Genomic DNA, 42,133 nt, shown 5'->3' on the forward strand with positions numbered 1-42,133 from the left:
CGGCCTGACAGCGCATCCCGGCCGCGCCCCGGGCGCGGCCGCACCGAAGGCCGGAGCGCGAGCGAAGGACGGCGCAGCCGTTGCGGCCGTGACCGGGGGGTGGCAGGGGTCGCCTCTCAGGCAGGCCGCGGGCGCGGCCTCTCCGGTGGAGCGCCGCCATGTCTGCGGGCTATCCGGCGACGCCGTCCCGGCCCGCGTGTCGGCCCGAACCCGTTCACCCGGGCGGCAGCAAGAGACGGACATCCTCCGGGACGAGCTGGTCGCTGAGCCAAGCCGCGAGGGGGGCCGGGCCGAGATGACGCAGATCGTCGTTGAAATCGCCGAGCTGCGGCCGCAACACCAGGGCGAGGATTCCGGCTTCGCCGGCTCGCTGGCTGAGACGCTCGATGCCGTGGCGGCCGGCCGCATCGGCATCGGCCGCGATGTAGAGGCGACGGCATCCAGGTGGGAAGGTCAGGCCGGCGAGGTGATTGGCCGAAGTGGCGGCGGCAACCGGCAGCGCCGGCATCACCACCTTAAGCGACGCCATCGTCTCGAACCCCTCGCCGGCGGCCATGACCGGGGCCAGCGCGCCGGGCTCAAGGCCAAGCCAGATGGCGTTGCCCAAGAGATGACCCAGTGAGCGGCGTGGATCCGCGAGTTGCGCCTTGCCCTGACCCGAGGGATCAAGCCAGGTGCGTTGCAGGCCGGTGATCTTCCCGTCGAAGCTGGTGACAGCGGCAATCAGCGCCGGAAGCGTCCGCGTCTCGCCCGTCACGAAATCCCGGTAGTAGCAGCCGGGATGGAAGCGCAGCGCGCGCTCACGCGGGGAGAGCAGAATGCCGCGGCCGGCGAGGTATCGTTCGGCCAGCGTGCCGGCGATCGGCTGCGACATGGCGAACAGGCGCCGCGCGGCGTCGGGGGAGCCGCGTTTCGCGGCTGGCTGGCACTGCGCGCCAAGGGGCTGAGGTTGGGGCTGGGGCGGTGGCAGCGGCATGGAGAGGAAGCGACGTGCTTCATCCGCGATGTCACGGAAGTCGACGAGGCCGCAACTTTCACGGATGACATCGAGCAGATCGCCAAATTCAGACGTCGCCTCGTCGACCCACCTACCCGCCGGGCCCTTGGCGTTTGCCCTCAGCCGCACATGCATGGAACGGCCGCGCGTGTTGTGGACATCGCCGACCATCCAGTAATTGCCGGAGCGATGGCCGTTGGAGAGATATTCCCGGCACACCGCCTCGGCGTGTTCGCCAAGGCGGCGTGCCAGCTCGGAGGCCGAGACGGTCATGATCGTTTCCCCTCACGCCACTGACGCGCGGTCGGTGACGCCGACCAGCCTGTGGCGGTCGAGGAGCGCGGCGAGGATGGACGGCCCTTGCTCGCTCGTCGGGATGAACAGCCGGAGCTTCCAGGAGATGATCTCGGAGATCAGTCCCAGCGCCTTCAGCCGAGGGACCATCGCGTCGGTGAAGCCGATCAATTCGACACGGTAGTCGTTCATGATCCGACTGCGGCGCAGGATCAGGCCATCGGCGAGTTGCAGTCCAATCCGTCCATCGGCGAGCCCGGTCCAGGCATCTTCCGGCGCCAGCCTCGGCACATCGTCGAGACCCAGATTGCGGAACATGGTCGCGACCAGCGTCGGCGCGATGTGGCGGCCGATGATGCGCTCCCCGGCATCGGTCTGGATTCGATAGACTCGACAGTCGCCGTCCGGCAGCCGACGCCAGATCGGCAACAGCAGACCCGTCACGATGTGAAAGGTGCTGGTGGTGAACTCCGGGACGGCGGCGACTTCCGAGTCCCACAGCTCGCAGAACAATTTCCGGTCGGCGGGCTGCCAGAGTGTTTCGGCAAGCGCGCCGAGGCCGAAGCGCAGCTCGTCGGTTGGCCGCAGGAGCCTCACACGGTGCTCGACGGTCCCGTCGTCGAGCATCAGGCTTGCGGTCGGCAGCCGGATCGCCGCGCGGCTCGATCGCGTGTTGACCAGCAAAGCCGATTGCGGCTCCGCCCGGACGATGGCCAGCGCATCGACCAGGCCGAGCGGCCGGATGCGGTCCTTGCGCGCGACGGTGAGCACATGCGACTGCGCGTCGGAGACTGGATGGGTATAGACGGTCCTACGATCGGTGACGACGATGCTCTCCGCCGTGATCGTCTCCAGGCCCTTGTCGTAATTGCCGGCGGCGATGGCGCCTTCTATTCTTACCGCCATCAGCTGCTCGAACACCTCGAATAACAGGTTCTGGGTTTCGATGCGCAACGCCAGCAGCCGATTGAGCCAGGTCGTGATCGGCGGCAACTCGTCGCGCAGCCCGCCCTCGTCAGTCGTCAGCGACAGCCCGGTCACGGTCTCGAAAGTCGAAAGCGAGCAGCCCTCAATCTTGCCTTGGTGCAGCAGATGATAGAACTGGCGCAGGGCCGCGCGGGCATAGGGGCTTTCAAGATTGTCCTCGGACCGGAACAGCCCTGCCCCGCCGGTCTGGCGCTGGCCGCGCGTGATGGCGCCGAGCGTGTCGAGCCGTCGCGCGATCGTCGACAGGAAGCGCTTGCCGGCTTTCACGTTGGCGGCCATGGGCCGGAACAGCGGCGGTTGCTTCTGATTTGTGCGGTGGGTCCTTCCGAGACCCTGGATGGCGTTGTCGGCGCGCCAGCCGGCCTCGAGCAGATAGTGCTTGCGCAGCCTCTGGTTCCTGGCCCCGAGATCGGCGTGATAGGAGCGGCCTGTACCGCCGGCGTCGGAGAAGATCAGAACGCTCTTGTCGTCATCCATAAAACTCTGGGTCTCGGCCAGATTGGCCGAGCCAGGGCGGTTTTCCACGGCCAGCCGGTCGATGCCGTCGCGGCCGGTCTTCTCGACGATGCGGCGCGAGCGGCCGGTCACCTCGGCGACGGTGTCTGTGCCAAAATGATGGATGATCTGGTCGAGGGCGCTGCCGACCGGCGGCAGCGATGCGAGTTTTTCGATCATCTCGCCGCGCCGGCGAACCGCCTCGCGGCACTGGACCGGGTTGCCATCTTCGTCGTGGACAGGCCGCGAGTAGACGTTGCCCTCCGCGTCGGAATACTCCTCGAACAGTTGGGTCGGGAAGGAATGCATCAAGTACCCGCCGACATACTCGCGCGGCGTGATGTCGACATTCAGGTCCGACCATTCCTCGGTTGGGATCTCGGCCAGCCGGCGTTCCATCAGCGCCTCGCCGGTCGAGACGATCTGCACGACTGCCGAATGCCCATCGGCGAGGTCCTGCTCGATCGCGCCGATCAGGGTCGGCGTCATCATCGAGGTGATCAAATGCGAGAAAAAGCGTTGCTTGGTACTTTCAAAGGCTGAGCGCGCCGCCGATTTTGCGTTGCGGTTCAGCGTGCCGGCCTCGCTGGTGATGTTGGTGGCCTCGAGTGCGGCGGTCAGGTTGTTGTGGATGACCTGGAAGGCGTCTGCATAGGCGTTGTAGATGCGGATCTGCTCCTCAGTCAGCGCATGCTCGAGGAGGTGGTATTCGACGCCGTCATAGGAGAGCGAACGCGCCGTATAGAGGCCGAGCGACTTGAGATCGCGGGCGAGCACTTCCATCGCCGCGACACCGCCGTCCTCGATCGCGGCGACGAATTCGGCACGGTTGGCGAATGGAAAATCCTCGCTGCCCCAGATGCCGAGACGTTGGGCATAGGCCAGATTCTCGACGGCGGTCGCACCGGTCGCGGAGACGTAGACAATGCGGGCATCGGGCAGCGCGTGCTGCAGCCGCAGTCCCGCCTTGCCCTGCTGCGAGGGCGCGGCGTCGCCACGCTCGCTTTTGCCGCCAGCGGCATTGGCCATGGCGTGGGCCTCGTCGAAGACGATGACGCCATCGAAAGATTTTTTTGCCCCCGACGGGTTCTCTCCAGCCCCTTCGGCCCCTCTCGCCTCTTGTCCGACCCAGTCGAGGATCTGGGCGATCCGGGATTTCTTGCCCTCCCGTTCCTGCGAGCGCAGGGTTGCGTAGGTCGTGAACAGGATGCCTTCGGCAAGGCGGATCGGCGTGCCCTGCCGATAGCGTGAGAGTGGCTGCACGAGGAGTTTTTCCTGGCCAAGTGCTGCCCAGTCTCGCTGAGCGTCTTCCAGCAATTTGTCGGACTTGGAAATCCACATCGCGCGGCGCCGCCCCTGCAGCCAGTTGTCGAGGATGATGCCGGCGACTTGCCGTCCCTTGCCGCAGCCGGTTCCGTCACCCAAAAACCATCCACGCCGAAACCGGACAGCGTTCGTAGCTCCTTCTGGCGCGGCCGAGACGACATCGCAGGTCTCGTCAACCGTCCAGGCGCCGGTGAGATGACCGCAATGGGCCTCGCCCGCATAGATGACGCTTTCGAGCTGGGCGTCCGACAGCAGGCCCTCATCGATGATCGCATCAGGAAGAAGGGGCCGATAGGAAGGTTTTGGTGGCGCGACGGCGGCCATTGCGGCCGACTGTACGAGGGGCGTCGGATGGGGTTTGGCGCGGGGAATGTCGATCGACTGGAGCGCGTAGGGTTCGTAGATTGACTCGGTGAGCCGGCCGCCCTCCTCCGGCATCCAGTCGCGCAATTCGTAGGCAAGGGGAACAGCCGGCGTGCTGTTTGCCATGACCTGGCGAGCGGGCTTCGCTCGCGCAATCGGACGGACCGATTGCATTGCCTTTGGAGCAGCCGTTGAGACAGCGAGGGGTGCGGCTCTCCGGGATCGGGCAGCCATCTGCATGGCGGCATTGCGCAGGATGCCGCTGGACAATGCACCGATCGAATTCGGGAATCCACCCAAAGTCCGGGGCGGCAGATCGGAGATCCAGGAGAGCAGCGTTTCGACATCCTTGGCCTTGCCCGGCAAGGCGACGAAACGCGACGGATCGACGGCCGGCACCTTGTCGATGATCGTCAGGCGGGTCTCGGTGGTGGTTCCGTGGCGGGCATAGACGCGGCCGTCGATCGCTGCGGTGAAGATGACCGTGCCCTGCTGCTGCAGGCGTTCGAAGGCGAGCCGCCATTTCGGGTTTTCGGGAGACAGCCCGGCGCCGGCGATGGCGACAAGACGACCGCCCGAACGCAGGCGTGCGAACGCGGAAGAGAGGTGCCGCCATGCCGCATCGGCGACATGGCCGTCGACATAGGCGCCGACGCTGAAGGGCGGATTCATCAAGACGAGGGACGGCTCAATGGCCGCGTCGAGATGGTCGTCGATATGGGCGGCGTCGTGCCGCGAGACGGGGAACTGCGGAAACAGCAGGCCGAGCAGATCGGCCCGCGTTGCGGCAAGCTCGTTAAGCGCGATCGAGGCGCGCGCCATCTCGGCATGGACGGCGAGCAGACCGGTGCCGGCCGACGGTTCGAGAACGAGGTCGCAAGATGCGATCGCCGCGGCGTGCGCCGTTACGAAGGCCAGCGGCAAGGGCGTGGAGAGCTGCTGCATGGCCTGGCTCTCGTCGGAGCGTCGCGTATGGGTTGGAAGAAGGTCGGCGATGCGCTTTATCATCGCTAGCCTTGCCCGCGGCGTGGCGGACCGGGACAGGATCGCGGGGCCGAACCGGCGCAGAAACAGAACCTGGGCGACTTCGAGGGCCTCATAGGCGTCCTTCCAGACCCAGCACCCTTGCGCATCGCTGCCGCCAAAACCTGTTGTCATGGTGGTGCGCAGTTCCGCAGTGGTGACAGACTTGCCCTGCTCGAGGAACGGCAGAAGCCGCATTGCCGCTCGGTAGATCGCCTGGGCGGTGTCGAGGGCGTCTTGTGCCGGCGCGCCGAGGGGAGCGGCCGTCCGGGCAACGGCAGATGTGGTCGAAACAATGTTCATGGAGATGTCCTTTGCGAGAGGGAGTGGCGCCCGCGCCGGCACTCTCTCCGCGCCAGCCGGGCCGCACTCCTCCCGGCTCCCCTCTCCCTCTGAGGCCGATGCACCAAACGGGTTGCGCTCTGCGCAAAGCCATGACTTGAATGCGCGCACAGGGGCGCGGCGGCGACCTGGAGCTGCGGAGGTGATGCGACGGTTCAGAATTGGCAGTGCGGTCTACGAGGAGGGAGCGCCTGACCTGCAGGCGACGCTGGCGAACGCCTATGGCCGCACCGAGCGTCCGCTATGCCTGTGCCGCGAGCCGGGCTGCCCGATGTACATCGCCCGCATCGGCGACCTTCACCTGATCAAGCGCATGCCGCTGAGCGGCAGCGGGCATGATCCATCCTGTGATTCATATGAATCGCCTTACGAGCTGTCCGGCCTGGGCGCCTTGATGGGCAGCGCGATACAGCTCGATCCGCAAAGCGGCTTGGCGGCTTTGAAACTCGATTTCAGCCTGTCGAAGACGGGGAGCCGGGCAGCATCCGCGCCTGCTGGCGAGAGCTCCGCCAGCGTAACTGGAGACCCCAGGAGGATGTCGCTGCGTGGCCTGCTCCATTATCTATGGCAGGAGGCCGAATTGACGGTCTGGACATCCCGATGGGCTGGCAAGCGACATTGGTGGAATGTCCGCTGGCATCTGCTTGAGGCTGCCGGGCAAATGACGGTGAGGGGCGGACCGCTCGCGGATATCCTGTTCGTGCCCGAGCCGTTTCGCGCCGAGAACAGGCAAGCGATCGAACATCGCCGCAATGCGGCTCTCGGCATGGCGCTCCCGCCGAAATCCGGCCCACGAAAGCTACTGGTTCTGGTCGGCGAGGTGAAGGAAATCATGCCCGCCCGATCCGGTCGGAAACTCGTCGTCAGACATTTGCCGGGCTTTCCCTTTGTCATCGACGATGCATTGCATCGGCGTTTGCAGGCACGTTTCGAGAGAGAATTGTCGCTGTGGGGAGCGGATTCCAGCTCACATCTGATAGTGATCGCGACCTTCGGACTGAACCCGGCCGGCCTCGCCGTTGTTGAGGAGGTCGCGTTAATGGTGGTATCCGAGAACTGGATCCCTTTCGAGACGGTCTCGGAAAAGCGGCTCGTTGACGCGCTCGCCCGCCTTCGCGAGAAGAGCGTGAAGGGATTGCGCTATGACCTGCAAACCGACCACCCGATCGCCAACGCTTTGCTCCAGGACAGGCAGCAGCCGACCGCACTCTTTGTCGTCCCGGCCGGCGCGGACGAAGCGTTCGAGGCTTCGCTCGACGAAATGATCGCCGCGCGTCCGGAGATCGGCTTCTGGGTGTGGCGGGTCGGCGAAGGCGATATGCCGCCGTTGCCGCTCTGAGCGTCGGCGGAATTTCCGACGAGGCTCAGTATGTCTTACCCCAGGCCCAGCTTCTTCTTGAGCTCGGCATTTTCCTTGCGCAGACGGTCAGCAAGCAGGTTCTTAAGGCGCTTGTTTTCTTCCTCGAGCGCGAGCAGGTCCTTCAGATCGCCGCTATCTGCGGCTGGCGCTGCAACCTTCTTCCACTGATAATAGGTCTGCTCCGAAATGCCGGCTTGGCTGACCGCACTCTTGCTGGTCGCACCCCCAGCGATCGACTTCTCGATCTGGGCAAGCTTCTGGGCGCGTTCCTTCTCAGAATAGGTCTTCCGGGCGGTCCGCACCGCCACCGCAGGTTCAGCCGCCTGAGGCCCTGGTCTCGCCCCGTTCTTGCGGGTCGGCTTGGCGAGCTCTGCCTTCGCTTTCCTTGCTCGCGGAACTTTCTTCTTCGCTTCAGGGGCTTCCACTTTGGCTGGTGCCACTGTTGTCTGAACAGTTTGAGCTTCCTGAGAATCGGCCATGATATGCTCCGCTTGTGGATTGTCACCGTCATCAGCATCGATGGGTCTTATACTGGAGTCAATGAGCTCAGAACCTGGCAACTGAGCACCATCAGACAGCTGCGTCATCTCGGTGACAATTTTGGACAGGTCGAGAGCACCCCAGATCGAATGGCTTGGCTTTTGCTTGCGGCGCTTCTGTTTGACTTCCACGATAAATGGCCGGATCTGGCGCTTCATAGTCCCTTCCTTGATGTGAGGACGACTTGCAGCCAAGTCGCTGTTTCGCGTCAGCGAGTATTCTGCGCCTAGGCATCTTATCGCTCTTGCCGAGCTTTATCGGAGAAGGCCAGCGACGAGCAAGCGAGGTTTCCCTGACCTCGGGGACTGGCTCGATCACCGGGACGCAAACGGTCTATTGCGAGCCGAGGTCTCATTTGACGCGACCTTCAGAGCCTATCCATGCCCGCCATCCACAGGCGCCACTTCGCTCGATCCACCGGCAGCTGACAAATTTCGACATGCTAACGGGGCTCGCATGCTCCAGGTTCGGTAAAGAACCCCCCTGCATCGAGCGCCGCCTACCCCGTCATTCGTTGCCGCCGGGCAAACGGACAAGGACTAACAGCCGTCCGCATCCGATGACTGTGCACAACCGACTGCATCGATTGCAATCCTGATTTTCTTGGGAGCAAATCTTCTCATGGCGGCGGATGAGCTGGACGCGATTGTTTTCGGGATGGCGGTCGACAGCGTCCGTGCGCTTCCTCTTGGATTCACGGAAAAAGTCGCAGAAATTGCCAACCGAAGCCACGGCGTCCTGCTATTTGATTTGCGCATCGATGGCGACTTGGAAATGCAGCGGATCGCCGCCGTCCGATATCCAAGCAACCAGACAGGCATTCTGGCGCTGGACAAGCAGGGCTCGGCGATCAGCCATTGCATGGTCAACGGCACTTTCTCCAGCTTTATCGCTCCCTTGGAGGACTGGAACACTCTGCCGCTACCGATGCAGGCCAGGACGAGTATCGCCGGCCCGGCCAGTCTCTTCATCGGCGCCTTACGCAATGCCGGGTACATCCTGCGCGGCAGGTCCTGATCCGAAGTTTTGCGCGGTGACTGGCCGATCATATCGTCGAACCAGTCGGCCACACGGCTTCGCTAAGGGCGATTACCCACGGTGATCAGGTGACAAGGATCATCCGAGTTGAAGTCTGACCCTGATAGGTGGCTCGCTGGACTACGAGCACCTGGTCGGTGCTGGCCTTAAATACCGTGAAAATGCGCCGGCCGGCGGCGACGCACTGATCGAGCAATGTCGGTTGCCGTCACGGTATCTTGGAAAGCGATAGGGGTGTGTGCAAGCGATCGTAATGTGCGAGAGCGTCTCGCCCGTCGGCGTCCGATAGTACGCCTCCTCGATAGACATCGCGCCGCATAGCCTATCCGATGCGCCTCATTTCAGCGGAGTAGGCGGACCGTGTTAATAGGGACGTTTCGCTTCCGAGCGGCAGCTCTCAGGGATAACCTTTATCGTCGCCTCCCTTCTTTGAGTTCCGGCTTGATCGGGCGGAGGACAGGAGTTCGTCAATCTCGAGATCCGACAGATCATCGAGCAGCTTGAAGACAGCATCATGCTTTCCGGCGTTAATGAGAATCGTGCGTTTGCCGCGATGTTCGGCCCACCCGGTTCCGGGATTTGCATTGCGGGCGATGCCCCTGAGTTCGACAGGGGTCATGTTCAGATCGCCTCGAGCTTCTCCGCGCGGGTCATGCTGTCGCTCGCGCCGGTCTCGTGGGCGATGATGGCGGCGCGCATCTTATCTGGGGACTGCCTATTCGCGAGGTCACAAAAGCCGTGAAACCAGCGTTCGCGGCCCCGGATCCGGATCGCGAAGAATACGCTGGTCACGTTGCCGGCCTTGAACTCCGACATGCCGAACATGCCGGTGCGCATGAAGAGCGGCGGCAGCAAACCGAGCATGAAGTGATATTCTGACGCGGTGATCTGGAACCACTCGCCTGAATAGGGAGTGCCGGAAAGCGGATCGATGCCGGGAGTATTCTTGTGTCGGCTGAACAGTTGGAACATCTGCTCGCGGGTGGCGACGCCGTCGAGCACCTTCCTGAAGGGTGGATGTGCGGTCATGGGATTCTCCTGAACGCGGGTCGGCCACGCGTGGCATGAACCGCGTCGTCGCAACTGTTTGGTGGTGTTGTGGCTGTCGACTGGCCGAGCCCGCGGCCGGCGCGTGCACCGGCGATGATGGGGTTTGCAGGGTTCAGGCGGCACGTCGCTCGGAGGAACGCGAAGCGTCTCGACCAACCCCAGTGATGGCACGCACGGCGGCGGCGAGCGCCGGGATGTCGTCGAGCATGCCGAGCGCGACGAAGTGGTTGGCCCCGCCGACATAATCCTTGCGGCCCTTGCAGGTGCGGATCAGGATGCCGTGACCTGAGGACAAACCGAACTGGCCGACCTGAATGTAGGTACGGTGATGGTACAGGGTGACTTCGCCGGAAACGGCAATACCCGCCTTGTTTGAGCGCAGGTCAAAGCAGCCCGATGGCAGGTTTAGTTCGGCGGCGAGTTTTTCAGCCGTGAACGCGCTGTCGTGTGAAAACGCCTCTTCTGCTTGCTCGTCATAGGAGCAGCTTCTGTTCCAGTCGAACATGTCGATCTCCATGAAATGAACAGGCCCGTGATCGCTCACGCGATCCCGGGCCTGTCATCGGGTGGGGTTAAATGGTGGAACGGTCAGGCGGCCGCGCGGCCCTCAATGACGTCGGCGCCGACCCCGTCCGCGGAGACTTCCTCGAGATAGGCCCGACCATACTGGTTGTTGGCGAGCCAGCGTTCGGCCGCCTCGCGATCCTTGGCGAGATAGAGCAGCTCCGGGCTGTCGCCGCGTTCCTGCAGGACGCGGACCATGCCGATCGTGGGACGCTCGACGATCTCGAAACCCAGGTCACTATCGACGGACCAAGTGCGCCTGACCGAGACGACGATGATGCCGCCCTGCTCGAAATCGCCCTCATGCAGGGTGAAGTAGGCCGGCGAGCTATAGGTCGCGCGCTCGCGCGGCGGTTCCTTCCTGACCAGGCGACCGACGCCGTTGCGGCTTTCCCAGGCCGCAAGTTTTTTGGTGAAGCGAGCCGGCGGTTTCGCGGTGCCGTCGCTGTACCGGATAACGCTCCCCAGAGGAGCGGATTCGTACACGATATGTGCGGACATGCGGGTTTCTCCATGCGGAAAACGAAAAAGGGCCCGGCGGGAGTGCCGGGCCCGGTGCGAGCGTGAGGCCGACTATTCAGCGGCCTGGAGGTGGTCCGCCTCGTCGCCGTCGCTGGTCACCGGCTCATCGGAGGACGGATCCGCATCGTCGGCGAGAAAGGCCGGCAGCTCGGCGGCATCGCCGTCGCGAGCCGCCTCGTCCGACATGTCGCCGGCGACCGCGTCGCCAGCATCGGTAGCCACTTCATCGACCTCAAGACGCAGCGGCTCGGGCAGCCAGTTCGACCCTTCGAGAAGACGCGCGGCCTCACGCGCCATGATGTCCTTCTTCATGTGGTCGATCAGCTGCGCGGAGTCTGCGCCACGAGCTTCATGGACTGCCTGTAGAACCCGCGCCTTGGTGAGCCGCCCGAGGAACTCGACCGTAGGCGTCCAGCCGGCGTCGACCATGTCGAACTGGAGCGAGCGGCCAAGCACGTCTGCATGCTTGAGCGCCTTCGGTCGCCTGTTCCAGGGTTCGACCACCGCATTGAGGGTCAGCGAGACGCAGTGCGCGAACAGCGCGTTGCGGCTTGCTTCGTCGAGGCCGAGAAGGAAGTTCCACAGGCCATCCGCCTCATCGGGCAGATCGCGATCCCAGGCTTCATGGCGCTCGGCGATCTCCTTGGCCCAGGATGTCTCGGCAAGACCGTCGACCTGGCTGAAGCCGCCGCTCTTCAGGCTGATCTCAAGGCAGGTGTCCGGCGCGAAGCGATAGAAGACCTGCAGGACGAAGGCATGGAGTGCGGCGACGAAGGCGATGTCGACGTCACCGGCGAGCGCGTTGCGCAGTGCAAGCGTCCGTTGCACGGTCAGGTCGAAGACGAGCCGATCGGGCAGCGGCTTGATGCCATCGTCCTCGCCGTCGTCACTAGCGCTGTCATTCACCGGCTTGCCGTTGACGACAACACCGTCGCCATCATCGTCGCCATTGGATCTGGCTTCGTCTTCAGCATCCTGCTCCTCGCCCTCACCGACATCGCCGGTTTCGGTCCGCGGTTCGTCCTCGGACCGCACGAAACCGGCGTCGACCTGGAGCTTGCCGTTCGCGGCAAGGGTAACGAACACACCGGCGATGGCCTTCTGGGCGGGATCGTAGCTTTGAGGACGATCATCGATCGCGTCGAGCTCTGCGCCCAGCTGGTCGAGCTTCGCCTCGATCGCTTTGTCGGCATCCTCGGCCTTGGCATAGTCCGCGTCGAGCTTGTCGTATTCGGCCTTGAGCGCGTCGTAGCGTTCGATCTCCTCGGCGCTGAGCTCCTGCGGCTCGGCATAGATGCGCCGCATGCCGGAGGTATGGCCGTAGGGAAAGCTGATCGCCGCCTCGACCCATTTCCAACCTTCGGCGCGGATTGCCTCGGCATCCACCTTGAGTCTCTCGAAGACAAGCTGCTCGAGGAGTGCCGCATCCTGGAACCAGCCGCCGGAGTCCTGCTCGAAGAGATCGCGCAGGATGACGCCGCCGGCAGCTTCATAGGTTTCGGCGCCGACATAGACGGCCCGGCGATCATCGGCTCGGACCGTGGTCTCCGTCAGCAGGCGCCTGATGTAATAGGGTTCCTGCATGTGCGAGCTGGCAATCCGTTCCCAGACCTGCTCCTGACGTGCATGATCGTCCGAGATCGAAAACGCCATGATCTGCTCAAGCCGGATTTCGTCCTTCTCGTAGAGACCGAGAAGCCTCGGCGACACCGATGCCAGCCGCAGGCGCTGCCTCACCGTCGCAGGCGATACGAAGAAGCGGGCGCCAATCTCCTCCGGATCGAGGCCCTGATCGCTGAGCGTCTTGAAGGCCCGGAACTGGTCGAGCGGGTGCAGGTCGGCGCGCCGCAGGTTTTCGGTAAGCGAATCCTCTTCGGCCGAGGTCTCCTGCTTACGGTTGACGATGCAAGGGATCGGCTCGTTCTTCGCCAGGCGCTTCTGCTTGATGAGGATGCCGAGCGCGAGATAGCGACGGCCGCCGGCGGGCACCTCAAACATGCCGGTCTCCTCGCCCTCGCCGTCGAGCACGGGACGGACGTTCAGGCTCTGGATGAGCTTTCGCCGTCCGATGTCTTCGACCAGCTGCTCGATCGACACGCCGTCCTTGATGCGCCGAACATTCTTTTGCGACAGCATTAGCTTGTCATAGGGAATATTCTCCGCGGCGTTCATCGCGATCTTCTGAATGGCGTTCTTTGCCATGGTCAGGTTCTCCATGACGGGCGGCCCGGGGCCTCTCCCCGAACCTCCAAGCCCGTCAGGAATCTCCCCTCCCCCCTCTGCCTCCAGGCCTCGCGCCGGCGCCGGCCGCCTGCCGCAAAGCTTCGCTGGACTGCGGACGGCAGAGTGACTATATATCTTCCATGAACGTGGAAGGATTATTGTCATGCCAGGGTTTAGTACCGAAGTGCTCACCGCCAATGAGGCGGCGGCGGTAACGCAGGTGCCGCTTAAGCAGGTGCATCGCATCATCGATGCCGGATTGCTACGCGGCCGTGTCGAGACACGCCGCGGCAGCCGCGTCATCATCGGAGCGGGTCTCGTCGGCCTACGCCTCGCCTGGCTGACGGCGGAGACGCTGACGCCTGCCGCGCGGCGGCGGATCGTTGAGCACGCCATTGCCGATGATGCTGCGCCCGTAGTCGCGGACGATCCGCTTAAGGTCGACCTGAAGCCGATCACTGCCGGGGTAAGGACCGGCCTCAGCCGGCTGAGGAAAGCCAAGGCCATGGTGGCGCGCGATCCAGCGGTACTTAGCGGTCAGCCGGCCTTTGTGGGAACACGCGTGCTTGTTCATGACGTTACCGACATGCTCGCCAATGGCGATACTCCCGAGACGATCCGTGCCGCCTATCCGCAACTGACTCTCGACCGGATCAGGCTCGCGGCCGACTATGCACTCGCCTATCCGCGGCGTGGCCGTCCGCCGGTCAAGCCGGCGTGGCGCAGCACGGCGGCGAAGTCGACACGCACAATCCGTCTCGACGATCTGCCGGCCGTTTCGTGAAATTCCTGATCGACGAATGCCTGAGCCCAGAGCTTGCGAAACTGGCGCGCGAACGGGGTTTTCCAGAGTCGAGCCATGTGCGCTGGCTGGGCCTCGCCGGCGCCAAGGACCATATGGTGACCCGGCGCGCGGTCGATGACGGCTATGTGCTCGTCACGCACAACACGACCGACTTTCGCGGCCTCTATCGCCGCGAGGAGCTGCATGTCGGGCTGGTCGCCTTCAACACCGCCCTGGCCTGATGAGCCTCGATCTCCAGCACAGGCTCTTTCATCTCGCCCTTTCGGACCTCGGTGGGGAGGAGGCATGAAACGAAGTGCTGGAGATTGGTGGATGTCGCGCGTACCATCACCATCGAACGGTTCAACCTCCCCGACTGACGGACCTCCGCGTTCGTTTCCTGCAATCGGGCTGCCAGAAGCCGCCGCTCGCACAACGAAAAAGCCCGCCGCGGGAGGAGGTGCGGCGGGCTTGATTTGGACGACAGCATTCGGGAGGAATAAATGCCGTCCCTGATCGCCAAGGTCGGGAGGAGGTGACCCGGACGAAACTCGATACCGACAGATTACTCCCTTCCGCGCAGCCGAGAAGCATTAATTGTGCATAGCAGCATTGCGGTTTTGTGCGGCGCACATCCGGGCCGGAGAGATGGGTTTTCCCGGGTACCAGCGCAGGCCGTATGCTGCGCGCCGCAGCGATGCACATGTTGGAACACTGGCAGCATCAGCAGCCCAGTGACGTTCATACGCCTCGGCGCGCAGCATTGCGGTATCATGCTGCCAGATCGGGCAGCTTCTTGGCCTTGCCCTCCAGCTCCAGGCGAACGTCCTGATGCGGCTTGTCGCGCGCCACCCGCGTAATCCCCTGCACGAAGTCGAAAATCGAGGCGGGCGGGTGCCCTTCCTCGCGGCATCGATGATCCTCGTGGTCTCCGCCTTGGAGAAGCCGCGCTTGCGCAGGAAGCTCTGGCGATCTTCATCGTCGCGAGCGACGATCCGCTCCCGCGAAGCCTTGATGCCATTGACGAACGGCATGGGCGAAGACTCCGCGAACTGGATCAGCGCTGGTTCGGCTTCCAGGGCAAAACGCGAGGCGGCATATTTGGAATGCCGGATGTTGATTTCCTCGAAATTTTCCACGCCCCACAGACAACGATTCTGGCAAACTGCACGTAGATAGAAGCTGGCGATTCCGAGCGTTCGGGCGCCGACTTCGGAGTTCCAGCAATAAACCCCCCTGAAAAAGACGTCGGGCGAGCCATCGGGCAGCTTGCCGGCTTCGATCGGATTCAGGTCGTCGACGAGGAAGACAAAGACATCACGGTCGGACGCATAGAGCGTTGTCGTGTCGTTGGAGATGTCGACGTTCGGATTGTAGATTCCCGTTGACCAGTCGAGCACGCCAGGCACTTTCCAGCGCGTGTCGCCGCTACCGTTGCCGGCGATCTTCTGCACGGCATCGACCAGTTCTGAGTCAAATATTCTGCCGTTATCCAGACTCTGTGTACCTGTCTCACAGACGTCAGGGTTGGCGGTTAGTATCGCTGACAGTCAGAGACATAGAACCGTCGAGTGATGCCGGTGCGAAGTTTTTGCCGGGGGCGGGCTCGAGCCCGTCCCCGGCAAAAACTTCGGCGCCGTTGGGAGGTCGATTGCCGCAGTTGTTCTTCACCGATCTTTCCGCCCTGCGCCGTTCCATTACGGTCAACGGCGCGACATACGAGTTGTCCTCGGACGAGATAGCGGCCGCGGACAGCCTCGGCCTCATCGAGGGCATGCCGTTCATTCTGGGACGCGACGGCGCCTACGATCACCATCTAAACCGTTTCCTCCGATCGTGCCCGACCATGGGCGTGCGCTCGATGAACAGCCTTCGCGCCTATGCGCGGGACATCGTCGTCTGGATGCGCTTCCTCGAAGAGCGACGGGAAGGCAAATCCCTCTGGTCGGCACATCGCGATGACATTGCCTCATTCCACGAAGCCCGGCGTATGTCCGAACCTCCGTTCCGGATATCGGCCTCTTCCTGGAACCGGATGATCGCGGCGCTCGACAAGCTTTATCGGTGGGCAGTTGACGAGAAGATCATTGCCGCCGCTCCGTTCACCTATCGGCAGCTCTGGTCACGCGCATCAACGTCAGGTGCGGTTATCGCCATGGCGGTGAACTGCGCCAAGGAAAGCGGTGCCCGCAAGGGCGACATGCGCTTCCTCGACATGCCGCGCTATCTGGTGTTCCGCGAAGTCGGGCTGCGCGGCAGACTTCCTGATGGCCGGGAAGACCCGACATGGCGGGGCCGCAACGGAGAGCGCAATGCGCTGTTTGCGGAACTGCTGGTCACGACCGGCCTGCGGCTGCAGGAAGCGTCGAGCTTGCTGCTGAACGAGTTGCCCGCACTGGACACATGCCTGGACTCCACAAACCGATCTCTGCCCTTCCGATTGGCCGCCGCGACCGCGAAGGGTTCGCGCGGCCGGGATATCCGCATGCCGATCCGTCTGATCGGGCAGTTGCATGACTACGTCCGGATCGAACGGGACAACGCCCTTGGACGAGCTCGGCGGAGCGGTCGCATCCGCCGGACGCGTAGCCCGATCCCGGTCGTCGAATGCGAGCATCGTGCTCTTCGCCTGAACGATGGCGACCGCGCCGTGAAGGTAAGCGTCGATCAGTTGACGCCGTCGGAGCGGACGCGCCTCGTCGACGCCGCAACGGGCGCGCCGCTGGCGCTCTGGTTGACCGAGGACGGAGAGCCGATGCCGATGTCATCATGGGAAGCCGTGTTCGGGCGCGGCAGCGAGAGATGCCAGCACTTCGGCTTCGACGACATGTATGTGACCCCTCACATGCTTCGGCACAGCTTTGCCGTCCACATGCTGACGCTGCTTCTGCGCGAGCAGGTCGGTTGGGTAGTCAGCGAGCGATCGCAGTATCTCGGCTCTGCCTACCGTCGGATGATCGGCGATCCTCTGCTGAAGCTCCAGAGATTGATGGGGCACAGCAGGATCGAGAGCACCTATATCTATCTCGATCACCTCGCGGACAGCCAGGAGATCGTCGATGCGGCGGTGGGCAATCTCGGCCTCGACGCGACCTCCGGGGAACTGGCGCCATGAGCCGGGGGCGACGGGCAACATTCCCGCGTCAGTCGGCGGCGCTGGATAAGAACGCTGCTGCAACCGTCATCGTCGCCGATCCCTGCCGCTTCACTGTACGCGTCGACACGTGCGGCGAGATCATTGTCGACCTGAGTTCCTGGTCGAATCCATCTTTGGTTGCCGAGATCGCCCTGCTGCTGCGGGAGCGCATCCGCCAGATGGGACCCACGCCGATCGTCCGGTCGGTGCAGCGTCAGGTGCTCAAGCTCCGCCGGTTCTGGTCGTTCCTGGATGATCGGAAGATCGCCCTCCAGGGGCTGGATGACATCACCGTCGAGTTGATCAACGACTATGAGGCGTGGCTTGAACAGAATGCAGGCAGCAGGCTGTTCCAAAGGCACCTTCTGGCGGCGCTGATCAGCGTGCTCCGCATCGCGGTCGAGGACCAGCCCGGCGTTCTGACGCAGGACGTCGTGTCCCGTCTGCGTTATCTTGGTCATGGCGATAGTGGCGCCAGCCGGCCCCGCGACGCTTACAGTAGCGGGATCGCCGAAGCACTGCGTGCCGCAGCCCGGGCTCAGATCGCTGAAGCTCGCCAGCGCATCGCGCTCGGTGACGACGTTCCGCCGCCGCCGCCGGGAATGGATGCATGCCCACGGCTGCGCGCTCATCATGATGCTGTCGTGGCCGAGATCATGCGATCCGGACAGATCGAGACGCGGCACCCCGCCTTCGCACGCTTCAAGGCCCTCGGTGCTTATCGCCACGTTGACTGCAGGATCGAGGTGCCGCACCGGGGATTCCACCTCACGCCGATCGACCTTGCGGCATTCCTGGCGTTGCTATCGCTGGAGACCGGCATGGAGATGGAATGCGTGATCCGCCTGAAGGCGGACTGCCTGCGCAATCCCACCAAAGGCTATGTCGAGATCGAGTATTACAAGCGCCGGGCACGCGGTTCGGAGTGGAAGCGTCTGCGGGTTCGGGACGGGTCGAGCGCCACGCCCGGCGGGCTGGTTAGAATGGCGATCGCGCTCACCGAACGTGCTCGGCGTCACACTGGGTCGGACCGCCTGTGGGTGCTCTGGACTATCGACGGCTTGCGCCCAGCCAACGAAGAAGGCGGCCAGGGCATCGTCGCCTTTGTCGAGCGCTATCATCTGGTCGATGACGACGGCGCGCCGCTGCGGCTGAGACTGTCGCGGTTGCGGAAGACTCACAAAGCCGAATGGTATCGACGCACGAACGGCCAACTCGAGCAGTTCGCCGTGGGTCACTCGATCAGCGTCGCGGCCCGCCATTATGCGGACATACCGGCCCTACGCCATGTTCACGAGCAAACCCTGGCCGCCGCGTTCCACGATGCCCTCGACGCTGCGCTGAAGCCGCGCATCGCCATGAGCGAGCAGGAAGACCTTATCGTGGAACGGCAAGACCCACCTCCAGCGACGGACGAACAGGACGTCTGGCTCGCGCGATGCGGCGGCTTTTATGAGAGCCCGTTCGCGAAAGCGGGCAATCCCTGCCCGACCCCGTTCTGGGGGTGCCTCGAATGCGAGAACGCCGTGATCACAGAACGCAAGCTCCCGGCGCTCATCGCATTCCAGTCCTTCATGGCCGATCAGCGCGCCGTCCTCGACGCCGGCGAGTGGTCGATCAAGTTCAGCCGCCCTTGGCACCGCATCACGAAGCAGATCCTGCCCGCCTTTGCGCCCCAGATCGTGGAAGCGGCTCGGACACGGATCGCTGCAGAAGGGCCGACGCTCCTCTATCTGCCGGTAGAGGCGACGGCACAATGACGGCGACGAATGTCGCCCAGGCCACAGCCCCGTCGGCCATACGCAGCCCGAGCGACATCGTGCTCTGCTCGATGAAGCTCACGGAAGGAACCGACCCGAAGGCGCTCTCGCGCTTCGGTGACGACGTGTGGAATCTCGATCCGGCAATCTTCCATGTAACTGCGCGCAATGCACTCCGGACGATCGACTTCACCGATATTGCCTGCCCGGTGGAGAGGCTGACGGCCAAGGAATACATCTTCGCCTGGCTCAACGAACGCCTTCCGGATCGCTCGGGACGGCTGCGGCCGTTGAGCGCACGGGCAGCACTTGCCACCCTGCGCCAGTTCATGGCGTTCGTGCGGGAACGGGAGGGCCGGTTCGATGCCGCGCTCATCGATCAGGATCTGCTCGACACCTACCTCGCTCTCCAGAAGATCCGTTCCGTGTTGCCGAGCCGGGTTGGAGCCTGCCTCAGGCCGGCCGTGCAGCTTCACCGGCTCGCCCGCTTCCTGACCCATGGCGGCTTGCGCTTCGTGCCCTGGAACGGGACCGCTGTCTTCAAGGTGGCTGGCTGTCGCGGTCGGTCATACGAGAACATGACGCCCCGTATTCCCGAGCAGGTGATCGGTGCGTTGCTGCGGTGGTCGTTGCGCTACATCGAGCTGTTCTCGGGTGATATCCTCGAGGCGCGAGCAGAGCTTGACCGGCTCGAAGCGGATCGAGCCTATCCTCGTGAGACCGTGGCCACGCGCATGGCGTCCTATATCGAAGCCCGCCGCAAGGCAGGCCGTGGTATCCCCGTCTGGAACGCGCCCGGCAGCATCGGCGGCTTTTGCGCTTCCCTCGTGCGCGCCGATCGGCACAAATTGAACGGTGACGTGCTGAATCTAAAACTGATCTCGCTGCAAAGCAGGATTCACGTCACAAACATCATCCAGAATAAAGAAGCTTATGGCCTCCTTCTTGGCGCCGTGGCGGAGCTCGGTGTCGAGCAAGGCGGTATGGACACGCCGATCAGTATCGACCCGGACAGCGGTAAGCCATGGCGCACCCGCTTCGACTTTTTTGCGCTCGCGCACGAGGAACGCCAACTCCAGACCGCCGCCTACATCTTGTGCGCCTATCTGACCGGCATGCGCGACGGTGAGGTTCAGGCAATGCGACCCGGCTGCCTTCAGCGCAATCGCAGCCCCGACGGCATGATCGAACGACTGACGATACGCAGCATCGTTTATAAGGGCCGAGCGGAACTCGGCAAGCCGGAGGAATGGGTGACGATCGAGCCGGTCGGCCGCGCCGTCGAGATCGCCGAACGTCTTGCCGCAAGGCATCGGCCACGGCGCAAGGATGATGGCATCTGGATCGTTCTTCATCGTGCTGTTGCGCGCGATCGCGGCGTGCCGCATGTGGTCAAGCAGATCAATCGGTATCGCCAGCATCTGGACGAGTGCTTCGGCACGCCCGAAGAACCGGCAATCCCACTCGTGGAAGGGCGAAGCTGGGTCTTCAATACGCGGCAGTTCCGGCGGACCGTGGCCTGGTACATAGCCAACCGCCCGTTCGGCGTGGTCGCCGGCAAGATCCAGTACAAGCATGCCTCCGTCGCGATGTTCGACGGTTATGCCGGATCATCGGCGTCCGGCTTCCGCCAGGAAGTGGAGCAGGAGCACCATCTGGGCCAGCTCGACGACATCGTGGTGCATTATGAAGCAGCGCAGCGCGGCGAGCGATTGGCCGGCCCCGGCGCTTCCCGCGTTACCCATGAGATCGACCGTGTCGGACGAGAGATCGGTTCGCTGCCCGGCGTGATCGCTGACGGCAAGCGCGTGAAGGCGATGCTCGCTCACCTCGCACGCACGCTGCACGTCGGCTACCTGAACGACTGCTTCTTCGAGCCGGCGACGGCGCTTTGCCTTGGTCGGTCGACAGGTTCGGAAAGCCAGCCCATCCTGTCGAACTGCGCCCCTGACCGCTGCCCGAACTCCTGCATCGCTCGTCGTCACCTGCCGGCCTGGCAGGCCGCGATCGCGCATGCCGAGGCCATGCTGGAAGAGAAGCGATTGTCGAACGTGCAGCGGACGGCGATCCGGCAGGACCGGGACAGGATGCGCAAGCTGATCGCGCCACTGTTGGAGCAAGGATCGTGAAGCCGGTCAGCGCTTCCACCGAGGAAGCACTTCGCGAAGCGCTCATCCGGCTTGTCTCGGGGAACGCGTCCAGGTCGGACGGCCGCCTGACGATTGCCGGTCTGGCGCGGGAAGCCGGCATCAGCCGGGCGACCGCGAACCGTGCTCCGGCCATACTCGCGGAGCTGCGGGAGGCGGCCGAGGCGGCGAAGCTGTGCCGGCTTGAGAGGCCCCGCTCCCCGCAGAGTGACGTGGAGCGGGAGCGGCGTGACCGGGAGAACGTGACCGCCCAGTACGTTCAGGTTCGCGCTTTGCTACAACGCGCCGACGAGAACAGGAGAAGCAGGGTGGCCCGCCTCCGCCTCATCGGTGACGCCGGATGACACGGGCGCAGGCTGCTGCTCGTGCATCCAGTCGGCCGCCTGCTGTGCCTTGCCGGCGGCCGTGAAGATGGCGCGGGGGTCGTCCTTCAACACTTTGATCCACGAGGCGATGTACGCGGCATGATCAGGGCGCGGATGGTGGGCAATGCCGAGATCGGCAAGCACAAGCCCGCTGAGAATCTCCACGCAGCATTCCTCCGCCGCATAGGCAGCCGAGCCGAACCGGCCCGAGAGATCGCGGTCAAGCCTGTGTTTTGCCCCCGAGGCATGGCCGTTCTCGTGCAGCCAGACACCATAAAACGACGCGGCATCTCGGAAAGAAGCGAAGTCGGGCATGAACACTGTGTCCGACGACGGAAAATAGTAAGCCTCCGAGCTGCCGAACACAGTCTTGATCCCAAGGTTGGCGATGAAGGCCTCCGCGTGCGCCAGACGCTCGCCCTCCGACAAAATGTTCGTCGGCTGGCGCTCATATCCTTCCACCTGCGCGACGTTGAACACCGAGAAGGCCCGGGCGAACATCCGAACGCTGCCACTGTCGTCGCGGTCATCGTCAGCCGCCAGGTCAGACGAAGTGATCTGCTTCCACAACACGACGGTGGTCGAGCGTTCGCCCTTGCGCACCTGCGCTCCGGCGTCCTGCCATTGCCGATAGGTGCCCCACAGGCCATCGCTGTAACCGTTGGCCATGGCTGCGACCCACAGCGCCACCGTGTTGATGCCGCGGTAGCGCCTGTCCGATGCAACGTTGGTCGGGCGGGCGGCGCTGGTTCCGTTGTGGAACCACGGCGCACGCCAATCACCTGCACCTTGCTCGATTGCCGCGATGATCTCGGCGGTGATGCGCGTGTAAACGTCGGCACGCGCTCCGGACTGCATCCTGGAAGACATTGGGATAGCTCCTTGGGAACGACGCGAGCGCACGGGATCGCCACCGCTTGCGGGCGGCGTCGGGCTCAACGTCGGTGAAAAGGGTCAGTGAAAAGCCGGTGAGACAGCTTGACTGTTTAGATAACTGCCGTAGTCGGGGCCTGTTACCGCCCGCAACTCGAGGCGTCCGTTCTCGATTTCCAAGCTCTTCATCTGCTCGGCGCGATGATTAAGAAGACCGTGCTGAAGGTTGATCGCCGCAAGCGGGGCCGGAAGCTGGCGCAGATAGGCGGCTGGCGCGCCGACCAGGCTGGCGAGTTGGCCAAGCTCCAATGCGTTGGGGCCACAGAGGCATGCGCATCGGGCAGCATCAGCCTCAGGCGCTCCGGGTCGTCGCGGCTGGCCTCGACGCGGATCAGCTCACTTTCAACGATGCGGGTCTTGCTGCGTTCGGACCGCCGCTTCACCGAATTATGGAGATCGGTGAGAGAAAGGTAGCGCTCGTCCGCCGGCCGGTTGAACCACTCGGAAGAAACGCGACCGACACGTTGGCCACGGCTGACATCCACCTTGTAACCGCCCCGTGGATTCACCGCAGGAGCGAGAACTTGCAACTGGGTCATGGAACTTTCTCCGCGACGGGCGCCGGAAGCCTCTCTTCCAGCCCTCGACCCGTCACGCGGGCCATCCACCCTCTCCCTCTGCCGTCCGGCAAACGGACAAACGCCGCAGCCCCACCTCCGCAAGGAATACACGTCAGAGAATCATTTGACCGCGTGCTTCAAAGCCGGGACGCCGGAAGCGATGGTCCTGCTGTTGGCGGAACCGCACGCGGCAATCGCTACAAGGTCGTCGCCGGAGCGGATCGGCCATGTCGACCAGTGTCACGCGACTGCCGAAACAACAGAAATGCAACAGGTTCGTTGCTATCGGAAGCGGTCGTCATTATGAAACGACTGTTCGACGCCAATCGTTTGATCCGCCAGGAGTATTTCGTGACCGAAGAAACCGAGAGCAATACGGACAAGCTCATCGAACTCACGGCTGATGTAGTCTCAGCCTATGTTTCAAACAATCCGGTGCCGGTCGGTGAACTACCCGCCCTCATCGGACAGGTCCATGCCGCCCTGAAGGGCACGACCGGCGGTGTGGTGTCGGAAAGACCTGAAGTTCTCAAGCCTGCCGTGCCGATCAACAAGTCAGTGACGCCCGACTACATCATCAGCCTGGAGGACGGGAAGAAGTTCAAGTCGCTGAAGCGGCACTTGTCGACCCATTATGGCCTGACTCCGGATGAGTATCGCGCCAGATGGGGCCTGCCGGCGGATTATCCCATGGTTGCGCCGAACTATGCCGCAGCGCGCTCAGCCCTCGCTAAAACCATGGGCCTCGGCCGCAAGCCGAAGGAGCCCGAAGAGCCGGCGCCCGCGAAGCGTCCCCGCAAGAAGGCCACAGCCTGATTGTAGCCTGAGGGGTCGGTTGGGCGCGTTCCCGCCTGGCAGCTTTGGGGCCGTTTGCGGACTGTCCGTTTTCGGGATGGCGAGATTAGAAAGCGGATCGACGCGTCCAGCGTATCGCGGACCGCAACGCGCCAGCGCCGGAGATAGCGCCTGATGATCTTCAGTTGCTCTGTATGTGCGACTGGAATGCACTATCGCCGGTTGGGTGGCAGGGCAACTTGCTAGCCGCCCTGCCACCTGGAAGAACAGTCATCGACGCGGCCGGCTCAGCCCGCTTTGCTGAGTTGGAGTTCGTCGCTAAGCGCGCGCTCGTTGGGATCGATCGGACCCAGGTTCTTGACGACCCGGAATCGACCGCCCTGCGCCTGCGCGATGTACATGTTCATGCGAACATGGTGCTGGCCGGGGACCATTTCGGCCGGGCCACCTGGTCCCTCGCTGATCCGCGAGTGATCGAGCGCCCGGATGACCGTATCACGCTCGACCGTGCCGGCCTCATTGACAGCCGCTTCCCACATTTTGATCGCCCGGTAGTGGCCGGTGCAGCCGCTGCCCGCGGTCAACATGGCGCTGCCGGGGAAACGGTCCTGGTAGCGACGCAAGAGCGCGCGGCCAAACGGATCCTCGAGTTCCCGATAGTAGTCGAGGCAGCTGTAGAGGCCCTCGATCTGCTCGGACGGCACGAGATTGAAGAAGTTCTCGTCGAAGTAGGTGCAGATGATCTTGCCGCCCCGCTTGCCGAAACCGGCCTTGTGCAGTTCTTCGAGGAACGGAGTCAGGCCCGGCGGGACGAGGGTGTTGAAAACCACGTCGGTGCCGCTCGCCATGATCTGCTCGACCGTCCGCCGGAAATCGACTGTATCGAGCGGGAAATACTCCTCGCCGACGACCTCGCCGCCATTGGCGCGCACCACCCGGCTCGCGGCCTTGTTCAGCAGATGGGGCCAGATGTAGTCGGCAGAAGGCAGGTAGAACTTCTTCGCCCCGGTGCTCTTCATGAACCAAGGGATCAGCGGCTCGACCTGCTGCGCGGGCACTGGACCCGTACAGAAGATCAGGGGATCGTTTTCCTGTCCCTCGTACTGCTCGGTGTAGATGTAGAGCGTCCTGCCGCGTGCGACCGCTTCGCTCTTGATGGCCTGCGGGTCGAGCTGTAGATGCCGCCGACGACCAGATCGACCTTGTCGACGTCTATCAGTTTCGCAGTCCTTGCCTTGGCGGCGCTGTCGTTGGTCTCGCCATCCTCGATGACAAGCTCCAGCGGCCGGCCGAGCAAACCGCCTTTGGCATTGATGTCGTCGACGAGCATGGTGGTGAGGTTTGCGTTGGCGATGCCCATGAAGGACAACGGGCCGGTGAGTTCGGCGACAAGGCCGATCTTGATGGGTTTCGGATCCATTTGATTTCTCCAAATCTGGGGGTTCGTCGGGGGGGCGCCGCCGCCGGGCGGCAGGCGGCGCGCAGTGCGGGATCTCAGGCCTCGTAGTGGCCGAGCAGCAGTGCCGCCTGCGGCTTGCCGACGTGGCCGGCTTCCTGCAGGATCGCGGGCACCTCCGGATCCGACACGAAATTCTTCCAGCCCTCGGCGTCCCAGTCGAAGATCGCCCAGACGCGGTCGGGCTCGCTGGGGTCGCGGAAGACGGTTGCGCCGTTCGAGCCGTGCAGCCGGCGCTTGTCGGCGCCCTTGGTCGAAAAGATGCGGATGAAGCGGTCGACGTCCGCCACCTTGGTCGTTGCGAGAAGCATCTGATTTCCTCCTGTCGGTCGCGGCCACCATCGGTCCGTCGACAGGATCACGATGCGCGCCCCGGAGCGGGCGCACATGGGGTGTATTCCCTATGCCTGCTTCTCGCCCGGCCGGACAAGGCCATGCTCGACCGCGTAGAGTGCCGCGGCGGCGCGGGTGGTCACGCCGATCTTGGCATAGACGCTCTGGATATGGTGGTCCGCCGTCTTGGGCGAGATATCCAGCTTGCGCGCCGCTTCCTTCGCGGTAAGGCCGGCGGCGATCAGGCGCAGCACCTCGATCTCACGCGGCGTCATTCCGGCCAGCGGCCGGGGCGGCGCCCGGCGCGACGGCTGTCCGGCGAAGGACAGCACGGCCTCGGCGGCATCGGGGCAGATACAGCCCTCGCGAACGGCGGCGCGCAACTGCGTGGCCGCCGCCTCGCTGGACAACGCCTTGCGGTGCGGACGTTCCTCTCGCGACGTCTGGAAGGCTTCGGCGGCGGCCAGGATTCTTGCCGCCGGGGACAGGTCGGAGCCGTGGACCTTGCGGTGATAGCCCGAACCGTCCAGGCGTTCGTGATGGCGAAGCACGAGGGCGGCCATCGCCTCGCCCTCGCGGCCGAACGAGGCCAGCGCCCGCTCGCCATAATAGGCGTGCAACTGCGCCGCGTCGCGCTCGCGCACCGACAGCGGACCGTTGCGCATCCAGGTCGCCACCGGCACCACGAGTTCGCCTATGTCATGGATGCAGCCCGACCAGCGCAGCGCGCGGACGTCAGGGTCGGGCAGCCCGATCCGTTTCCCCGCACCCGTGGCCAGTTCCGACACCATCCTCGAATGGCCCTGCGTAAACGGCATGCGCATGTCGATCATGTCGGCGATGGCGAGGAACGCCTCATCGCAAGCCTCCTCATCCAGCGTCACCGGCGGATTGGGCTCAAGCGCCAAAATGGTCGCGCGGTCGACCGTCGCGCCGATGCCCTCCATCAGCGTCGGCGCGTTGGCCGAGACGAGCCGGGCCAGTTCCGCTTCATATGGGCCATCGCCGCGACTGGCGATGGTTTCGGCCATCCCTTCGATACCGACGGCATCGCAGAGCGCAATGGCATCCTGTGCCAATGTGATCAGGCGCACGGCTGGCAGGACATCCTCGCCGCTCAGCCCGCGCGGCAGGCCCTTGCCGTCCCAGCGTTCGTAGATCTGTCCAAGATTGCGTCGCATCTCCTCCGACAGGCCCAGCCGCTCGCCGATCCGTTGCGCGACCTCGCAATGCGCGGTCAGGACCGGGCGGGCCACGGCGATCGCCTGCGATAGCCCAGCCTCGATCGCCTTGGCCTGCGCGTCGGGCTCAAGATCGTAGTAGAGCCGCTTGAAAGCCTGGACGAAGACTCTGCCCAGCTCCGCCCGGTTGCCCATATCGAGACCGACAAGATCCTGGCGGAGCGCAATTTCGTCGCCGAAGGTGGCCGACAGGAGGTCCGTGTCCGCGTTGCAACCGACATAGCGGAGCATAGACTGGTGGTAGGCATTGCGCCGATCCTGCTCGGAAACGCCCGCAAGATCGGCAATCCGCATCGCAAGCACGCAGGATTTCAGTGCGAAGTCGCGAGAATGGCCGGTGGCAAGGTCCGAAGCATAAGCGAGGACCATCATGAAATCCGCCCGGCGGATCGAGACGTCTGTCATCGCCCACCTCCCAGTGGCTCTACGCTAGCCCCGCCTGCCGTTGATGCCTAGGGAAAAATCCCAACCCTGGTTGTGCTATCCTGCGAGAAACAGAATGTTCCGTTTGCGGGCCGCAAGGGGATAGGCAGCTTCAGGCTGCGGTTCCTCAAGAGCGACATTCAGGTTGCGCGGGCATCGTCGTGAGATGACCGATGCCGGAAGCGAGGTCCGCTCGTAAAGCCGGCTGATGAGATGGAAGAGCAACTGCCCGCCGGCTGGGCGAAGAGCTCATCGAGCACGACGAAGCCGAGCCGGCCCAGCTTGCTAAGCGCAAGGTTGCTCCGCGCAGTTTCTGTTGACGAGTCTCAGGCCCCTGTCAACGCACCATGGACGAGTGCGCGCAGCTCTTTGCGCACCGGAATGGCGCTTGAAGGCAGCAGTTGCGTGAAGAGAATGACAACCATGTCGTCGACCGGGCTTACCCAGAAGAAGGTGCCTGCCGCCCCGCCCCAGCCATAGTCGCCCACTTGCGCCGAAATTTGTGCCTTAGCCGGATCGAGGACGACGGAGCCCAACAGACCGAACCCGACGCCGTCAAACTGGGTTTCGGCCCAAACTTCGGTTGCCATCGAGGCAAGATCTCCCGGTAGGTGATTGCACGCCGCCAATCTCAAAGTGCGGGGACTGAGGATGCGTTCGCCGTTGAGTTCACCTCCAGCCCGCAGCATTTCGGTGAACCGCCAATAGTCGTCGATGGTTCCGACGAGCCCGCCTCCGCCGCAGAACGTATCAACCTTGCCTTGCCGCCACTCCGAAACCTCCGGCGCTTCGTGCAATGCCATTCCGCCAGCCATAGCCTCATAGAGCGGGGGAAAACGGCTGATCTCAGACCCGGGCACAGAGAAGCCGGTGTCGGTCATGCCGAGGGGCTCGAAGATGCGAGTCGCGAAGTACTTGTCGAGCGTCATTCCGGAAACGACTTCCACGATGCGGCCGATGACATCGGACCCGGTGCTGTATTGCCATTTCGTGCCCGGCTCCCATTCCAATGGCAACTCGGCGATCCTGCGCACCATGTTGTCGAGCCCACCGTAAGCAAGGGCGAGGCCGAGTTTTTCCTTGGCATAAGCTTCACCGAGCAGTCGGGGGTTCGTAAAAAGGCTTAGGCCAGATGTGTGGGTCAGCAGATGGTGGATCGTTATCTTCGTTTTGATGGGCACTGTTTGGTCCAGCGACGTTGCGCCCGGTATCAGAAGTTGCATGTTTTTGAATTCCGGCAGGTAAGCTTCGACCGGATCGTCGAGATGCAGGCGCGCCTCCTCGTACAGCATCATCAGCGCGACGGCGGTGACAGGCTTGGTCATCGAGTAGATGCGGGCGATGAGGTCGCGCTGCCAAGGCCGCTTGGCTTCGACGTCGGCGTGCCCGGCGCAGTCGAAAAAGGCGAGTTCTCCATGACGCGCGATGAGCACCGCACCACCCGGCCAGCGCCCGGTGTCGGCATATCGCTGCATCCACCGCTTCAGTCGCGCCAGCCGCGCCCTGTCGAAGCCGAGGTCCGCAGGATCACGAACTGGTTCGCTACCAAATTGACTCATCGCGCAAATGTCCTGTCGCCGGCGAAGGCCCTTTGGACAATCCTGCGCTCTCCCCGCATTATTGCCAATAGTTGCCTGCTTGACCTCCAGTGAAGTTGCAGACGACGTCTGCTCTCAGGATGCCCAAATGCGGTCCCCTACGGCAAACTTCGGGCGCAAACGTGTCATCTCGCCTGTTCGCTCGAAGGCCGCTTTTGAGATTAGGGCTATGGTCTGCTCAACGACCGACATGAGGCGCATTTCAGTTCGCGGCCCCACCGGGATCGTGGGAGCCGCTTTTGGTCATACCTCGGTCGCCTCGGCTAGCTCTAAGGCATCTTCTACATCTACACCGAGATACCGCACTGTATTCTCGATCTTGGTGTGGCCGAGCAGGATCTGAACTGCACGCGGACTGACCGAACGCGGCTATTGCGGCCACACTTTGCACACCAGAAACGGACGCAGCCGGCTCGAAGTCGAGCGCCTATGGGACGGACGAGTGCTAGTCGACCACAAGCGTCAGCGGCGCTGCGGCGCTGCGGCAAGGAAGTTGGTAAGCCAGAGCTCCCTTGAGGCCAATTCGGTGCCTCTCCCCACAGGGCGCCATTTCCGTTAGGATGCTCCGAGATGGCGGGAGGTATGACCTGGATCGCGTTCACCGTAGAATGGCTACCATCCTTGCTGCCGACGCAGTTGGCTACAGCCGGCTGATTGGCAGAGACGAGGAAGGGACACTTGCCACCCTGCGGACGCATCGTCGGATCATTGACCGACTGATAGAGGAACATAAGGGACGGGTGTTCGGGAGCGCTGGGGACAGCGTCATCGCCGAGTTCGCAAGCCCCGTCGAGGCGCTTCGATGCGCCACTGAAATCCAGTTCCAAGTCGGCAGACAAAATGCTGAGCTGCCCGAGTCGAGCCGCCTGCGCTTTCGCATCGGCATCAATCTCGGCGATGTCGTCGTAGAGGGCGACAATCTCATGGGCGACGGTGTGAACGTCGCCGCCCGTCTGGAGGCGCTGTCACCTCCAGGTGGAATATGCATTTCGGAAGCGGTCTACACGCAGGCCCGCGATCGGCTCTCGCTCGAATTCGTCGATCTTGGCGAACAAAGGATGAAGAACATCGCCCGGCCTGTGCACGCGTACCGCGTGCCTCTCGCTTCAGAGGAGCAGGTCACGTCGCCTTTTCGAGGTCTCAACCCCTTCGAGTTCGAAAACGCCGACCTCTTCTTTGGCCGAGCTCGGGCGACTGCTGCCTGCATCGAACGCCTGGAGCAGCAGGCCGCCAACGGCAAGGCATTCCTGCTCATCTATGGTATGAGCGGTTCCGGCAAGTCTTCTCTCCTTCGAGCAGGGCTGCTGCCTTCCATCACTCGAACCGGTGCAGCGGCTGGCATCAAGTTTTGGCGCCGCTGCCTAATCCGCCCTTCCGACGCCCCTGATGCGGTCGCCTCGCTGGCCGCTGGGCTGCTTCGCGAAGGCGCCCTGCCGGAGCTGGCTTGCGAACCGGCAGCGCTGGCTCAACTCTGTTGGAGTTCGCCTGATCGAGCTCTGGCGCTCGTCCGCCAGGCTCACGCCAAAGCGGCGGCCGCCGCAGGTTCAGCCTCCTCACAAGTGCGATTGGTAGTGGCGATCGATCAGATGGAGGAGCTGTTCACGACGGAGCCGGCATCGCGCGAAGTGCTAGTACGGCTCCTCGCGGCACTCGCCAGCAGCGGACTGGTCTGGGTGATCGCGACGATCCGATCGGATTTCTTTCATCGTTGCGGCGAGGTCCCCGGTTTCTGGGCACTCAAGGATGGCCTCGGCAGCTATGAACTCCTGCCGCCGACCGGCGCTGAGATCGCCCAGATCATCCGCGAGCCGGCACGCACCGCCAGGCTGCGCTACGAGGAGACAGCCGAACGGGGCCGGCTGGATGATGTCCTGCAGGAGGCAGCAGCTGCTGATCCTAGATCTTTGCCGCTTCTCGAATTTGTGCTCGACGCTCTGTACGATGCGGGGCGAGAGCGCCGGATCCTCACCTTTGCTGCGTATCAGGCACTTGGCGGCTTGGAAGGGGCGATCGCGCGCCGCGCTGACGAAGTCGTAGACGCTCTCCCGCCGGACATCCAGGAGGAGCTACCAGTCGTATTGCGTGCCCTCACCACGGTGCGCCCAAGCGATGAGGCAGTTGCGGCGCGTCCGGCCTTGCGCGCGGAAGTCACGGGCACGCCTCAACGATTGGCTCTCGTTGAGGCGTTGGTCGCCGCTCGCCTTCTCGTCAGTGATGAGGATGCCGCAGGCCACGTCTACGTGCGCGTGGCACACGAAGCTTTGTTGAGCCGCTGGCCGCGCGCTAGCGACATTGTCAATGCGAACCGGAGCTTCCTCGAGACCCGCGCTCGGGTCGCGGCTGACGCCAACCGCTGGCATGCCGACAACCGGAACCGGGAGCTTCTCCTGCCGTCCGGCAAGCGGCTCGCCGAGGGCGAGGAATTGCTGCAGTCGAGACGGGTAGAAGTCGACGATCAGATCGTCGACTACATTGAGACGTCTTCGCGTGCTGAGGCGGATAGAGAGGAGAAGGACAGGCAGGCAGAGCGGGCACTCATCGAGGCGGCTGAAGCAGCAAAGCGCGAGCGCCTGGAGCGCGAGGCCGAGCGCCGCAGTCTTGCGGCCGCGGCTGCGAGCCGGCTCGCGCGACGCACGCGCTATGCGGCCATCGTCGCCACGGCGTTGGCCCTTATGGCCAGCGCAGGCGCGTTCTTCGGGTTCAGAGCACAACAGGCAGCAACACGGCAAGCCGAGTTGGCGATGGCCGCCAAAAAGGGGGCCCTTGAGGCGCGCGATCAGGCGCTGCGCAATCAGTCTCTTTCGCTTTCGTTTCTTTCGCAGCAGATCGCGGCGAGCGGCGATACGGAGGCTGCGATCCTGTTGGCGCTGGAGGCGCTGCCGAAGAGCGGATCGGGAGCCGCGCGGCCAAATCTCTTTGAAGCAGAGGCCGCACTTTTCAACGCTCTGTTGGCACACCGCCAAACGGCGGTGTTCAAACACGACGCCGGAGTGACGCAGGCAGCCTTCAATCGAACCGGCGATCGCATCGTCACTGCATCCTACGATAAGACCGCGCGCATTTGGGATGTCGCGAATGGTAAAGAGATTGCAATCCTGAAGGGCCACAAGGGACCTGTGGAGAGAGCCGGATTCAGTCCGGACGGACGCCGGGTCATTACAGCGGCAAGGGACGGGACCGCGCGCATCTGGGATGCCGACTCTGGAGCGCAGCTTTTTGTTCTTCAGCCGGTAGGCGGCTCCTTTCCTACAGCAGTCTTTGACCCAAGCGGCGAGCGCGTGCTGACCGCGGCCGGAAACAATCAGGCTTCGCTTTGGGACCCGCGAACTGGAACGAAGATCCTGAGCGTAGACAGCCGTGGAGACGGATTGGCTGGCTTCAGCCCGGATGGTCGCAGCTTTGCGACCTCAGAAGGACAGACCGTTTTCATCTGGAATGCGAAAGATGGCGCGCTGATCCATCAATGTTTTATTGGCAGTTTTGCATCCAAGCTCACATTCAGCCCGGATGGAAGTCGGCTGTTGGTAGGCACGTGGTACACAGTTTCATTTGACAGTGTCCCCGCGCTTTGGGACCCCTCGAACGGAACCGAAATCGCAAGGCTCCTTGGCCACAAGAGCGACACCCAATTACAAGGCGCAACGTTCAGTCACGACGGCCGCCGAATTGCAACGGTATCACTCGATGGTAGCGCGCGTCTCTGGGACGGAAACTCTGGAGGGCTAATTGACGTGCTCGGCCAAGAGTCCCCGAACTTGAAACAGAGTGACGCCGGGGACGACCGTGATCAGGAAATGAACAGCGCTTTCAGCCCCGACGATCGCCTCCTGGCCACCGCTTCCATAAACGGTCCGTTACGCATTTGGGACGTCGGTCGAGCGTCGCTGTTCGCCACCATCGCTGGCCATCGTGCCTTGATCGAGCACCTTGAGTTCGACCCAGTCGGTAGCAATATTCTTCTCACGGCTTCACATGATGGCACCGCTCGCCTCTGGGACGTCGACGGAATTCTGACGACTACCCTGTCCAACGCAAATCGTCCCACCTTCGCGGTGTTCAGTCCCGACAATATGCATCTTCTGACTGGAGGCGGGGACAGCGCTGTGCACCTTTGGGATGTGGTAACCGGTCGCAAGCTGGCCGACCTCGATACGCACGAAATCGTCCAGAACGCAAGGTTCAGCCCCGATGGAAGTCGCATTGCAACTGCATCCCTCGCGGGCCGAGTCCTCATCTTGGACGTCGCGAGCAGGAGCGAGATCGCACGGCTCAAATTTCCAGGCGGGCTGTTTCAAATTCAGTTCAGTCCGAAAGGAGACCTCCTGGAGGCGAGTTCGACCGACGGCACCGCGCGGTTGTGGAACGCGGCGACTGGCGCCGAGGTCTCCACTATCCAAACAAGTGCGCAGGTTGTTTTCGACCCGGACGGCGATCTCGTCCTCGCCGCGACCAGCGACAACGCCGCGCACTTGTTGAAAACGGACGGGACCGAACTGAAGGAACTGGTCGGGCATGAGGGTCGAATAACCGGGGCAACGTTCAGTCCGGACGGCCAACTGGTCGCCACGGCCTCGCTCGACCACAGCGCGCGGATCTGGACAGTCAAGGACGGGAGCACCCTCGCCATCCTGAGTGGTCACCGCGATGAGCTCACCGAAGTCGAGTTCAGCTCGGATGGTCAGTCGCTTCTGACTGCCTCACGCGACGGCACCGCACGAATCTGGAGCGTCCTGGACGGAAAGGAAAGGGTCGTTCTCAGGGGGCACACCGGCGCAGCGACCAGTGCGCAATTCAGTCCTAACGGGCACCATGTCCTGACAGCCTCAACTCAGGACGGCACGGCCCGGCTCTGGGACGCGCGGACAGGACGCGAGATGGCAGTGCTTGCCAGTTCGAAGGATGAGCACAAGCGGCCGGCACCGATACGCGCGGCCTTCAATTCAGATGGAACGAGGGTCGTGATCGTGCTCTATGATGAAGACGTTCGCCTCATACGGGTTTTTCAGACACCCCAAGATCTCATCGATTTCGCGAAGCAAACTGTTCCACGCGAACTGACCGCGTGCGAACGGCGTCGCTTCTTCCTTCCCGTCGAAAGCGACCTTGGTGATTGTCCAAGCTGATGTCGCCCAAAGTCCATGGCCGGTGACGCTATCTCGACTGCTACGCCGTAGCCGCCGCAATCGCACTGCTTCCATAGTTTTGCGGGGGGAGCAGTACGCGAGTGGCCGCGCTACTTCCCTCGCTTTTCGATCTTTAGGTTTGGGAGGTCGGGTCGCTTGGATTCCACCCCGGTCTCCTTCAAGGCCGTGTATTCCACTTTTTGAGTAGCTTCTCTGTTTTGGCGCGCTCCTTGTTGAGAGCGTTCTGACCTTTGACCTTGGGCATCCGTCCTCCATTTGGTTCGCCGTCGTTCGCCAGAAAATATGATTGCCAGCGATATCGCGCGAGATGTCAGCTCTGAGGCCGCGGCAGAGATTACGTCAATGACCGAAATCGGGCGCGAAGCGGTCATTCGCCATGCGATGGTCAGAGGTCCTTTTCGGGTCATGAGCGTTGGTTCTGTGGACGCCGCCTTTCGGGAAAGGGATCCGGCGTCAGGAAGGTCCGGAATGGGTCCAGATCACCAGCAAAAGGTGCAAATTTGCCAGACTACAATCTGGACATTTCGAACAATCCGTACTATCTAGGGCGAGAAATATGGTACCAATGGTGGTCGTTATGAACGCTCGCAACTCGGCAGTTCGCGCAGATGCAAAGGTCGATCGTGAGACGGTCGCTGACATTCTCGATGTGTTATCGCGACGGCATCCAGGAATATCCAAGTCCGCTCTGAAAGCCGCCGGCAAGGCGGTCGCCGCGCTGACGGCGGTAACGTCTCGTCTGTCCCCTGCCGAGCAGCGCCAGATCGCTGCGCACGAACAGGCACTGGCGAGAGCAGTGGAGAATGTGGTTACGGAGCTCGCCCGACCCAGTAAGATACTTGCTCCAGTAGAGGTCGAAAAGCCCCTGGAGGTCAGCCAAGGCGCAGGCCGCGGGAAGGTCTTTGATCTTGAAGAGGGCCGGCTGCGCCTCGCTGAATATGCAACGCCGACACGCCTTGAGGATTGGGCTGGTCCTGTCGCCGGTCCCGGCGAGATCGAAAAGATGTTCGGGACGAAGCGTTCGACCCTGCACGATTGGCAAAGGCGCGGAGCCGTGATCGGACTGCTCAAGGGCGAGCGGAAGCACGTATTTCCGCTCGCCCAATTCGTCGACGGTCGTCCTGTTGAGCACATGGCCCGGATCACGAAGATCATCGGGAATCCTCGTGCGACGTGGCTGTGGCTGACCCAGCAGCATGTGAGCGACACCGGCGAAACTCCGCTCGACCGACTCAAGGCTGGGCGCATCGATGAGGTCGTCGCTGACGCCGAGTTCGATTTCGGCTGATCGTGGAGCTTGACGCCGAAGTCGTCGCGGACCTGGCAATCAGGTTCCAGCCGCAACACTACCTGCGGGCAATGCGACAGGAGTACGCAGCTACTCCATTGGGCATGGGGTTCGGACAATCGCGCTTCGCAAGCCCCGACCGGTCCTTCATGGTCCTCTACATTGCTCGCGACCTGGCGACGGCGATCGCCGAGACGATTATTCGCGACCGGTTCGAGGGAAAATCTTACCGCATGCTGCATCTCTCGGAAATCGCTGGCTGGGCCGTGTCCGAAGTCTCTGCTACGTCGCCCTGACGGTGATCGACGTCCGGACCACCGGCCTGCTGCGGCTTGGGATCAGCACCGACGCTGCACGTGCCAAACAACAGGAGGAAGGCCGGAAGCTGAGCCAGGCTCTCTTTAACGGGTTCGCAGTTGACGGGATCCTTTACTATTCGCGGCTGACCGGAGCGGAATGCGTGGCGGTCTACGACCGCGCCGTTGCGGGCAGGCTCAAGGCCCGACGGGCCACGGCGCTCGAACGGCATGCCGAACTCGTGCCGGCGTTGAGGCAGCTGAACGTTCGGGTTATCCGCGGCGACCTTTCGTAAGGAGCCGTCGGGCTATCTCTAACCTAGATCACTCGTGCTGCGCAACGCGAGCGCTGGCGCGTGACGCAGGATGGCATGAAAACATCACATCTGGAGCAATGGCTGAGAGGGTTTAAGGCAGAAGTCTCGAAAACTTCCGCACCTGGAACGGTACACGCCTACATTGCTAGACGGCACGCCTCTGTTCCGGCAAAGCTGCGAATCGCGGGGCCACTGGCAATCCGCAGGTCGGTGGGTTCAGGCAATGCTCATTGAAAGATGGGCCGCCGACGTTCCTTTGGCCGTAAAGCTCGGCGGGTTGTCGGTCTCAATTGCCGTCTCAAATTGATCGGCGGGACGCGGATGGCTAGCACGCTGCCGTTCGAACGCACCAGCGTTGTCGGCGCCTTGCTTTTGTGTCGGAACAGAAGACTTGCCTTTGGGTGATCACCCGTCATGACTAGGGATGAAGCAGAACAGGGTGTTCGCTACTTTTGCACAAAATGGGCTGAAGAGCGCGGGCTTCCTCATCAGCCAGAGAATCCAAGATTTTCCGATTTCTTTTCTTGGCTTGAGCAGAAGTCGCCGGGCCACTTGAAATTCCGAAGCAGCACTTCGGTGCGCGACGACGTCGAGCGATGGTTCATCAACGAATTCAAGCAAGGTTGGCGCTACTAGCAAGCGATTTCCGGAGAGGCCGGTGCCGTGCTCCGGGCCACCTTCCGCGATCACGCGATACCCACTTCACTTGCCTCTGTTAGCTTCTTCCTGCGGCGGGAGACCCCAATCCCGCCTGGCCGGCGCCTAACAGGCAAATCTACCCCAACGCCCCCAAACGGCGCCGGCCACCTTCCCGCGAGCGACTGTCAGCCGCTCTAGTGGATCCCGCCAGGAGGTTGTAGATCGAGCGTTCCTTGACGTTTATATGCTGCCCAAGCCTCGGCAGGCACTGCCGAATCCGCCCGGGCCAGCCAGTCCGCGCGCTCAGTCTCGGTAAGTGAATTCCACCACTGCATGCCGGCTATTTCATCAGCAGTCGGATTCCGGTTCGGTTCGTCTGCCATTTTCTTATCCTTGCATAAGACTTGAGTGGCGCAGGCCCGCAACTATCAGAACGGCCAAAAGCCGGCCAAAAAAGCCGGCATTTTGGAGTGCGCCCCTGAGGGTGGACAGATCGGGATGTGTGGATTGACCAGCCTTCCGGGTTTTCGGAGAGAGAACCCATGGCAAAGCACCGCAGTCACAGCATCGAGTTCAAACGCCAGGTCGCGCAGGAGTTCATCGCCGGCGAGACGCTGCACGGCTTGGCTAAGCATCACGATGTCTCGCGCAACCTGATCCGCATCTGGGTGCGCAAATATGAGCAAGGAGCGTTCGACGATGATGCGCAGGCCGCTGACCTGATCCAGGAATACGAAGCCCGGATCGCAGCGCTCGAACGGTTGGTCGGTAAGCAGGCTCTGGAACTGAGTTTCTAAAGGGGACTCTGAGAAACGCACCGCGGCCGAGAAGCGGGACTACATCCGTCATCACCGGCCCTGCGGCATCAGCGTTGCCGAAGGATGCCGGTTGATGGGAATCGCGCGCTCCACCTACTACGATCCCCTGGAGAACGCGGCCGACGACACCGCGATCGTCGAGGCAACGTTCTCGATCAGCGACGAGTTCGAGTTCTACGGTTATCGCCGTGTCGGCGCTGCGCTGCGTCAGCAAGGCCTCGTCGTGAACCACAAGAAGATCCGGCGCCTGATGGACGAGCATGATCTGCAGCCCAGGATCAGGCGGCGCTTCGTGGCCAGCATCGACAGCGATCATGATGGCCCGATCTTCCCCAACCTGGCCATGGACATCGTTGCAACCGGCCCGAACCAGCTCTGGGTCTCCGACATAACCTATGTCGCGCTGCCGACCCGCTTCGTCTACGTCGCAGTCATTCTCGACGCCTGGTCGCGCATGATCGCCGGCTACGCCAGTGGCCGATCGATCGATGCGCGGCTGACGATGGCAGCCTTGAAGGCGGCCATTGAACGGCGTCAGCCGCCGTCCGGCTGCATTCATCATTTCCGATCGGGGCTCCCAATACGCTGCGCAGATTTACCGCGAAGCGCTGGAAACAACCGGCCTGACGGGCTCGATGGGCCGCAGAGGCAATCCTTACGACAACGCCAAGGCGGAGAGCTTCATGAAGACGCTGAAGGTCGAGGCGGTCTACCCGATGGTCTTCGAAACCTTCGACGACGTCATTGATCACCTTCCCCGCTTCATCGAGGAGGTCTACAACAAACGCAGGCTCCATTCGGCGCTCGGATATCTGAGCCCGCAGCAGTTCGAGGATCAACACATCCGGCAGACTGGCAAATCAGCAGCCTGATATCTGTCCACCTTCAGGGGCGCACTCCATTTCGCTGCTCCACTGCATGAAATTTTGGTACCAGCCAGACACCGTTTCCTAAGCAACCTGCAGTGCGCCCAGGAAGAAAACGAAACAGATAGCTTGCCAAACCCCTCGTCACCTTTCGGGTCGTTGCTCTGGCAAATGTAAACCTGTCGATTGAACGTGGTCCTCTAACGGACCCGGTCGTCGCGGTCGCGTTCCCTTCTTTATAGTTCGTCGCGCTCCTCGAGGCGAGGGATATGCTGTTGCGCCGGATCGGTCCGCGTCGTTTCGCTGCCGCGTTGTGCGGCCTCCTTGTCGCTGTTTAACTTATCCTGCAGCCGATTTGTAGCATCTACGGTCGACCCAGTTCGTGAGCCTGCTCGGACGGTTCGTCCGGCCGGCGCTCGGCCTCCTCGGGGCGACGATCTCGCTGCTGTTCGGTCACGGCATCGACATTTGCAGGGGTTTTGCCCTGCACTTCTGCCGGCCCCTCTGGGGTCTGCTCTGCCGCCTCGATAGCGCGCTTAAGCTCCGGATCGTTCTCGGCTACCTCGCGCATATAGGTGTTGCCCTGGACGGCAAGCTCCGCCTCGCGAGCCAGTCCGCGCTCAAAGTCAGCTCGGAATAGCCTTGGAGCAAATTATCGATGCCATCAGAGACATGAACGCGTCGCTAGACGACCAGCGATCAAAAACCGAGGCCCGCCTTCCAAAGCTGACCTAAGAGACACCTAGCCGGTCAGCCCAAAAGAAAAAGGCGGCTGGAGAAGGGCGTCGTCTTGCGGGTATCTCCGATCGCCTAGACTCAATCAGGCGACCTTGAGGTCCTTTATCGCCTTTTCAAAGACATCCTTGATTGGCTTGGATATATCCTCGGCAGCCTTGGTCGTCACGGCCTGAAATTCCTTGGCCTGCTCTACGGTCAGTTCGACCTGCTTGCGCAAGAAGGCAGCCTGCAGCTCGAGGAACTCGGAGGGCGCCCTGACGGCAACCAGGGCTTCGAGGTGCGAGAAGCCGGCTTCGGCATTGGCGCGCAGAGCAGCAATTGTCTTCAGCGACAGGTCGTTGCCGACGGTCTTGGAGGTTTCGAGGCTCGACTGCAGCGCCTTCTGGGTCGTCTCGGTGCCTGAGGCAAATTTCGCATAGGCTTCTTTCGACTGCTCGAGGCCCTTTTCGGCGACAGCGCGGATCTGGTCGGTAGCCATCGACGGGTCGAAGGTCGGGAATTCGGAATTTTCAACGGTGTCAGCGGTCTTGGCCATAGTTTCCATCCTTTTCAGCGGGCGGCCCTTCACAAAAGCCGTCTCATTCATCTACGAAACTGACGTTACGGCATTTGTAGTGCATTGCAATATTTTTGTGCGACGCACTATCCTCTTTATCCCAGCGTTAACCCGCTGAACTTTTCGCCTGCCGAGGCTTGATCCATGACGACAATGTCGCCGGGCTTGAGGGTGGGACGAGAACTTTGTCGTCATAGATTTTTGAACCTCTCGCCGTTGATCGGTCCGTCGATGAGCGATGGTGCATCGACACGGTCGTGGCGCAGCGCCGCCAGGAAGGTCACGATCTTCCAATGGTCGTTCGGGGCCTTGGCTTTTATCCTCTCGCCTCGCGGTGCCCATGCGGGATCTGGTGTGCGCCTGCTCAGCGGCGGTCGATACACTGGTCATGCATCGTCAGCAGGTTGGCGGATTCATGCTCAAACATGGTCGTCGATTCCCAGGAAACCTGGACGATTCGCTATCTGCGCTGAGTTCAGGAGCAACGGTTTTGAATATCCAGCGCAGCAGCTTGCCCAGATCGAGCATAACCGCAAGACGGGCCACCTCGCGCCGCCCAGCGTAATCAGCCAGTGCGTTCATCACGTCAGGATCAAGATGCGATGACCGAGCGAAAGGTGCAAATGTCGCTCCGCTGATGCTTCAAAGCCAAGCCCGCGCGCCTCACCGATAAGAGCTTTAGCTATCGCGTTGGCGGCATCGTCGCGGTGCCTTCGGAACGTCGAATAGGCCCACCCGCGGCGCTCGCACTTGATCTGCGCGGGTTCTCCCTTGTCTCATCGCCCTGTCAACGCCTTGCAAATGAGCGAAACCAAGCTGTCGCGCGCTCGCTTGTGGAGTGCGCCTTTCGGCCGCCATGCAAGGAAATCATCAACGCTCATCCAATCAACCGGGTTTGTGTCGGCGTCTCGCTGGCTGAATTCCACGTACAGATGCAGTTCGTCCGGCACGAAGACGACCCTCCACGATCCTTTGATGTCATTGGCAAGGTTGTAGGCGAGGACGGTCATGGCGGGGCACTCCTTTCGCCGTGGAGCGTGCCTATCTCACGGGAAAATTGACGCTCGCGCTTTCTCAGAAATCAAACGTCCGCGTGATGCCGAGGTGCAGCTAGCTTTTTGTGTATCTCGATTGGGAACACGGGACCGCCGCGAAAGTTCGGTGCACGCAGCGAATCCTCCCCCTCCAGGTATTGCTGCAGATCGGTATCCCGATCGGCCCGCGCTCCCCGCAAGGGCGCGGGCCTCGGCCTGTGGTGCTCATGCCATCTACTTCGATCCGCAAGATGGAATATGATCTGGATAGAAGGACCCTCTCGGTGTGGTTCGTCGCCAGCGGCAAGCGGTACGAGTTTGAGGGGGTACCGCCGGAAACCTTTGCCGCGTTCCGGGCGGCGTTCGCCAAGGGCCGCTATTTCAACGACCACATCCGCAACAATTTCCGCTACCGTCTGGTTGCGAGCGATAGCGACCCGGGATGACCTGACCTGCCGGCGGCTCAATCGTCCTATCGCTCCAACCGGCGGTTGGTGGACGCGTTGCCGCTGTGGCGCTTACGGTGCAACCCCCCGCATCCCCCCGCCTGGTGCAAAGCGTGTGATCGGTCCCGCCGTTCTGGCAATGCGGCGGGACTTTTTTGCGGTCCAGGTGGATCATCGGCGCGCGGGGAAGGCGCGGTGCACGCAGCACCCTTTTCTCATCCAACGTACGTCGGTGGCGCGCTGAAGGGTCTCAACGTCGGTCTGCTGCCGGAGCTCAACTAGCTGGACTATTGCTCGACCGGAAGCGGCTCGTGCTGCGGCTCAGCGTGGTGGAACACCTGTCCAAGATCGCGCGCGTCGAACGTTTGGCCGCAGACTGGGCAGTAGACAAAATGCTTCGACTCGTCCTCTACCGGCCCGTCATGCGGCCTGCCCTCATAGCCTGTCGCGATGTTGTCGGTTCTAATCCGGGGCAACGACAAGTGCCTTTCGTCGTTTTGGCGGACGATATTTCTCCATTAGCCGGACCTTGTCACGGTCGACCGTGACCAGCGGCCCGAGGTCGATCGTCACGGTGTCCTCGTCGATGCGCGTGACCTCGCCTTTCAGGTCGATTTGCTGGCCTCGGTTCACCTTGGTGTGGTCGATGATGGAATGTGGGAAGTCGTAATCCGGGATAGAGACGCTTACGCGGTCCTCTGTTATTCGCCTTCGAACCGTGGCAGTAATCGCCACCTGGTCACCAATGCCTATTCCCCGAGCCATGCCATGGATTCTGGTGCGGGCAGTGTCTTCTTCAAGAGGCTTCTAATGTACGCCCGCCCCGGAAGGGTTGGGTGCTTTGATCTCCATCCATCTCGACCTTGTTTGGAAGGGCTGCAGCGGGCGGCCGATAGGAACAATCGTGATCCACCTCTCTGGTTTCATGGGATCACGTAGCCCTGACGGGGCTTCAGATTACCCCGCGTTAGCGTTCGCCAAGGTATCGAGGGCAGGCGCAAGGCGCTTTGCCAGCTTCGCCAGCGTCGACCGGGAACAGTTGGTCGCCTTCACGATGGTGTTCCACCGTCGATCAGACCGTACTTGCTCCTCGCCCCGAGTAGTTGGCGATGTGCAGACGCTGGAGCCGGGAACGGAAAAGCCCGCCGCCGAACTGCGCGGCGGGCTTTTGGTGCAATAATCAACCCACGGTAGACCGTCTGGCTACAACTAGCTCAGGACAATCACGATCTTGTAGGTATTCGGATCGACGTAAGCGCTATTTTCGCTGCACGTTGACGCGGGCGCTTTCGACGGATGGCCTTCGAATCGGGAACGGTATCTGGTCTGATCAGGC

37 protein-coding genes and 5 pseudogenes are annotated in these 42,133 nt (G+C 62.6%); 18 read left to right on the forward strand and 24 right to left on the reverse strand.

Annotation, left to right across the window (positions count from 1 at the left end; all coding sequences use genetic code 11):
* Nucleotides 1-214: 214 nt before the first annotated feature.
* Both NKH70_RS31480 and NKH70_RS31485 read right to left on the reverse strand, forming a co-directional pair.
* The gene (locus tag NKH70_RS31480) at nt 215-1,270 is read right to left on the reverse strand and encodes a DUF7146 domain-containing protein (RefSeq protein ID WP_352509770.1); all 1,056 of its coding nucleotides are present in this window, start codon (nt 1,268-1,270) and stop codon (nt 215-217) included.
* Nucleotides 1,271-1,282: 12 nt separating this feature from the next.
* Nucleotides 1,283-5,788: a strawberry notch-like NTP hydrolase domain-containing protein gene (locus tag NKH70_RS31485; protein WP_353027148.1), complete on the reverse strand. Its 4,506-nt coding sequence runs from the start codon at nt 5,786-5,788 to the stop codon at nt 1,283-1,285.
* Between the two features lie 184 nt (nt 5,789-5,972).
* Between NKH70_RS31485 and NKH70_RS31490 the strand changes: the two genes are divergently transcribed.
* Nucleotides 5,973-7,166: a DUF1173 domain-containing protein gene (locus NKH70_RS31490; protein ID WP_352509769.1), complete on the forward strand. Its 1,194-nt coding sequence runs from the start codon at nt 5,973-5,975 to the stop codon at nt 7,164-7,166.
* Between the two features lie 35 nt (nt 7,167-7,201).
* On the opposite strand, the gene NKH70_RS31495 is transcribed toward NKH70_RS31490, so the two are convergent.
* Complete coding sequence (locus NKH70_RS31495) at nt 7,202-7,885, reverse strand: transposase (RefSeq protein ID WP_352718552.1); 684 nt, start codon at nt 7,883-7,885, stop codon at nt 7,202-7,204.
* A gap of 463 nt (nt 7,886-8,348) precedes the next feature.
* Here NKH70_RS31495 and NKH70_RS31500 point away from each other — a divergent pair, with 463 nt between their 5' ends.
* Nucleotides 8,349-8,744 (forward strand): hypothetical protein, encoded by a 396-nt coding sequence (locus NKH70_RS31500; protein WP_352453160.1) that lies wholly within the window; start codon nt 8,349-8,351, stop codon nt 8,742-8,744.
* A 418-nt stretch (nt 8,745-9,162) separates the two neighbouring features.
* On the opposite strand, the gene NKH70_RS31505 is transcribed toward NKH70_RS31500, so the two are convergent.
* From NKH70_RS31505 to NKH70_RS31525, 5 genes are all read right to left on the reverse strand, one after another.
* Nucleotides 9,163-9,384: a hypothetical protein gene (locus NKH70_RS31505; RefSeq protein ID WP_352942187.1), complete on the reverse strand. Its 222-nt coding sequence runs from the start codon at nt 9,382-9,384 to the stop codon at nt 9,163-9,165.
* A gap of 2 nt (nt 9,385-9,386) precedes the next feature.
* A complete protein-coding gene (locus NKH70_RS31510) occupies nt 9,387-9,794 on the reverse strand; it encodes a DUF1419 domain-containing protein (protein ID WP_352942183.1) in 408 nt (135 codons plus the stop codon).
* Between the two features lie 133 nt (nt 9,795-9,927).
* On the reverse strand, nt 9,928-10,320 hold the full coding sequence (locus NKH70_RS31515; RefSeq protein WP_352942178.1) for a hypothetical protein: 393 nt from the start codon (nt 10,318-10,320) through the stop codon (nt 9,928-9,930).
* 83 nt (nt 10,321-10,403) lie between these two features.
* Complete coding sequence (locus NKH70_RS31520; RefSeq protein WP_352942175.1) at nt 10,404-10,880, reverse strand: UCP036055 family protein; 477 nt, start codon at nt 10,878-10,880, stop codon at nt 10,404-10,406.
* A 72-nt stretch (nt 10,881-10,952) separates the two neighbouring features.
* Nucleotides 10,953-13,103 (reverse strand): ParB/RepB/Spo0J family partition protein, encoded by a 2,151-nt coding sequence (locus NKH70_RS31525; RefSeq protein ID WP_352942173.1) that lies wholly within the window; start codon nt 13,101-13,103, stop codon nt 10,953-10,955.
* A 184-nt stretch (nt 13,104-13,287) separates the two neighbouring features.
* Here NKH70_RS31525 and NKH70_RS31530 point away from each other — a divergent pair, with 184 nt between their 5' ends.
* Nucleotides 13,288-13,908, forward strand: a complete 621-nt coding sequence (locus NKH70_RS31530; RefSeq protein WP_352942170.1) for a DUF433 domain-containing protein — start codon at nt 13,288-13,290, stop codon at nt 13,906-13,908.
* Nucleotides 13,905-14,150: a DUF5615 family PIN-like protein gene (locus tag NKH70_RS31535; RefSeq protein ID WP_352808810.1), complete on the forward strand. Its 246-nt coding sequence runs from the start codon at nt 13,905-13,907 to the stop codon at nt 14,148-14,150. Before NKH70_RS31530 ends, NKH70_RS31535 begins: the two co-directional genes overlap by 4 nt.
* A 529-nt stretch (nt 14,151-14,679) precedes the next feature.
* On the opposite strand, the pseudogene NKH70_RS31540 reads toward NKH70_RS31535, so the two are convergent.
* Nucleotides 14,680-15,401: pseudogene (locus NKH70_RS31540) on the reverse strand (DUF932 domain-containing protein); the annotation flags it as partial.
* Nucleotides 15,402-15,559: 158 nt separating this feature from the next.
* On the opposite strand from NKH70_RS31540, the gene NKH70_RS31545 reads away from it, so the two are divergent.
* Genes NKH70_RS31545 through NKH70_RS31555 form a run of 3 tightly spaced genes read left to right on the forward strand, consistent with a single transcriptional unit; the run spans nt 15,560 to nt 20,933 of the window.
* Nucleotides 15,560-17,023, forward strand: a complete 1,464-nt coding sequence (locus tag NKH70_RS31545) for a tyrosine-type recombinase/integrase (RefSeq protein WP_352942167.1) — start codon at nt 15,560-15,562, stop codon at nt 17,021-17,023.
* Nucleotides 17,020-18,804, forward strand: coding sequence for a site-specific integrase (locus tag NKH70_RS31550; protein WP_352942165.1), 1,785 nt, complete (start codon nt 17,020-17,022; stop codon nt 18,802-18,804). The genes NKH70_RS31545 and NKH70_RS31550 overlap by 4 nt, the downstream gene beginning before the upstream one ends.
* Nucleotides 18,801-20,933, forward strand: a complete 2,133-nt coding sequence (locus NKH70_RS31555; protein ID WP_353027149.1) for a hypothetical protein — start codon at nt 18,801-18,803, stop codon at nt 20,931-20,933. The genes NKH70_RS31550 and NKH70_RS31555 overlap by 4 nt, the downstream gene beginning before the upstream one ends.
* A 293-nt stretch (nt 20,934-21,226) precedes the next feature.
* Here the strand turns inward: NKH70_RS31555 and NKH70_RS31560 are convergent, their stop codons facing one another.
* Nucleotides 21,227-22,186, reverse strand: a complete 960-nt coding sequence (locus tag NKH70_RS31560; protein WP_352942160.1) for an ArdC family protein — start codon at nt 22,184-22,186, stop codon at nt 21,227-21,229.
* A gap of 99 nt (nt 22,187-22,285) precedes the next feature.
* Nucleotides 22,286-22,788 (reverse strand): annotated as a pseudogene (locus NKH70_RS31565) (hypothetical protein); the annotation flags it as partial.
* A 372-nt stretch (nt 22,789-23,160) separates the two neighbouring features.
* On the opposite strand from NKH70_RS31565, the gene NKH70_RS31570 reads away from it, so the two are divergent.
* Nucleotides 23,161-23,625, forward strand: coding sequence for a Ros/MucR family transcriptional regulator (locus NKH70_RS31570; protein ID WP_352509709.1), 465 nt, complete (start codon nt 23,161-23,163; stop codon nt 23,623-23,625).
* 266 nt (nt 23,626-23,891) lie between these two features.
* On the opposite strand, the gene NKH70_RS31575 is transcribed toward NKH70_RS31570, so the two are convergent.
* The 7 genes and pseudogenes from NKH70_RS31575 to NKH70_RS31605 form a co-directional block, all read right to left on the reverse strand.
* Entirely contained in the window at nt 23,892-24,761 is an 870-nt protein-coding gene (locus tag NKH70_RS31575) for a substrate-binding protein (protein ID WP_353027163.1), read from the reverse strand.
* The gene (locus NKH70_RS31580; protein WP_353027164.1) at nt 24,680-25,024 is read right to left on the reverse strand and encodes an ABC transporter substrate-binding protein; all 345 of its coding nucleotides are present in this window, start codon (nt 25,022-25,024) and stop codon (nt 24,680-24,682) included. Before NKH70_RS31580 ends, NKH70_RS31575 begins: the two co-directional genes overlap by 82 nt.
* Nucleotides 25,025-25,098: 74 nt before the next feature.
* Nucleotides 25,099-25,371: a hypothetical protein gene (locus tag NKH70_RS31585; RefSeq protein WP_091581466.1), complete on the reverse strand. Its 273-nt coding sequence runs from the start codon at nt 25,369-25,371 to the stop codon at nt 25,099-25,101.
* Between the two features lie 90 nt (nt 25,372-25,461).
* Complete coding sequence (locus NKH70_RS31590) at nt 25,462-27,039, reverse strand: HD domain-containing phosphohydrolase (protein WP_353027150.1); 1,578 nt, start codon at nt 27,037-27,039, stop codon at nt 25,462-25,464.
* Nucleotides 27,040-27,237: 198 nt separating this feature from the next.
* Nucleotides 27,238-27,332, reverse strand: a pseudogene (locus NKH70_RS31595) (IS21-like element helper ATPase IstB); the annotation flags it as partial.
* Nucleotides 27,333-27,383: 51 nt separating this feature from the next.
* Entirely contained in the window at nt 27,384-28,616 is a 1,233-nt protein-coding gene (locus NKH70_RS31600) for a serine hydrolase domain-containing protein (RefSeq protein WP_353027151.1), read from the reverse strand.
* A 282-nt stretch (nt 28,617-28,898) separates the two neighbouring features.
* A pseudogene (locus NKH70_RS31605) lies at nt 28,899-29,021 on the reverse strand (tyrosine-type recombinase/integrase); the annotation flags it as partial.
* 242 nt (nt 29,022-29,263) lie between these two features.
* Here NKH70_RS31605 and NKH70_RS31610 point away from each other — a divergent pair.
* From NKH70_RS31610 to NKH70_RS31625, 4 genes are all read left to right on the forward strand, one after another.
* The gene (locus tag NKH70_RS31610; protein ID WP_353027152.1) at nt 29,264-33,778 is read left to right on the forward strand and encodes an nSTAND1 domain-containing NTPase; all 4,515 of its coding nucleotides are present in this window, start codon (nt 29,264-29,266) and stop codon (nt 33,776-33,778) included.
* 586 nt (nt 33,779-34,364) lie between these two features.
* Nucleotides 34,365-35,087, forward strand: coding sequence for an antitoxin Xre/MbcA/ParS-like domain-containing protein (locus NKH70_RS31615; RefSeq protein WP_353027153.1), 723 nt, complete (start codon nt 34,365-34,367; stop codon nt 35,085-35,087).
* Between the two features lie 2 nt (nt 35,088-35,089).
* Nucleotides 35,090-35,383, forward strand: coding sequence for an RES family NAD+ phosphorylase (locus NKH70_RS31620; protein WP_353027154.1), 294 nt, complete (start codon nt 35,090-35,092; stop codon nt 35,381-35,383).
* Between the two features lie 2 nt (nt 35,384-35,385).
* Nucleotides 35,386-35,679 (forward strand): hypothetical protein, encoded by a 294-nt coding sequence (locus NKH70_RS31625; protein WP_353027155.1) that lies wholly within the window; start codon nt 35,386-35,388, stop codon nt 35,677-35,679.
* A 426-nt stretch (nt 35,680-36,105) separates the two neighbouring features.
* Here the strand turns inward: NKH70_RS31625 and NKH70_RS31630 are convergent, their stop codons facing one another.
* Both NKH70_RS31630 and NKH70_RS31635 read right to left on the reverse strand, forming a co-directional pair.
* Complete coding sequence (locus tag NKH70_RS31630; RefSeq protein ID WP_353027156.1) at nt 36,106-36,390, reverse strand: hypothetical protein; 285 nt, start codon at nt 36,388-36,390, stop codon at nt 36,106-36,108.
* A 143-nt stretch (nt 36,391-36,533) separates the two neighbouring features.
* Nucleotides 36,534-36,722 carry a hypothetical protein gene (locus NKH70_RS31635; protein WP_352509702.1) on the reverse strand — a complete coding sequence of 63 codons (189 nt, stop codon included), beginning with the start codon at nt 36,720-36,722 and terminating at the stop codon, nt 36,534-36,536.
* A gap of 159 nt (nt 36,723-36,881) precedes the next feature.
* Between NKH70_RS31635 and NKH70_RS31640 the strand changes: the two genes are divergently transcribed.
* The 4 genes from NKH70_RS31640 to NKH70_RS31655 all read left to right on the forward strand — a co-directional run bounded on the left by NKH70_RS31640 (nt 36,882) and on the right by NKH70_RS31655 (nt 38,663).
* Nucleotides 36,882-37,136: a transposase gene (locus NKH70_RS31640; RefSeq protein ID WP_352509701.1), complete on the forward strand. Its 255-nt coding sequence runs from the start codon at nt 36,882-36,884 to the stop codon at nt 37,134-37,136.
* 94 nt (nt 37,137-37,230) lie between these two features.
* On the forward strand, nt 37,231-37,905 hold the full coding sequence (locus NKH70_RS31645; protein WP_353027157.1) for an IS3 family transposase: 675 nt from the start codon (nt 37,231-37,233) through the stop codon (nt 37,903-37,905).
* Nucleotides 37,793-38,029: an integrase core domain-containing protein gene (locus tag NKH70_RS31650; protein ID WP_353027158.1), complete on the forward strand. Its 237-nt coding sequence runs from the start codon at nt 37,793-37,795 to the stop codon at nt 38,027-38,029. Before NKH70_RS31645 ends, NKH70_RS31650 begins: the two co-directional genes overlap by 113 nt.
* 376 nt (nt 38,030-38,405) lie before the next feature.
* Nucleotides 38,406-38,663 carry a hypothetical protein gene (locus tag NKH70_RS31655; protein WP_353027159.1) on the forward strand — a complete coding sequence of 86 codons (258 nt, stop codon included), beginning with the start codon at nt 38,406-38,408 and terminating at the stop codon, nt 38,661-38,663.
* A 180-nt stretch (nt 38,664-38,843) separates the two neighbouring features.
* On the opposite strand, the gene NKH70_RS31660 is transcribed toward NKH70_RS31655, so the two are convergent.
* The 3 genes and pseudogenes from NKH70_RS31660 to NKH70_RS31675 all read right to left on the reverse strand — a co-directional run bounded on the left by NKH70_RS31660 (nt 38,844) and on the right by NKH70_RS31675 (nt 40,327).
* Nucleotides 38,844-39,305 (reverse strand): phasin, encoded by a 462-nt coding sequence (locus NKH70_RS31660; protein ID WP_353027165.1) that lies wholly within the window; start codon nt 39,303-39,305, stop codon nt 38,844-38,846.
* Between the two features lie 102 nt (nt 39,306-39,407).
* A pseudogene (locus NKH70_RS31665) lies at nt 39,408-39,673 on the reverse strand (IS630 family transposase); the annotation flags it as partial.
* 420 nt (nt 39,674-40,093) lie between these two features.
* On the reverse strand, nt 40,094-40,327 hold the full coding sequence (locus NKH70_RS31675) for a hypothetical protein (protein ID WP_353027160.1): 234 nt from the start codon (nt 40,325-40,327) through the stop codon (nt 40,094-40,096).
* 251 nt (nt 40,328-40,578) lie between these two features.
* On the opposite strand from NKH70_RS31675, the gene NKH70_RS31680 reads away from it, so the two are divergent.
* Entirely contained in the window at nt 40,579-40,797 is a 219-nt protein-coding gene (locus NKH70_RS31680; protein WP_023722567.1) for a KTSC domain-containing protein, read from the forward strand.
* Between the two features lie 462 nt (nt 40,798-41,259).
* Here the strand turns inward: NKH70_RS31680 and NKH70_RS31685 are convergent, their stop codons facing one another.
* Nucleotides 41,260-41,562 carry a hypothetical protein gene (locus tag NKH70_RS31685; RefSeq protein WP_353027161.1) on the reverse strand — a complete coding sequence of 101 codons (303 nt, stop codon included), beginning with the start codon at nt 41,560-41,562 and terminating at the stop codon, nt 41,260-41,262.
* A gap of 67 nt (nt 41,563-41,629) precedes the next feature.
* On the opposite strand from NKH70_RS31685, the gene NKH70_RS31690 reads away from it, so the two are divergent.
* The gene (locus NKH70_RS31690; protein ID WP_353027162.1) at nt 41,630-41,977 is read left to right on the forward strand and encodes a hypothetical protein; all 348 of its coding nucleotides are present in this window, start codon (nt 41,630-41,632) and stop codon (nt 41,975-41,977) included.
* Nucleotides 41,978-42,133 lie beyond the last annotated feature (156 nt).

This window comes from Mesorhizobium sp. M0991 (assembly GCF_040318915.1).
In the GTDB taxonomy this organism is placed as follows: Bacteria; Pseudomonadota; Alphaproteobacteria; order Rhizobiales; family Rhizobiaceae; genus Mesorhizobium.

Bases quoted from the DNA above. Each gene is read 5' to 3' on its own strand.
- NKH70_RS31480 (WP_352509770.1), bottom strand. From the start codon at position 1,270: ATGACCGTCTCGGCCTCCGAGCTGGCACGCCGCCTTGGCGAACACGCC.
- NKH70_RS31485 (WP_353027148.1), bottom strand. From the start codon at position 5,788: ATGAACATTGTTTCGACCACATCTGCCGTTGCCCGGACGGCCGCTCCC.
- NKH70_RS31490 (WP_352509769.1), top strand. From the start codon at position 5,973: ATGCGACGGTTCAGAATTGGCAGTGCGGTCTACGAGGAGGGAGCGCCT.
- NKH70_RS31495 (WP_352718552.1), bottom strand. From the start codon at position 7,885: ATGAAGCGCCAGATCCGGCCATTTATCGTGGAAGTCAAACAGAAGCGC.
- NKH70_RS31500 (WP_352453160.1), top strand. From the start codon at position 8,349: ATGGCGGCGGATGAGCTGGACGCGATTGTTTTCGGGATGGCGGTCGAC.
- NKH70_RS31505 (WP_352942187.1), bottom strand. From the start codon at position 9,384: ATGACCCCTGTCGAACTCAGGGGCATCGCCCGCAATGCAAATCCCGGA.
- NKH70_RS31510 (WP_352942183.1), bottom strand. From the start codon at position 9,794: ATGACCGCACATCCACCCTTCAGGAAGGTGCTCGACGGCGTCGCCACC.
- NKH70_RS31515 (WP_352942178.1), bottom strand. From the start codon at position 10,320: ATGTTCGACTGGAACAGAAGCTGCTCCTATGACGAGCAAGCAGAAGAG.
- NKH70_RS31520 (WP_352942175.1), bottom strand. From the start codon at position 10,880: ATGTCCGCACATATCGTGTACGAATCCGCTCCTCTGGGGAGCGTTATC.
- NKH70_RS31525 (WP_352942173.1), bottom strand. From the start codon at position 13,103: ATGGCAAAGAACGCCATTCAGAAGATCGCGATGAACGCCGCGGAGAAT.
- NKH70_RS31530 (WP_352942170.1), top strand. From the start codon at position 13,288: ATGCCAGGGTTTAGTACCGAAGTGCTCACCGCCAATGAGGCGGCGGCG.
- NKH70_RS31550 (WP_352942165.1), top strand. From the start codon at position 17,020: ATGAGCCGGGGGCGACGGGCAACATTCCCGCGTCAGTCGGCGGCGCTG.
- NKH70_RS31555 (WP_353027149.1), top strand. From the start codon at position 18,801: ATGACGGCGACGAATGTCGCCCAGGCCACAGCCCCGTCGGCCATACGC.
- NKH70_RS31560 (WP_352942160.1), bottom strand. From the start codon at position 22,186: ATGTCTTCCAGGATGCAGTCCGGAGCGCGTGCCGACGTTTACACGCGC.
- NKH70_RS31580 (WP_353027164.1), bottom strand. From the start codon at position 25,024: ATGGATCCGAAACCCATCAAGATCGGCCTTGTCGCCGAACTCACCGGC.
- NKH70_RS31585 (WP_091581466.1), bottom strand. From the start codon at position 25,371: ATGCTTCTCGCAACGACCAAGGTGGCGGACGTCGACCGCTTCATCCGC.
- NKH70_RS31590 (WP_353027150.1), bottom strand. From the start codon at position 27,039: ATGACAGACGTCTCGATCCGCCGGGCGGATTTCATGATGGTCCTCGCT.
- NKH70_RS31600 (WP_353027151.1), bottom strand. From the start codon at position 28,616: ATGAGTCAATTTGGTAGCGAACCAGTTCGTGATCCTGCGGACCTCGGC.
- NKH70_RS31610 (WP_353027152.1), top strand. From the start codon at position 29,264: ATGGCTACCATCCTTGCTGCCGACGCAGTTGGCTACAGCCGGCTGATT.
- NKH70_RS31615 (WP_353027153.1), top strand. From the start codon at position 34,365: ATGGTGGTCGTTATGAACGCTCGCAACTCGGCAGTTCGCGCAGATGCA.
- NKH70_RS31635 (WP_352509702.1), bottom strand. From the start codon at position 36,722: ATGGCAGACGAACCGAACCGGAATCCGACTGCTGATGAAATAGCCGGC.
- NKH70_RS31640 (WP_352509701.1), top strand. From the start codon at position 36,882: ATGGCAAAGCACCGCAGTCACAGCATCGAGTTCAAACGCCAGGTCGCG.
- NKH70_RS31645 (WP_353027157.1), top strand. From the start codon at position 37,231: ATGGGAATCGCGCGCTCCACCTACTACGATCCCCTGGAGAACGCGGCC.
- NKH70_RS31650 (WP_353027158.1), top strand. From the start codon at position 37,793: ATGGGCCGCAGAGGCAATCCTTACGACAACGCCAAGGCGGAGAGCTTC.
- NKH70_RS31660 (WP_353027165.1), bottom strand. From the start codon at position 39,305: ATGGAAACTATGGCCAAGACCGCTGACACCGTTGAAAATTCCGAATTC.
- NKH70_RS31675 (WP_353027160.1), bottom strand. From the start codon at position 40,327: ATGACCGTCCTCGCCTACAACCTTGCCAATGACATCAAAGGATCGTGG.
- NKH70_RS31680 (WP_023722567.1), top strand. From the start codon at position 40,579: ATGCCATCTACTTCGATCCGCAAGATGGAATATGATCTGGATAGAAGG.
- NKH70_RS31685 (WP_353027161.1), bottom strand. From the start codon at position 41,562: ATGGCTCGGGGAATAGGCATTGGTGACCAGGTGGCGATTACTGCCACG.